Consider the following 57,671-nt stretch of genomic DNA (forward strand, 5'->3'; position numbering starts at 1 on the left):
CAGGAAACCTTGGAGCGAGTTCGTCGGCCGCCAGAAGCGCCGCCGCTCTCGTTCGATGAGCGGGTTATAAGCCCACCTATACGAACACGTCAACAGGGCATGTGACATTTTTTTGAAAATTTCTTCGGAAAAGCATCCGACCCTCTCACTTCCCCCGGATTTTCAGGGCTTTTACGCTCACCGAACCACAAACGGCAGCGCCTGCCCTCAGATTTTCACAATCCGCACGTCTTAAGGATTGTTAAGAACCCGCGTGATTTGACTCGCATGCCCTCCCGCGTGCATGGTCGCGCGCTGAAAACCATAACAAACGACACAGGGCGAAGCGCAATCGGCATGACCACTGACCGGAACATGATCCGATCTCTCGGCAACGAACCGCCGATCCTCGCCGACGGGCGCAAGGCGCCCGACCGTCGCGAAATTTCCCTACGCTGGCTCTCCGGCACCTTCCTGACCGGCATCACCTCTTCCATCCTTATGGGTGTTGCTCTCTTTGCCGCCCTGGACGGCCGCCAGCAGCTCGCTATTCCCGCCGAAGCCTTCGCGGCCCTCGGCACACCGAACCAGACAAGCAAGACCGGCGAAACGGCAAAACGCGGCGAACGCGTCATAGAGACGGCGATCGTCGCCAAACCCGCCGACAAGAAGATCATGGAAATCTCCACCATGATCCATGACGGCGAAAAGGAAGTCGTGCGCCGCCAGCCCTTCGCGCATGTGAAGATGGCGCTCGCGGCAAACCACGCGACGAGCGAGGATTATCCGCGCTTCGATCCGCTGGCGATCTTTTCCACCAACGGCCGGGATGCCGCGCCTGCCTCGCGCATGGGCACGATCTATGGTTCGGACGTCGAATCCGAAGTGGCCTTGCAGACCGATGCCTTCCCGACCGGCGGCTCGGCGCTCGACTATGCCGACCAGATGTCGATCGAGGAGGTCGAGGAGAATGTGCGCACCAACGGTTCGGTGCTGACGGACGGCAGCTCGCAGGTCGCCTCGCTCTCCTATGTCGATCCGCAGCGCTTCGCCTCGGAAAGCACCGACCTCGACCTGTTGCAGGGGCTGACCGCCCGCGTCGTCGAGGAGAACATGAGCGTTTCGAACTTCGATACGCTGACCCCCGACGATACCGAATATGCCGACGACGTCATCCCCGTGCGCCGCACGGCCGAAATCGACCAGATCATGACGGCGGCCGGGTATACCAAGGCGCAGGGCGACGATCTTTCCGCCTATCTCGAAAGCCAGCTCGGCAGCCGCGAGCTTGCCGAGGGTGACGTGCTGCGCATCTGCATTTCGCAGAAGGGCAAGGAAGCGAGCATCGTACGCGCCAGCGTCTATTCGCGCGGCCGCCATGTGACGACGGCGGCGCTGGACGACAGCGGCCGTTTCGTCAGCGGCGCCGAACCGCCGGTGCTCGATGCGGTGGCGACCGCCTTCGACGATGACGGCCGGCCGGCGATCATTGCCGGGCGCGACCTGCCACGCGTCTATGACGGCATCTACCGCGCCGCCCTCTCCTACGGCATGGGCAAGGACATGACGACGGAAGTCATCCGCATCCTCGCCAGCAATGTCGATTTCCAGGCGCAGCTTCGGCCGACGGATTCACTTGAAGCCTTCTTCTCCGTCACCGACGAAAAGGGCACGGCGACGGAAGAGTCGGAAATCCTCTTCCTCGATGCCAAGTTCGGCGACACGGAAACCCGCGTCTACCGCTTCCAGAACCCGGACGACGAATCCGTCGACTACTATGACGAGGCCGGCAAGAGCATCCGGCAGTTCCTGCTGCGCAATCCCGTGCCGAACGGCGTCTTCCGCTCCGGCTTCGGCATGCGCCGCCACCCGATCCTCGGCTTCTCGCGCATGCATACCGGCGTCGACTGGGCGGCACCGCGCGGCACGCCGATCATCGCGGCCGGCAACGGCGTGGTCGAAAAGGCCGGCTGGGATTCCGGCGGCTACGGCAACCAGACGCTGATCCGCCATGCCAACGGTTACGTTTCTTCCTACAATCACCAGAGCGCGATCGCCAAGGGCATCAAGCCGGGCGTGAAAGTGCGCCAGGGCCAGGTGATCGGCTTCGTCGGCACGACCGGCCTTTCGACCGGCCCGCACCTGCACTACGAGCTGATCGTCAACGGCAACAAGGTGGATGCGCTGAAGATCCGCCTGCCCGGCGGCAAATCGCTGGAAGGCAAGGCGCTCGCCCAGTTCGAATTGGAGCGCAAACGCATCGACGACCTGCTCGGTCGTGGCGACGACCCGACGGAAGTCGCCGAAACCCACTGAACGAGAAAAGCGCGGGCCGAGACCCGCGCTTCTTTTTTCAAGATCGATGATCCGCCTCAGGCGGCCTTGCTGACCGTCGCAACGCGCGGCGAGAAGAGCAGCCGGTCGGAACCGGCGGTCACCTTGACAGTCACGCCGTCCGGGATATCGCCGGAGAGGATCTTCTCCGCCAGCGGATCCTGTAGATGCTTCTGGATCGCCCGCTTCAGCGGACGCGCGCCATAGACCGGATCGTAACCCTTTTCCGCCAGCCAGTGCACGGCTTCCTCATCCAGATCGAGAACGATCTTGCGGTCGACCAGCAGCTTGCGCAGGCGCTCCAGCTGGATGGCGACGATCGCGCCCATTTCCGTCCGCCGCAGGCGGTGGAACAGGATGATCTCGTCGACGCGGTTCAGGAACTCCGGCCGGAATGCCATCTTCACGACATCCATCACCTGGTCGCGCACCGTATCGCTATCCTCGTTCTCGCCGAGCGCGGTGAGATATTCGGCGCCAAGGTTCGAGGTCATGATGATCATCGTGTTGCGGAAGTCGACGGTGCGGCCCTGGCCATCGGTCAGGCGGCCGTCGTCGAGGACCTGCAGGAGCACGTTGAAGACATCCGGATGCGCCTTCTCGATTTCGTCGAACAGCACGACCTGGTAGGGCCGGCGGCGGACGGCTTCGGTCAAGGCACCGCCTTCCTCATAACCGACATAGCCGGGAGGCGCACCGATCAGCCGGGCCACGGAGTGTTTCTCCATATATTCCGACATGTCCATGCGCTGGATCGCCGTCTCGTCGTCGAAGAGGAAGCGGGCGAGCGCCTTGGTGAGCTCCGTCTTGCCGACGCCGGTCGGTCCCAGGAAAATGAACGAGCCGATCGGCCGGTTCGGGTCCTGAAGCCCGGCGCGCGCACGGCGCACCGCGCGGGAAACCGCCTGCACGGCATCACCCTGCCCGACGACCCACTTGGCCAGATCATCTTCCATGCGCAGCAGCTTGTCGCGCTCGCCTTCCAGCATCTTGTCGACCGGAATGCCGGTCCAGCGGGAGACGATATGGGCGATGTTGTCGGCGGTCACGACCTCCTGCACCATCGGATCGACATCGCCGGCATCGCGGCCTTCGGCGTCTTCCAGCTCCTTTTCGAGCTTCGGAATGATGCCATAGGCAAGCTCGCCGGCGCGCTGGAACTCGCCCTTGCGCTGGGCAATGGCCAGTTCGTTGCGCAACTCGTCAAGCTGACCCTTCAGGTCGGCGGCGCGGCCGAGCTTCGACTTTTCCGCCTGCCAGCGTGCAGTCAGCGCGTCGGCCTGCTCTTCGAGCGCGGTGAGGTCGAGTTCGAGCTTTTCAAGCCGGTCCTGCGACGAGCGGTCGGTTTCCTTCTTCAGGGCCTCGCGCTCGATCTTCAGCTGGATGATGCGGCGATCGAGTTCGTCGAGCTCTTCCGGCTTGGAATCGACCTGCATGCGCAGCCGCGAGGCGGCTTCGTCCATCAGGTCGATCGCCTTGTCCGGCAGGAAGCGATCCGAGATGTAGCGGTTGGAGAGCGTTGCGGCGGCAACAAGCGCGGCATCGGCGATGCGGACCTTGTGGTGCTGCTCGTACTTCTCCTTCAGGCCGCGCAGGATCGAGATCGTGTCCTCGACGGTCGGTTCGTCCACCATGACGGGCTGGAACCGGCGGGCAAGGGCAGCGTCCTTCTCGACATGCTTGCGGTATTCATCAAGCGTGGTGGCGCCGACGCAGTGCAATTCGCCACGGGCGAGCGCGGGCTTCAGCAGGTTGGAGGCGTCCATCGCCCCTTCCGCCTTGCCGGCACCGACCAGCGTGTGCATTTCGTCGATGAACAGAATGATTTCGCCATCTTCCGCCTGCACTTCGGCAAGCACGGCCTTCAGGCGTTCCTCGAATTCACCGCGATATTTCGCACCGGCGATCAGCGCGCCCATATCGAGCGCCATCAGCTTCTTCTCTTTCAGGCTCTCCGGCACGTCGCCGTTGACGATGCGCAGCGCGAGGCCTTCGGCGATCGCCGTCTTGCCGACGCCGGGTTCGCCGATGAGGACCGGGTTGTTCTTCGTGCGGCGCGAGAGCACCTGAATCGTGCGGCGGATTTCGTCGTCGCGGCCGATCACCGGGTCGAGGCGGCCTTCGCGCGCATCGGCCGTCAGGTCACGGGCGAATTTCTTGAGCGAATCGAAACCCTGCTCGGCGCTCGCCGTGTCGGCGGTGCGGCCCTTGCGGATGTCGTTGATCACCTGGTTGAGCTTGGTCGGCGTCACGCCGGCCTTCGCCAGGATTTCTGCAGTCGCCGCTGATTTTTCGATTGCCAGCGCCAGCAGCAGGCGCTCGACGGTGACGAAGCTGTCGCCGGCCTTCTTGGCGGCGTCTTCGGCGGTCGAGAAGACCTTGGCGAGCGGCTGCGAAAGGTAGACCTGGCCATTGCCGCCGGTGGTTTTCGGCTGCTTGGCGAGGGCGGCGTCATTGGCGGTCCGCGCGTCGCGCGCGCTGCCACCGGCCCGTTCGATGAGCGAGGCGGCCATGCCCTGCTCGTCATCGAGCAGCACTTTCAAGACGTGCTCTGCGGTGAACTGCGGATGGCCGTCGGCCAGCGCCTTCGTCTGGGCGGATTGCAGGAATCCGCGGACGCGTTCGGAGTATTTTTCAATATTCATCATCTGCCTCCAGTACTCGGCCGGCCCTTCAAGGCACCGGTCGACGATTAGGATAAGGCTCCCATCAAGGCGAACCTTTCATGCGTGCGGTGCTCCGGCCTTGCGCCGGGTCAACCGCCTGAGGGGAATATGGTGGAGGCATTTTGGGAATTAAAGGGAGCGCCGAAGGCCCGGACCGAGATTTTTCCAGGGCGACCTTGCAAAACGCAAGAACCCGGCGCGAGGCCGGGTTCTTTGATGCTGGGCAGATGCCGTTATTCCGAGGCTTCGAGCGCCGGAGCGTCTTCGCCGGCAGGCTGTGCTTCGTCGCCGGCGGCTCCGGCTTCGCCACGGCGCGGACGGCGCGGGCGCGGTGCGCTGCGGCGGCGTGCCGGAGCACGACCGGCGGGGGCGGCGGCTTCCTCTTCGAGCGAGACTTCAGCCGGCGTGCCTTCGATCACCGGCTGCGGGCCGGAACCGTCGATGACGGGCTGCTCGACCGGAACCACCACCACGGGGGCGGGGGCCGGTGCTGCGGCAACGTGTGCCGGCTCGTCGACGGCCGTCGAATCGACTTCGTCCTGATCGCGGTCGTAGCCGTCCCGGTCGTTGAAATCGTTCCGATCGGCATTGTCCGGGCGCTCATCCCGCGGGAAGCGGTCCTGCATCTGCGCCTGAGCGGCGGCAATGATGCGATTGTAGTGCTCGGCATGCTGAAGGTAGTTTTCCGCCATGACGCGGTCACCGGAGCTATGGGCATCGCGGGCCAGCGCCGAGTATTTTTCAGCGATATGCTGGGCCGTGCCCCTGATCTTCACGTCCGGACCCGAACTGTCGTAGGTCCTCGTCAGGGGATTGCCACCCTTGCGGTGGTTGTTGTTGTTATTGTTGTTATTGCTGTTGTTATTATTGTTATTGTTGTTGTTACGCCCGCGGCCGCGCTTGTTTTGCTGTCCTGGCCTCATATGTCACTCACCTAACGTATCGTGTCTTGATGATCATGTGTCTGACGCCTGATCGGGACACGCCAGATCAAGCATCCTTACCCGCGGGCAAACCACGCCGGTCGGTGGTCCTGTCGCTGTAAGACGTCAAATTAACAGGTACCCGCACGGGGCAGTCTTCAACCCTAGCAACTCTTCGGAGAGAGCAACCCTCGCGATCGGATCATGCAGGAACGAATCTCTGTGCCATGACCTCTTGCCCAGTGCGTGCCCGCAACCTAGCCCGCTTCCTCTACGATTCCAAGCCTTTTCTTTGCGGTTGCGGAAATTGCTGCGCTTGCGCAACAAGATTTAAACAACCGCCGCTTTCGTGAAGAGGAGAACGCGGTCGTTGCCGCCGAAATCCCTGACCGCATCGATCCGCGCAAAACCGTTTTCGCGCATGATCGCGGTGACCTGATCCTTCTGGTCGTAACCGATTTCGTAAGCCACCAGGCCGTTGTCCCGAAGATGATCGCCCGCCCCGGCTGCAATCGTGCGGTAGGCATCAAGCCCGTCGTCTCCGCCATCCAGCGCCAGGATCGGATCGTAGAGCCGGACCTCGTCGTCCAGCGTTCCGATCACGGAACGGACGATATAGGGCGGATTTGACACAATGATGTCGAACGCCCCGGTCACGGCTGCAAACCAGTCGCTCTCGACCGCCTCGAAGCGGTCTGCGACCCCATTGATGTCGGCATTGCGTCGCGCCGTTTCAAGGGCGCCGGGCGAAAGATCGGTTCCGACACCCGTGGCGCCTGCAACGAGATCGAGCAGCGCAAGGCAGATCGCCCCCGTTCCCGTGCCCAGATCCAGGATGCGACAGCCGCCGGTCTCGGCAACCATGCGCGTCGCATGGGGCACCAGCGTGTCGACGAGCACTTCGGTATCCGGCCGCGGCTCCAGCGTTTCCGGCGAGAGCGCGAGATCGAGCCGCGAAAAGGCCCGGCGGCCGAGGATGCGGTGCACCGGCTCGCGCGCCACGCGCCGCGCCAGCGCCCGATCGATGGCCTCCTGCTGTGCACCGTCGAGCGCGCGTGCGCCATCGGTGACAAAGGCGGTGGGCGACAGGTCGAGAAGGCCGGCGATCAGCAGCCGCGCATCGAGCGCCCCATCCGCAAGGCCCGCCTCCGAAAGCCGGCGCCGCGCCGTGGCCAGCGCCTCGGCGAGCGTGGCGCCGCTCATCGGCCCTGTTCGCCGAGCTGTGCCAGCTGTCCGGCCTGGTAATCGGCGACCAGCGCATCGACCACTTCGTCGATTTCGCCGATCATCATGCGGTCGAGCTTGTAGAGCGTCAGGTTGATGCGGTGGTCCGTGACGCGCCCTTGCGGGAAATTGTAGGTGCGGATGCGCTCGGACCGGTCGCCCGACCCGACCTGGCTCCTGCGGTCGGCGGAGCGTTCGCTGTCCGCACGCTGGCGCTCCATATCGTAAAGCCGCGAGCGCAGCACCTGCATGGCCTTGGCGCGGTTCTGGTGCTGCGACTTTTCCGAGCTCGTCACGACGAGGCCGGTCGGAAGATGCGTGATGCGCACCGCCGAGTCCGTCGTGTTGACGTGCTGGCCGCCGGCGCCCGACGAGCGCATCGTGTCGATGCGGATGTCTTCCGGGCGCACCTCGATGTCGATTTCTTCCGCTTCCGGCAGCACGGCCACCGTCGCCGCCGAGGTGTGGATGCGCCCGCTCGCCTCCGTTTCCGGAACGCGCTGCACGCGGTGCACGCCCGATTCGAACTTCAGCTTGGCGAACACGCCGCGCCCGGTGATGGTCGCGATGATTTCCTTGAAGCCGCCCACCTCGCCCTCGCTGGAGGAGAGCACTTCGACCTTCCAGCCATTGGCGGCGGCATACCGCTCATACATGCGAAACAGGTCGCCGGCAAAAAGTGCTGCCTCCGAGCCGCCCGTACCGGCGCGGATTTCGAGGATCGCGCTCTTCTCGTCGGCCGCGTCCTTCGGGAGAAGCAGGATCTGCATCTCCTTTTCGAGGCCTTCGAGCCGCTCCTTCTGCTCCGGCAGCTCCATCTCCGCGAGATCGCGCATCTCCCGGTCGGTCGCCTTGTCGTTGAGCAGAACCTCAAGGTCGGCGATCTCGCCATTGACCTTCTGGTATTCGCGGATTTTCGTCACGACGGGCTGAAGCTCGGAATATTCCGAGGCGAGACGCACATAGGTCTCCGAATCCGGCCCCGCCGACATGCGTGCCTCGATCTCGCCGAAACGGCGTTCAAGGTCACGCATCTTTTCAACGGGAAGCTTCGCCACCGTTTAAACTCCAGTCAATTTCAAAGCGGAACGCCGTTTTCGGCCGCAAAGTCAGTGAGAATCTGGCGGATCGAAGCCGTCGGCTTCGTATCGTCGAGTGCCGGCATCAGCACCGCCTCGAGTTTTGCCGCATCGAGCGAAAGCAGCATCGACTTCACCGGGCCGATCGCCGCCGGCGACATCGAGACGGAGCGGAAACCGATGCCGAGCAGCGCCATGGCGGAAATCGGCTTGCTCGCCATCTCGCCGCAAAGCGTCACCGAGGTCTCGTTGCGTTCGCCGGCCCGCACGATATCGCGCAGGATGCGCAGGAACGGCCGGCCGAGCGTGTCAAAACGATCGGAGACGCGGGCATTGCCACGGTCGACGGCCATGGCGAACTGGAACAGGTCGTTCGAGCCGACCGAGACGAAATCGACCTCGGCCATCAGCTCGTCGAGCTGCCAGAGCAGCGCCGGCACTTCCAGCATCGCGCCGAATTGAAGCTTCTTCGGCAACTGCTCGCCGATCTTCGATTGGCGCTGGATCTCCTTCTGGAGAAGGTCGCGGACCTCCTTCAGCTCGGAGACTTCGGTCACCATCGGCAGCATCATCCGCAGGTCCGCACCCGCCGCGGCCCGCAACATGGCGCGAAGCTGGGTGCGCAGCAGGCCAGGCCGGTCGAGCGACAGGCGGATCGCCCGCCAGCCAAGCGCCGGGTTTTCCTCTTCCGCCGCGCGGAAATAGGGCACGACCTTGTCGCCGCCGATATCGAGCGTGCGGAACGTCACCGGGCGCCCGCCCGCCTGCTTCAGCACGTTGCGATAGAACGCCTCCTGCTCCTCCGCCTTCGGCATGGTCGAGGCGATCATGAACTGGAGTTCGGTGCGGAACAGGCCGATGCCGGAGGCACCGGATTCGTTGAGATGCGGCAGGTCGACCAGCAGGCCGGCATTCATCTGGAGATTGATGTGGCGGCCGTCCTTGGTCACCGGCTCGACGGCACGCAGCGCGCGGTACTGTTCCTGCCGGCGGGCCCGGAAGCGGACCTTCTCCTCGTAGGAGCGCTGGAGATCCGCCAGCGGCCGCAGATGCACCCGCGCATCCTCGCCATCGACGATGATGGAATCGCCGTTTTCCGCAAGCGCCACCGCACCCGCCGCCTGGCCAACCACCGGAATGCCCATGGCACGCGCGACGATCACCACATGGCTCGTCACCGCGCCCTCTTCGAGCACGAGGCCGCGCACGTTCTGGCGCGGATAATCGAGCAGTTCGGCGGCACCCATGGCACGCGCCACGACGATCGCATCGTTCGGGAAGCTGCTGGCCGACAGTTTCGCGCCATAGCCCGTCAACTGCCGCAGCAGGCGGTTCGCCAGATCGTCGAAATCGTGCATGCGCTCGCGCAGATACGGGTCCGTCAGGCGGATCATGCGCGCCTTGGTCTCGCTCTGCACCCGCTCGACCGCCGCTTCCGCCGTCAGGCCGTTGCGGATCGCCTCTTCGAGCTTTCTCACCCAGCCGCGATCATGCGCGAACATGCGGTAGGTTTCCAGCACCTCGCGGTGCTCGCCCTCCATCGACACTTCGCGGCGCGACAGCATGTCGTCGATCGAGATGCGCAGCGAGCCGAGCGCTTCTGCGAGACGGCCGAGTTCGTGCTCGGAATCTTCGTTCAACAGGTTGGTGACGACGATGCGCGGCTCGTGCAGCACGACATAGCCGAGGCCGATGCCTTCGCCGAAGCTCGAACCCTCGATCGCGACGGGGCGGGAGAGGTCGAGTTCTAGGCCGGGCTTGGTGAGCTTCTTCAGCTCCCCGGTCGCCACCATTTCCGCAATCACCATCGCCGTCGTTTCGAGCGCCTCCACCTCGTCTTCGCGGTAGGTGCGGCTCGCCTTGTTCTGCACGACAAGCACGCCGAGCGCCCTGCCGGTTCGCAAGATAGGAACGCCGAGGAAGGAGTGGTAGATCTCCTCGCCCGTTTCCGGCAGGTATGTGAAGGCGGGATGGGATTGCGCGTCGGAGAGGTTCAGGGGCCGCGCGGACGCGGCAATCGTGCCGACAAGGCCCTGGCCCATCTTGAGCTGGGCAAGGTGCACGGCACCGGGATTGAGACCTTCGGTCGCATAGAGTTCGAGCACGCCGTCGGAGCGCAGCACATAAACGGAACACACCTCCGCGACCATGTTCTGCGCGATCTGGCGCACGATCTGGTCTAGGCGCTCCTGCGGCTCGAGCGGCTCCGCCATCAATTCGCGCAGCCGCTTGAGAAGAACGCGCGGACCCGCGGAGAGATCTCTCATCGCGTGGCGTCTCCTGAAAATGACGTTACCTCACCGACGCTTGGCTACGCCGGCGATCAGAAGATCGGCGCCGAGTCAGCCGGTCCTTACTTCTTATCGAGACCGTAAACGGAATGCAAAGTCCGAACAGCGAGTTCCGCATATGCACCGTCGATAAGAATGGAAATCTTGATCTCGGAGGTGGTGATCGCCTTGATGTTGATGCCCTTGTCGGCCAGCGCCCGGAAGGCGGAGGCGGCAACACCCGCATGGCTGCGCATGCCAATGCCGATGACGGAAACCTTCACGAGGCCCGTTTCGTGCTGGATCACGTCGAAACCGACCTGTTCCTTGGCGCCTTCGAGCACCCGCAGCGCCTTCTCCATGTCGCCCGAAGGCACGGTGAAGGTCATGTCGGTCTTCGAACCGTCCTCGGAAATGTTCTGGACGATCATGTCGACATTGATATGCGATTCGGCGAGCGGGCCGAAGATCGCGGCGGAAACGCCCGGCCGGTCGGCGACGCGGCGGAGCGAAATCTGCGCTTCATCCTTGGCATAGGCGATGCCGGTTACGACTTCCTGTTCCACGATCTCTTCCTCATCACAAATCAGCGTACCGGGCGGGTTCAGAAGATCGCCCATGCCCGGCGCATCGGGATCCTCGAAAGAGGAACGAACGAAGGTGCGCACCTTGTGCACCATGGCAAGCTCGACCGAGCGCACCTGCAGGACCTTGGCGCCGAGGGATGCCATTTCGAGCATTTCCTCGAAGGCGATCTTCTTCAGGCGGCGCGCCTTCGGCTCGATGCGCGGGTCGGTCGTGTAGACGCCATCGACGTCGGTATAGATGTCGCAACGATCCGCCTTGACGGCCGCGGCGATGGCGACGGCGGAGGTGTCCGAACCGCCGCGGCCGAGCGTCGCCACGCGGTTGTCCGGGCCGAGGCCCTGGAAGCCGGCGACGACGGCCACCTGGCCCTCGCCCATGCGGCGGATCATTTCCGAGCCCTCGATGTCGAGGATGCGGGCGGCGCCATGCGCGTTGTCGGTCTTGATCGGGATCTGCCAGCCCTGCCAGGAGCGGGCGTCGATGCCCATCGACTGAAGCGCGATGGCGAGAAGGCCGGCGGTCACCAGTTCGCCGGAAGCGACGATCGCGTCATATTCGCGCGCGTCGTAGAAGGGCGAGTTGGCGCCCGTCACCTTCGGCATGCCCTGCACCCAGGCAACCAACTCGTTGGTCTTGCCGGACATGGCGGAAACGACGACGGCGACCTCATGGCCGGCATCGACCTCGCGTTTCACATGGCGGGCCACATTGTGGATACGGTCGAGGTCAGCGACGGACGTTCCGCCGAATTTCATCACGATGCGTGCCATGAGTGTGTACCGCTATTCCATATGTACGCGCGAGCGCGCGGGAGAAACCGCGGGGTCTCTTAGCGGAAGACCCCGCGGTGTGCAATGCATGGAATCCGGCAAACGGTACGCTCAGCCCTTGCGGCTGATGCGGTAGACGAAGGCGGGTGGCACATTGCGCAGCGTGCCGCCGACGCGGACGGCCGCAAGCCCGAGCCCGTCGAGTACGGCGCGCGGCACCGGGCAGCGCAGGCCATAGGTGAACTGGTAGAGCGCCGCTCCCTCGCCAAGCCGTTCAAACGTCCCGGCCAGGATCGCCCGCACCGTCTCCGGCCGCATCGAGAGCAAGGGCAGGCCGCTGATGGCGGCACCCGCAGTCTCCGGGCAGGACCGGGCGACATCCGTCGCATCGATGCAGGCGATCTTTGCCTTCGGGAAACGCTGCTGGAGCAGTGCGGCGAACTCGGCCCCCTTCTCGACGAGCAGGATGTCCTCTTCCGCGACCCCACGCCGCAGCAGGGCGCGTGTGAAAACGCCGGTGCCCGGCCCGAGTTCAATGACGCGGCCGGTCTCAGGCCCGATCTCGCGCACGATGAGATCCGCCAGCGCCTTGCCGGAGGGCGTGATCGACGCCACCCGCAGCGGATCGCGGATCCACTCGCGGAAGAAATGGCAGCCGTCCATTGTCGTTGTGGTCATTGCATGCGCTCCGCGATCGGGGGGAATTTCAGGAGGGTCAGGTCTTCGGACAGTCGCCAGAATTTTGCGGCAAGAGTTGGGTCGGTCGCAGCGGCCAGCGGCTGAACCAGCGTCGGTGATCCGCGCATTTCGCGAAAACCGTCCGGGCCGATGAATTCGCCGCCTTTCAGGCCCTCTGCGGTTGCTGCGTAGAGCTGGTTGAGCGCGCCCTGTTCCGCAGTCTGCGCCATGAAACGGTTGCCGATGCGCATGAAGAGCCGCAGCACGCCGGAGGTGGCGCTGGTCTGGAGATTGGTATCGGCATAACCGGGATGGGCGAGCACGCTGATCACCGGCAGGCGCGCGGCCTTCAGCCGGCGGTCCAGTTCCAGCGCGAAGAGCACGTTGGCGAACTTCGATTGCGCATAGAAACCCATGCGGCTGTAGCTTTTTTCGCCCTTCAGGTCCTCGAAATGAATGCGGCCGCGGCGATGCAGATCGGAGCTCACGGTGACGACGCGGCTTCCCGCCGCGGCGGAAAGAAGTGGCAGCAGGCGAAGCGTCAGCGCGAAATGGGCGAGATGATTGACGCCGAACTGGGTCTCGTGCCCCTGCCGCGTCACTCCGCGCGGCGGCATCATGACGCCGGCATTGTTGATCAGGAGATCGAGCGGCCGGCCTGCGGCAAGCAGCGCATCGGAAAAGGCCGCGACGTCGTCAAGGTCCGCGAGATCGAGACGCCGAAGCTCGATTGCGGCATCGGGAAGCTCGGCGCGGAGGCGCGCCAGCGCCATTTGCCCCCTGCCCTCGTCGCGCGCCGTCATGATGACCTGCGCGCCCCTGCGGGCAAGCTCCCGCGCCGTGTGGAAGCCGAGGCCGCTATTGGCGCCCGTGACGACGGCGAGCCGGCCCGTCTGGTCCGGCATCTGCGAAAGCGTCCACGCGTCCCCATTTGTCCCGCCCGCGGCGGTTGCCACACCGTCTGCACGCATTATGATACCTCGCATCGAATCTGAACAGTGTTTATATTGCACTACAGCATGATCTTTACACTGTAAAGATCACATTCGCGTGAGACCTGCAATGAACGAGAAGAACACCACCGAACGCGGCTATCACCACGGCCACCTGCGCGACGCGCTGATCCGCGCCGCCGACGAACTGCTCGCCGAACGCGGCCTCGAAGGCTTCACGTTGCGCGAAACGGCGCGCCGTGCCGGCGTCTCGCCCGCCGCGCCCTCGCATCATTTCGGCGGCACCGCCGGCCTTCTCACGGAAGTCGCAGCCCTCGGCTACCAGGAACTCGCCCGTCGCCTGATGGTCGCGGGAGAAAGCGGCACGCCCGCCGACCGCCTCAAAGCGCAGGGCGTCGCCTATGTCCGCTTTGCGCTCGATTTTCCAGGGCGCTTCCACCTGATGTTCCGCCACGACATGCTGCAAAAGGACCAGCCTTCGCTGGAGCAGGCGACGGGACAGGCCTGGGACGCGCTCGAAAGCACCGTGCTCGCCATCCGCGGGCAGCCTGAGGGCGTCGAACTCGACGCGGAGGGCGAGGCGATGCTGATCGGCATCTGGTCGACGGCGCACGGTTTTGCCCATCTGACGCTCGACAAGAAACTCGCGCGCATCGACGACTGCGGCGGCAACGAAGCCGACATGCTGGAAAGCCTTTTCCCGGCGATCATCGATACGCTCTGGGTGAAAAAACTCGGCTGAAACGAAAAGGCCGCGTACCTTTCGGCACGCGGGCAAAGGGGATCGGATGATGATGAGTGCGGGCGGAAAAACCGCCCGCAATCGGATCACATCACTTCTGCCAGCTCTTGACGAGTTCGTCATAGTTGACGGTGAGCGGCTTTTCCTTCTCGTTCTCGATCTTGAGCTGCGGAGCAATGTTGCCCTTTTCGACGGCATCCTTGTTCCAGTAGGCAAGATCGTGCTCTTCGGCGAGCTTCGGGCCGATATCGCCCTGGACGCCGGCGCGCTCGAGGCGTTCCAGCACCTTTTCCTGCTCGGCGCACAGCGAGTCCATCGCTTCCTGTGCGGTCTTGGCACCCGACGACGCATCGCCGATCGCCTGCCACCACAACTGGGCCAGCTTCGGATAGTCCGGGATGTTCGTACCGGTCGGCGACCACTGCACGCGGGCCGGCGAACGGTAGAACTCGATCAGACCACCGAGCTTCGGTGCGCGTTCCGTGAACGACTTGTGGGCGATCGAGGATTCGCGGATGAGCGTCAGGCCGGTATGGCTCTTCTTGACGTCAACCGTCTTGGAGACGACGAACTGCGCATAGAGCCATGCGGCCTTGGCGCGATCGTCCGGGGTGGACTTCAGAAGCGTCCAGGAACCCACGTCCTGGTAGCCGAGCTTCATGCCGTCCTTCCAGTAGACGCCGTGCGGGCTCGGAGCGAAACGCCACTTCGGCGTGCCGTCCGCGTTCACGACCGGCAGGCCGTCCTTCACGAAGTCGGCGGTGAACGCCGTATAGGTGAACATCTGCTGGGCGACTTCGCCCTGTGAAGGAACCGGGCCGGATTCCGAGAAGGTCATGCCCTGGGCGGAGGCCGGTGCATAGGCCTTCAGCCAGTCGAGATACTTCTGGATGGCGTAGACGGAAGCCGGACCGTTGGTGTCGCCGCCGCGCGCAACGCACGAGCCGACCGGACGCGAGTTCTCGTCGACCTTGATGCCCCATTCGTCGACCGGAAGACCGTTCGGCAGGCCCTTGTCGCCGTTGCCGGCCATCGAGAGCCAGGCGTCGGTGAAGCGCCAGCCGAGCGACGGGTCCTTCTTGCCGTAGTCCATGTGGCCATAGACCTTCTTGCCGTCGATCTCGCGGCCGGTGAAGAACTCGGCGATGTCCTCGTAAGCCGACCAGTTGACCGGAACGCCAAGGTCGTAGCCGTATTTCGCCTTGAAGTCCGCCTGGTTCTTCGCGTCGTTGAACCAGTCGTACCGGAACCAGTAGAGGTTCGCGAACTGCTGGTCGGGCAGCTGGTAGAGGTCGCCGTCCGGAGCCGTCGTGAACTTCAGGCCGATGAAGTCGTTGAGGTCGAGGTTCGGGTTGGTGACGTCCTTGCCTTCGTTGGCCATCCACTTGGTGAGCGAACGGGCCTGCTGGTAGCGCCAATGCGTGCCGATCAGGTCGGAGTCGTTGACATAAGCGTCATAGACGTTTTCGCCCGACTGCATCTGGGTCTGCAGCTTTTCGACGACGTCGCCCTCGCCGATCAGGTCATGGGTGATCTTGATGCCGGTGATCGCGGTGAAGGCCGGCGCAAGGACCTTCGATTCGTATTCATGCGTGGTGATCGTTTCGGAGACGACCTTGATTTCCATGCCGGCGAACGGCTTGGCGGCGTCGATGAACCACTGCATTTCCGCTTCCTGGCCAGCGCGGTCGAGCGAGGACAAATCGCCGATTTCCGCGTCCAGGAACTTCTTGGCAGCGTCCATGTCCGCGAATGCGGAGCCGGTGAACGCCAGCAGCATGACTGCCGTCGTCGTCAGAAGTTGCTTTCGCATATTGATCCTCCCTTAGGGTTTTGCGATTGCATGCGTTGAAGGCCCCATAATTCTCCCCGGGGCCTCCCTTCCCGATTGCCTAGACGAAGCGGAACACGCCGATGGCGTAGACCACGGACAAGGCAAGAGCCCACCACAGGTTGGCGCCGACGAGGCCCAACCATGCGAGATGAATGAATGCGGAGCCGAGCAGCGACACGAACAGCCGGTCGCCGCGCGTCGTCTCGAAGCGCAGGATGCCGACCCGCGGATTGCCGCCGGGGCGGGCATATTCCCAGACGGCCATCAGCGCGATCAGCGTGAAGATCGTCAGGAAGAACATGGCGGTCGGAAACGACCAGGCCATCCAGCCGCCGGTGATCAACGGCGCAAAGAAGTCGCGCTCGCCGTCCTTGACCGGAAGCCCCATGAACAGCGCGCCGGCGATGACGATATAGAGGACGAGCACGGCGACGAGCGCCACGGGCCAGCGATTGTTGCGGTTTACGACAGCGGCCATCAGACCCCTCCCCTCAGACCCGGCCAAGGGCAAAGCCCTTGGCGATGTAATTGCGGACGAAATAGATCACGAGCGCGCCGGGAATGATGGTGAGCACGCCGGCCGCCGCCAGCACGCCCCAGTCCATGCCGGACGCCGAGACCGTGCGCGTCATCGTGGCGGCGATCGGCTTGGCGTCAGTCGTCGTCAGCGTGCGGGCGATCAGGAGTTCGACCCAGGAGAACATGAAGCAGAAGAAGGCAGCGACGCCGATGCCGGACGCGATCAGCGGCACGAAGATCTTGGCGAAGAATTTCGGGAACGAGTAGCCGTCGATATAGGCGGTCTCGTCGATCTCCTTCGGCACGCCCGACATGAAGCCTTCAAGGATCCAGACGGCGAGCGGCACGTTGAACAGGCAGTGGGCGATGGCGACGGCGATGTGCGTGTCGATCAGGCCGAAGGCCGAATAGAGCTGGAAGAACGGTAGCGCGAAAACGGCCGGCGGCGCCATACGGTTGGTGAGAAGCCAGAAGAACAGGTGCTTGTCGCCGAGGAACCGGTAGCGCGAGAAGGCATAGGCCGCCGGCAGCGCCACGGACACCGAGATCAGCGTGTTTAGCACCACGTAGATGATCGAGTTGATATAGCCGGAATACCAGGCCGGATCGGTGAAGATCACCGTGTAGTTGCGAAGCGTCGGATTGACCGGCCAGAGCGAGAAGGCGCCGGTGATCTCCGCATTCGTCTTGAAGCTCATGTTGACGAGCCAGTAGATCGGCAGCATCAGGAAGACGATGTAGAGCGTCGGCACCAGCCAGGAGAGGCTGCGCTTGCTGTTGGCCCCGGCCTTCACGCCGGTGCGGGCCGCCGTGCCGGTCTGGATCGGGTTTGCGGTGGTTGCCTGTGAGGTCATGGTTTCCTCCCTCACGCCTGTTCGTCGCTGCTGGTCATGACCGTGTAGAAGATCCATGACAGCAGGAGGATGATCAGGAAGTAGATGATGGACATTGCCGCGGCCGGGCCGAGGTCGAACTGGCCGATCGCCATCTTGACGAGGTCGATCGACAGGAAGGTCGTCGAGTTGCCGGGGCCGCCGCCGGTGACGACGAAGGGCTCCGTATAGATCATGAAACTATCCATAAAGCGCAGCAGGAAGGCGATCAAAAGAACGCGCTTCATCTTCGGCAGCTGGATGTAGCGGAACACCGCCCAGCGCGACGCGCCGTCGATCTTGGCCGCCTGGTAATAGGCCTCCGGGATCGAGACGAGGCCGGCATAGCAGAGCAGCACGACAAGGCTCGTCCAGTGCCAGACATCCATGACGATCAGCGTCAGCCAGGCGTCGAAGACGTTGTTGACGTAGTTGTAGCTGATGCCGAGCGCATCCAGCGTGCGGCCGAGCAGGCCGATATCGACGCGGCCGAAAACCTGCCAGATCGTGCCGACCACGTTCCACGGAATGAGCAGCGGCAGCGCCATCAAAACGAGGCAGACCGGCACGCCCAGCCCCTTCTTCGGCATGTTGAGCGCGATCAGAATGCCGAGCGGGATCTCGATCGCCAGGATGATGCCGGAAAACAGCAGGTTGCGTCCGAGCGCCTGCCAGAAACGATCGGATTCCAGCACGTCGGAAAACCAGCCGACGCCGTTCCAGAAGAACTGGTTGTTTCCAAAGGTGTCCTGGACCGAATAGTTCACCACCGTCATCAGCGGGATCACCGCCGAGAAGGCGACGAGCAGCAGGACGGGCAGGACCATGAACCAGGCCTTGTTGTTCCAGGTCTTGTTCATCGTCAGCCCTCCCTGCCGATACGCCAGCTATCGGCGTAGATGTTGATGGCGGCCGGATCGAAGGTCACACGCGGATCGGCGGGGATTTCCCCATCTTCCGGCACCACGATCGCGATCGGCTTGCCGGCAAATTCGGCACGCACGATCTTCTGGCGGCCGATATCCTCGACCTTGCTGATCGAGACGGGCATGCCGTCACGCGAAAGCGAGATGAATTCCGGCCGGATGCCGAGCTCGGTCTTGGCGCCGACGGCGATCTGCGGCTGGTAGCCGAGCGTCAGCGTTTCCTGACCGATCCTGACGCTGCTGCCGTCGATCGAGGCCGGCAGCACGTTCATGCCCGGCGAGCCGATGAAATAGCCGACGAAAGTATGGCTCGGCTTCTCGAAGAGCTCCGCCGGCGTGCCGATCTGCACGATCTGGCCGTCATACATGACGACGACCTTGTCGGCGAAGGTCAGCGCCTCGGTCTGGTCATGCGTGACATAGACCATGGTGAAGCCGAACTGGCGGTGCAGCTTTTTCAACTGCGAACGCAGCACCCATTTCATATGCGGGTCGATAACGGTCAGCGGCTCGTCGAACAGGATGGCGTTGACGTCGTTGCGCACCAGACCGCGGCCCAGCGAAATCTTCTGCTTCTGGTCGGCGGTGAGGCCCCGCGCCGTCTTCTTCGCCCAGCCGGCAAGATCGATCATCTCCAGGATTTCGCGCACGCGGCGGTCGACTTCGGGCTCGGCCACGCCGCGGTTGCGCAGCGGGAAGGCGAGATTGTCGTAGACCGTCATCGTGTCGTAGATCACCGGGAACTGGAAGACCTGCGCGATATTGCGCTGCTGGGTCGACAGGTTCGTCACGTCGTTGCCGTCGAACAGGATGCGGCCTTCGGACGGCTGCAGCAGGCCGGAAATGATGTTGAGCAGCGTGGTCTTGCCGCAGCCCGAGGGGCCGAGCAGCGCATAGGCGCCGCCGTCGTTCCACTCGTGGTGGACTTCCTTCAGCGAATAATCCGCTTCCGACTTCGGCTTTTCACCGTAGGCGTGGCGGATGTGATCGAGGGTGATGCGTGCCATGGTTTCCTCCTCAGGCCGCCGCGGCCGCGGGCTCCGCGATCGCCCTGCCGTCCGTGCCGAAGGCCATCAGGTGGCGCGTGTCGACATGGACGGTGATGATCGCATCCGGCTCGATGTCGTGGATGCCCGGCGAGAGCATGACCCAATGGCTGCCCTCGAACTGGATGTAGATGAAGCTCTCCGACCCGGCGATTTCCGAGATCGCGGTGCGCGCCTGGAGGCTCGCCGAGGCCGGATTCTGGCTGGAAAGCGAGAGGTGGTGCGGATGGAAGGCGATGGTGCAGGGACCGTCCGGCAGCCCGGCAAGATGCGCCGGAACCGGCAGCACCGGCTTGCCGCCGACCTCGAAACTGCCGCCGTTCTTCAGCACCTGCATCGTGTTCAGCGGCGGATCGGCGAAGGTGCGGGCGGTGACGAGGTCACGCGGCCGGCGATAGACATCGATCGTGCGGCCGAACTGGGTGATGCTGCCTTGGGACAGCGTCGCCGTGTTGCCGCCGAGAAGCAGGGCTTCCGAGGGTTCCGTCGTCGCATAGACGAAGATGGCGCCGGAGGCGGCAAAGATCTTCGGCAGTTCGAGGCGCAGTTCCTCGCGCAGCTTGTAGTCGAGGTTGGCGAGCGGCTCGTCTAGCAGCACGAGGCGGGCATTCTTGACGATGGCGCGAGCCAGTGCCGTGCGCTGCTGCTGGCCGCCGGACAGGTTGAGCGGCGTGCGGTCGAGATAGGGCGTCAGCTTCAGGAGCTCGGCGGCCTTCCTCACTTCGCGGTCGATCGTTGCCTTGTCCGCGCCCTTGATGCGCATCGGCGAGGCGATGTTTTCGTAGACGGTCAGCGGGGGGTAATTGATGAACTGCTGGTAGACCATGGCGACGCCGCGATCCTGCACGCGCACGCCCGTCACGTCCTTGCCGTCGAACCAGACGGAGCCGGCGGTGGGCTTGTCGAGGCCGGCCATCAACCGCATCAGCGAGGTCTTGCCGGACAAAGTCGGGCCGAGCAGCACGTTGAGTGAGCCGCGCTCGAGCACGAGGTTCGTCGGGTGGATATGCGTCTCCGCCCCCGACACCTTCGCGATGTTTCTGAGTTCAAGCATTCCTATCTCCGTCGTTCCTCCCAGCCACCGGATCAGGCGCTAGTGCGGGGCCGCCTCCGCGGCCGTCATGTAGTCTTCCAGCGCAGCCGTTTCGTGGGCCGTCAGATGCAATCCTCGTTTGGTCCTCCGCCACAACACGTCCTCGGCGTGCCGGGCCCATTCTTCCTTCATCAGCCAGCGCACTTCGCGTTCGTACAGGTCGCTGCCGAAATGCCGTCCAAGATCGTCGATCGTCTTCGCCCCGTCCAGCATTGCCGCGGCACGCGTGCCATAGAGCCGAACCAGGCGGCGCGCGTGCACGCTGGCCAGAAAGGGAAAGCGGGATGAAAGCGCCTTCACCTCGGCGTCGAATCCATCGACCTTGAAGTCTCCGCCCGGCAGCCGCGATTGGGCCGTCCAGCGGTCGCCCTTCACGCCGATCGCTTCCCCGATCTTCTCCAGCGCCGATTCGGCCAGACGCCGGTAGGTCGTGAGCTTGCCGCCGAAAATGTTGAGCAGCGGCGCCACGCCATCGCCCCCCTCGACCTTCAATACGTAGTCGCGCGTCGCTTCCTGCGCCTTGCTGGCGCCGTCGTCGAAAAGCGGGCGCACGCCGGAATAGGTCCAGACGATGTCGTCACGCGTCACCGGCTCGGAAAAATATTCGCTTGCCGATTGGCAAAGATAGCCGATTTCTGCGTCGCTGATGCGAACATCTCGGGGATCGCCCTGATAGTCGCGGTCGGTCGTGCCGATCAGCGTGAACTCTTCCTGGTAGGGAATGGCGAAGATGATACGCCCGTCCGGGTTCTGGAAGAAGTATGCGCGCGGATCGGCGAATTTCTTCTTCACGACGATGTGACTGCCCTGCACGAGGCGGACATTGTGCACGTCGTTGCGGCCGAAGGACGAAGCGAGCACCTTGTCGACCCACGGCCCCGCCGCGTTGACCAGCATGCGGGCGCGAAAAACCTCACGCGCACCGGTGTCGACATTCTCGGTCTCGACGTTCCAGTGGCCGTTTTCGCGGCGCGCCGTGACAACCTTGGTGCCGGTGCGGATATCGGCGCCGCGATTGGCGGCGTCGCGGGCGTTGAGCACGACGAGGCGCGCATCGTCCACCCAGCCGTCGGAATATTCGAAGGCCTTGCGAAACAGCTTCTTGAGCGGGCCGCCGGCCGGGTCCTTCGCGAGATCCAGCGTGCGGGTCGCCGGCAGCAGCTTGCGGCCGCCGATATAGTCATAGAGAAACAGGCCGAGGCGGATGAGCCAGGCCGGGCGCGGTCCGCCCGTCTGGAAGGGCAGCACGAAGCGCATCGGCCAGATGACGTGCGGCGCCATGGCCCAGAGCACTTCGCGCTCCATCAGCGCCTCGCGCACCAGGCGGAATTCGTAATGTTCGAGATAGCGCAGGCCGCCATGGATGAGCTTGGTGGAAGCCGAGGACGTGCCGGAGGCAAAATCCTTCATCTCGGCAAGCACCACCGAATAACCACGGCCCGCCGCATCACGCGCAATGCCGCAGCCGTTGATGCCGCCACCGATGACAAAAATATCGCGGATCACGTCGCCGTCCAAAGTCCCCTCCCATTTCGCATCGCACAAATTTTGCGCAGTTGCGAAAGCCAGTGGAGTTAAAACGAAAACATTCCGAATGTCAAACGAATGCAACACAAATGCGTTCGGGTGGCATCAACCCGGCGCGGACGTCTCGATCAAGCGCACGTCATGCTCCTGGCAAATGCCGCGAATGCCCTCGAAAGGACAGCTATCGGTGATGAACGTATGGACCTGCGAGAGGTGGCCGATGCGCACCGGCGCGGTCCTTTCGAATTTCGTCGAATCCGAAACCAGGATGACATGGCGGGAATTGGCCATGATTGCCTGCGCCACCTTCACCTCGCGATAATCGAAGTCGAGCAACGCGCCATCCTCGTCGATCGCCGAAACGCCGATCACCGCATAATCCACCTTGAACTGCCGGATGAAATCGACCGCGGCCTCCCCGACGATGCCGCCATCCGCACCCCGCACGACGCCGCCGGCAATCACCACCTCGATCGAGGGATAGACCCGCAAGCGATTGGCAACATTGATATTATTGGTGATGACCATCAACTCTTTGTGTTCGAGCAGCGCCTCGCCGACGGCTTCCGTCGTCGTGCCTATATTGATGAATAGCGAGGAATTATCGGGGATCATGGCAGCGGCCGCGCGGCCGATCGCCTGCTTTTCGGGAGCGGCAATCGAGCGCCGCGCCTCGTATCTCACATTCTCGTTGCCGCTCGGAAATAGCGCGCCGCCATGAATGCGCGTCAAGGCCTTGCTGTCGCACAGATCGTTCAGATCCTTGCGTATGGTCTGCGGCGTGACGGAGAATCGCGCCGCGAGATCCTCCACCAGCACCCGGCCCTGGGTTTTTGCGAGATCCAGAATCTCCGTCTGGCGCCCCGTCAGAAACATGAGCCCCTCCCTTGCTTTCGTTTGTTTTCATAATATGCAAAAACGAAAGCACATCAATTGATCCGTTCCGCCTTCTTGGAGCATGCCCTTATTTTTGTGATACTGGCAAACGGTTGAGCGGCGATTAGCGGAGGAGAACCCATGTTTCATCCAGCCTTGTTCAAGGGCGCAAATGTCGTCGTGACCGGCGCGGGGCGCGGCATCGGGCTGGAGATCGCCCGGCAGTTCCTCGATTGCGGCGCCCATGTGCTGCTGCATGGCGGGCGCGCCGCGTCTGGCCCGCTGCCCGATTTCCTGGAGGCCGCGGTCGGCGAAGCCCGTGCGCATATCGTCTATGGCGATTTTCTGGAGGAAGGCGGCATCGGCGCCATCCTGCAGCGGGTGGACAGCCTCTTTCCCCATGTAGACGTGCTCATCAACAATGCCGGCACCATGGTGGGCCGTTTCCCGGCCGCGGACCTGACCGACGAGCAATATGAAACCGTCGTGCGCCTCAACCAGACGTCCGTCGTCGAGGTGACGCGGGCGCTGCTGCGGGCGCTGCGCCGTGCGCCGCATGCCGCGATCGTCAACACGGTCTCGATCTCGGCGCTGACCGGCGGCAGCCCGGGCTCGGCGATCTATTCGGCGACCAAGGCCTTCGTCTCGACCTATTCCAAGGGCCTCGCGCGGGAACTGGCGCCCGACGGCATCCGCGTCAATTGCGTCTCGCCCGGCACGATCACCACGGATTTCCATTCCCGTTATTCATCGGCAGACAAGCTGGAAGCGACGCGCAAGACGATCCCCTTGCAGCGGCTCGGCACGGCGGAGGACTGTGCCCCCGCCTATCTCTTCCTCGCCTCCAATGCGCTCTCCGGCTACATTACCGGCCAGGTGCTGGAGGTGAACGGCGGCCAGCTCATCTGCTAGGCGTTGACGTCGACGACGACGCGCCCTTTCACCTTGCCTTCGAGAATCTGGTTCGCGAGGTCCGGCAAGTCGGAGAGCCGGTGCTCGACGATCATGGCCTCCAGCTTGTCCATCGGGAGGTCGCTGGCGATGCGGTTCCAGGCATCCACGCGCTGGTCGTAGGGCCGCATGACCGAATCGATACCGAGCAGGCTGACGCCGCGCAGCAGGAACGGAATGACGGTGAAGGACGGCACGGCAGCGCCGGCGGCAAGGCCGACAGAGGCAACGGCCCCGTCATATTTCATCTGCTTGAGCACCCGCGCCAGCATGTCGCCGCCGACCGCATCGATGGCGCCGGCCCAGCGTTCCGATTCGAGCGGCTTGCTGTTCGCCTCCGCAAGCTCGGCCCGATCGACGATGGTTTCCGCGCCGAGGCTCTTCAGATAATCGGCGGTCTCCGGCCGGCCCGTCACGGCCGCGACCGAATAGCCGAGCCTTGCCAGCAGAGCGACCGCGACCGAGCCGACGCCGCCGGCTGCACCCGTCACCAGCACTTCGCCCTTCAGCGGCGAAAGCCCGGCCTCTTCCAGCGCGATGACGGACAGCATGGAGGTGAGCCCGGCCGTGCCGATCGCCATGGCCTGCCGCGTCGAAAGCTCTTCCGGCAACGGCACCAGCCAGTCGGCCTTCACTTTGGCGCGCGTCGCATAACCGCCCCACCACATCTCGCCGACGCGCCAACCGGTCAGCACCACCCGGTCACCGGGCCGGTAGCGCGGATCCTCCGAGGCCTCGACCGTGCCGGCGAAATCGACGCCCGGCACATGCGGGAAGGTGCGCACCAGCCCGCCCTTGCCGTTGATGCAGAGCCCGTCCTTGTAGTTGAGCGTCGAATATTCGACGGCGACCGTGACGTCGCCATCCGGAAGCCGCGAATCGTCCAGCTCCTGGATCGACGCGGAAACCGCGCCGTCGCCGGCCTTCTCGACTAACAATGCCTGGAACGTCATGGCTTTCTCCTCGTGATCGCTTGCCTCGTCCCAGATATAGGGCGCGGGGCATTGGTGCCGCCACTGTTCTTTTGTATCAAGGGGAAGGAGGCCGGTTGCCGATGATAGACAAGCTCGAATATTTCATCGCGCTCGCCCGCGAAAAACATTTTGCGCGGGCGGCGGAAGAGCTCGGCATTTCGCAGCCGACGCTCTCGGCGGCAGTCCGCCAGCTCGAAGACCAGCTCGGCGTGATGCTCGTCGTGCGCGGCTCGCGCTTCCAGGGCCTGACGCCGGAAGGCCAGCGCGTGCTCGAATGGGCGCGCCGCATCGTCGGCGACACACGCACCATGCGTGAGGAAATGCGCGCCGCGCGAAAAGGCCTTTCCGGCCATATCCGCCTTGCCGCCATCCCCACCACGCTGGCCATGGTGCCCCGCATCACCGCGCCCTTCCAGGAAAAGCATCCGGACGTCACCTTCTCGATCCTGTCGACGACCTCGATCAAGATCCTCGGCCTTCTGGAAAACCTGGAGATCGACGCCGGCCTTACCTATCTCGAAAACGAGCCGCTCGGCCGCGTGACGAGCGTGCCGCTGCTGCACGAGCATTATTGCCTCGTCACCGCCAAGGGCACCGCCTTCGCCGATCGCGAAACCGTGACCTGGCAGGACGCCGGCAGCGTTAGGCTTTGTCTATTGACCGCAGACATGCAGAACCGCCGCATCATCAACCGGCACTTCGCCGAAGCCGGCGTGACGGTCGAGCCATCGCTTGAAGCGAACTCGATGATCGTGCTGTTCTCCCATGTGCGCACCGGACGCTGGGCCAGCATCATGCCAAGAAATGTTGCAAAATCATTTGGATTTCCTGATGAAATAAGTATAGTTTCCCTTGTGGACCCCGAGCCGCATCATACCGTTGGCCTGGTCGCCACCCATCGCGAGCCCTTTACGCCACTCGTCTCCGCCCTGCTGCACGAAGCGCGCGTGCTTGCCGAAAAAGGGATCGATTGATAGGAATTTTCTATCGATCAACGGCTTTGCTTTATTGACCCGCCGTCTCCCGACTGAGAAGCTGTTGGGATTATGCCGCGCAGATCGACAGGGTTCCGGTCTTCGCCGAACAGTTTCAATGGTGTCGGCGCGTTGGAACCCCTGATTTCGTAGCGGTTCATTCGTGTCGGTTGGGAGGCCTGACCATGAATGTGCACGTGACCGGCAACAATGTAGGCGCGAGAACGCTGGCGATCATCCGCGAATTGAAGGGGCTCGAAGGGCCGCTTCTGCCCATCCTGCACGAAATCCAGGCGGAGTTCGGCTATGTACCGCAGGAAAGCCTGCCGGTCATTGCCGAGCAATTGAACCTTTCGCGCGCCGAAGTGCACGGCGTCGTCACCTTCTACCACGACTACCGCGACCACCCGACGGGGCGGCATGTGCTGAAACTCTGTCGCGCCGAGGCCTGTCAGTCGATGGGCGGGGACGAGATCGCCGAGCGCGTGAAATCGCTGCTCGGCATCGATTTCCACCAGACGACGCTGGACGGCGCGGTGACGCTGGAGCCCGTCTACTGTCTCGGGCTCTGTTCCTGCGCACCGGCCGCGATGTTCGACGGCGCGGTGCATGGGCGGGTCGATGCCGAACTTGCGAAAGAACTCGTCGCGGAGGCACGCCGATGACCGTCCGCATCTACGTTCCCCGCGATGCCGCAGCCCTTGCGCTTGGCGCTGACCGCGTTGCCAAGGCGCTTTCCCGCGAGGCGGAAACCCGCAAGCTTGACATCACGATCGTGCGCAACGGCTCGCGCGGCATGCACTGGCTGGAACCGCTGGTCGAGGTCGAGACCGCTGCGGGCCGCATCGCTTACGGCCCGGTCAAACCGTCCGACGTCATCTCCCTGCTGGATGCCGGGCTCACCGAGGGCAAGGCGCACCCGCTCTGTCTTGGCGGAACGGAAGAGATTCCGTTCCTGAAGAACCAGACCCGCCTCACCTTCGCCCGCTGCGGCGTCATCGATCCCGTCTCGCTGGAAGACTACAAGGCCCATGGCGGCCTGAAGGGCCTGGAAACGGCCATCGCGATGGCCCCCGCCGATGTCGTCAAGCAGGTCACCGACAGCGGCCTGCGCGGCCGCGGCGGCGCAGGCTTCCCCACGGGCATCAAGTGGAAGACCGTGCTCGACGCCCCCGGCGACCGCAAATACATCGTTTGCAATGCCGACGAAGGCGACAGCGGCACCTTTGCCGACCGCATGATCATGGAAGGCGATCCCTTCGTGCTGATCGAGGGCATGGCGATCGCCGGCCTTGCCACCGGCGCCACCAAGGGCTTCGTCTATATCCGCTCGGAATATCCGCAGGCGATCGACGCCATGAACGAGGCGGTCACCGTGGCGCGCGGCGCCGGCGTGCTCGGCCCCTCGGTGCTTGGTTCCGGCAAGGCCTTCGACATGGAAATCCGCGTCGGCGCCGGCGCCTATGTCTGCGGCGAGGAAACGGCGCTGCTCAACAGCCTGGAAGGCAAGCGCGGCATCGTGCGCGCCAAGCCGCCGCTGCCGGCATTGCAGGGTTTCATGGGCCGCCCGACGGTGGTCAACAACGTCATCTCGCTCGCCTCCGTGCCGATCATCATGGACAAGGGCGCCGACTTCTACCGCGACTTCGGCATGGGCCGCTCGCGCGGCACGATCCCGCTCCAGATCGCCGGTAACGTCAAGCACGGCGGCCTTTACGAAACCGCCTTCGGCCTGACGCTCGGCGAGATCATCGACGTCATCGGCGGCGGCACCGCCACCGGCCGGCCGGTGCGCGCCGTGCAGGTCGGCGGCCCGCTCGGCGCATATTTTCCGCGCGCGCTGTTCGATACGCCCTTCGACTACGAGGCCTTTGCCGCCAAGGACGGCCTCATCGGGCACGCCGGCATCACCGTCTTCGACGACACGGTCGACATGCTGAAGCAGGCCCGTTTCGCCATGGAGTTCTGCGCCGTGGAAAGCTGCGGCAAGTGCACGCCCTGTCGCATCGGCTCGACGCGCGGCGTCGAGACGGCCGACCGGATCGCCCAGGGCATCGAGCCCGAAAAGAACCGCGAACTGCTCGCCGACCTCTGCAACACCATGAAATTCGGCTCGCTCTGCGCGCTCGGCGGCTTCACGCCCTATCCGGTGCTCAGCGCCATGAACCATTTCCCGGAGGACTTTTCGCCGGCACCCATGGTGGAGGCGGCGGAATGAGCGAGACGGAAAAGGTCAAAGGCCCGGCGTCGTACTTTCCCTCGATCGAGAAGAAATACGGCCAGCCGATCGAACATTGGAAGACCATCATCCGCGCGCAGGATGGCAAGGCGCATATGCAGATCGTGGCGCTCCTGAAGGAAACGCACGGTCTGGGCCACGGCCATGCCAACGCGCTCGTTGCGGCGACGCTCGCCGATACGAAGTCCTAGAACAGAACCAAGTCGCCCGGGCACCGCCCGCGGCGCAAAAATTGATCCGGAGGTTCCCATGTCCCTCGTTCCCGAAATCGACTACGGCACGCCCGCCTCCCGCGCGGAAAAGATGGTGACGCTCACCATCGACGGCAACGAGATCACCGTGCCCGAGGGCACCTCCATCATGCGCGCCTCGATGGAGGCCGGCATCCAGGTGCCGAAACTCTGCGCCACCGACATGGTGGACGCCTTCGGTTCCTGCCGCCTTTGTCTCGTCGAGATCGAGGGCCGCAACGGCACGCCCGCCTCCTGCACCACGCCGGTGGCGCCCGGCCTCGTCGTCCATACCCAGACGAGCCGGCTGAAGACCATCCGCAAGGGCGTGATGGAGCTCTACATCTCCGACCACCCGCTCGACTGTCTCACCTGTGCGGCGAACGGCGACTGCGAATTGCAGGACATGGCCGGCGCCGTCGGCCTGCGCGACGTGCGCTACGGCTATGAGGGCGACAACCACGTCAAGGCGCGCAGCAACGGCGAGACGAACGCCCGCTTCATGCCGAAGGACGAATCGAACCCCTATTTCACCTATGACCCGTCGAAATGCATCGTCTGCTCACGCTGCGTGCGCGCCTGCGAAGAGGTGCAGGGCACCTTCGCGCTGACGATCGAGGGCCGTGGTTTCGACAGCCGCGTTTCGCCCGGCATGCACGAACATTTCATCGATTCCGAATGCGTCTCGTGCGGCGCCTGCGTGCAGGCATGCCCGACGGCGACGCTCACCGAAAAGTCGGTCATCGCCATCGGCCAGCCGGAACATTCCCTCGTCACGACCTGCGCCTATTGCGGCGTCGGCTGCTCCTTCAAGGCGGAAATGCGCGGCGAAGAGCTGGTGCGTATGGTGCCCTGGAAGGACGGCCAGGCCAACCGCGGCCATTCCTGCGTCAAGGGCCGCTTCGCCTATGGCTACTCGACCCACCGCGACCGCATCCTCAACCCGATGATCCGCGAAAAGATTTCCAACCCGTGGCGCGAAGTGACCTGGGAAGAGGCCTATGCCCATGTCGCCGCGGAATTCCGCCGCATCCAGTACCAGTACGGCCGTGATTCGATCGGCGGCATCACCTCGTCGCGCTGTACGAACGAAGAGACCTACCTGGTCCAGAAGCTGATCCGCGCCGGCTTCGGCAACAACAATGTCGATACCTGCGCCCGCGTCTGTCATTCGCCGACCGGCTACGGCCTCGGCCAGGCCTTCGGCACCTCCGCCGGCACGCAGAATTTCGATTCGGTCGAGCATACGGACGTCGTCATCGTCATCGGCGCCAACCCGACGGATGGCCACCCGGTCTTCGCCTCGCGCCTCAAGAAGCGCCTGCGCCGGGGCGCCAAGCTGATCGTCATCGATCCGCGCCGCACCGAACTCGTCTCCTCGCCGCATATCAAGGCATCGCATCACCTGCCGCTGAAGCCCGGCACGAACGTCGCCGTCGTCACCGCACTCGCCCATGTCATCGTGACGGAAGGCCTTTACGACGAAAAATTCATCCGCGAGCGTTGCGACTGGTCGGAGTTCGAGGACTGGGCGTCCTTCGTCGCCGAACCCCGCCACAGCCCGGAGGCGATCGAACCCTTCAGCGGCGTGCCGGCGGAAGAGCTGCGCGGCGCCGCCCGCCTGTTTGCCACCGGCGGCAACGGCTCGATCTATTACGGCCTCGGCGTCACCGAACACAGCCAGGGCTCGACGACCGTCATGGCCATCGCCAACCTCGCCATGGCGACCGGCAATATCGGCCGCCCCGGCGTCGGCGTGAACCCGCTGCGCGGCCAGAACAATGTGCAGGGCTCCTGCGACATGGGTTCGTTCCCGCACGAGCTGCCGGGCTACCGCCATATCTCGGACGACGCGACCCGCGACATCTTCGAGAAGCTCTGGGGCGTGAAGCTCAACAACGAGCCGGGCCTGCGCATCCCCAACATGCTGGACGCTGCCGTCGAGGGCACGTTCAAGGGCATCTACATCCAGGGCGAGGACATCCTCCAGTCCGACCCGGACACCAAGCACGTCTCGGCTGGCCTGGCCGCCATGGAATGCGTCGTCGTGCAGGATCTCTTCCTCAACGAGACGGCGAACTACGCCCACGTCTTCCTGCCGGGCTCGACCTTCCTGGAAAAGGACGGCACCTTCACCAATGCCGAACGCCGCATCAACCGCGTGCGCCGCGTCATGACGCCGAAGAACGGCTATGCGGACTGGGAAGTCACCCAGAATCTCGCACAGGCGATGGGCCTCAACTGGAACTACAACCATCCGTCAGAGATCATGGACGAGATTGCGGCGACGACGCCGAGCTTCGCGCTCGTCTCCTACGACTACCTGGAAAAGGTCGGCTCGGTGCAGTGGCCCTGCAACGAGAAGAACCCGCAGGGCTCGCCGATCATGCACATCAACGGCTTCGTGCGCGGCAAGGGTAAGTTCATACGCACGGAATATGTCGCGACGGACGAAAAGACCGGCCCGCGCTTCCCGCTGCTCCTCACCACCGGCCGCATCCTCAGCCAGTACAATGTCGGCGCCCAGACGCGGCGCACGGAAAACGTCGTCTGGCACGAGGAGGACCGGTTGGAAATCCATCCGCACGACGCGGAAAACCGCGGCATCCGCGACGGCGATTGGGTGCGCCTTGCCAGCCGCGCCGGCGAGACGACCTTGCGCGCGCTCGTCACCGACCGCGTGGCGCCGGGCGTCGTCTACACGACCTTCCACCACCCGACGACGCAGGCCAACGTCATCACCACCGATTTCTCGGACTGGGCGACCAATTGTCCGGAGTATAAGGTGACGGCCGTGCAGATCTCGCCGTCGAACGGCCCGTCCGACTGGCAGATCGAATATGACGAACTCGCCCGCCAGTCGCGCCGGATCAGCGGCAAGCTGGAGGCAGCAGAATAGGATCGCGCGTGCCGGACTTTTCCACGTCGACCAAGGTTCCGGAGACCGCCCGCCGCAACGGGCGGCTCGCGCCGGGTGACCGCTTCGTGCCGGAGGAAACCCCGGTCGCCTTCTCCTATGCAGGCTCCACTCATGCCGTGATGATGGCGAGCCCGGCCGATCTCGAAGATTTCGCCGTCGGCTTCAGCCTGACGGAAGGCATCATCAGCGATCCCTCCGAAATCGAGACCGTCGAGGTGGTGGCGGAAGACAAAGGCATCGACGTGCAGGTGCAGCTGGCCGATCCGCAGAACGACGCGCTGACCGCCCGCCGCCGCCACATGGCCGGCCCTGTGGGCTGTGGCCTGTGCGGCATCGAATCGATCGAGCAGGCCGTGCGCGTGACGCCCTCCGTGCGTTCGTCGACGCTTACGCTCACCGAAGACGAGGTGGCGGACGCCGTTCGTCTGCTAAACGGCCAGCAGCCGTTGCATATGGTGACGCGCGCCGTGCATGGCGCAGGTTTCTACGTGCCGGGCACCGGCCTCATCGCAGTGCGCGAAGATGTCGGCCGGCACAATGCACTCGACAAGCTTGTTGGCGCCGCGCGCCGCGCCGGGCATGTGGGCAGCGCCGGTGCCGTCGTCGTGACGAGCCGCGTTTCCGTCGAGATGGTGCAGAAGACGGCGATCATCGGCAGCCCCTTCATCATCGCTATTTCCGCACCCACCGCGCTCGCCATCCGCACGGCGGAGGATGCCGGGATGACGCTGATCGCGCTGGTGCGCGGCGAGGAATTCGAGATTTTCACCGGTGCGGAGCGCATCGTGTCCGGCGCGGAACGGCGCCTGGGCAACGGTTAGGAGCCAAACATGTCGGAAGGCAGCAAAATCCCGAGAATGGCGAACCAGATCGCCACCTTCTTCCACTCGCAGCCCGCAAGCGAGGGGCCGAACGGTGTGGCGACCCACATCAACAAGTTCTGGGAGCCCCGCATGCGCCGGCAGCTTTTCGATATCGTCGACAATCACGGCGGCGAAGGGCTGGACAGCCTCGTGCTGCAGGCCGTGCCGCTGATCCACCGTCCGCCGCCGGCCGAAGTGCCGCCGGCGCGCGAAAACAGCGCGCCACCCGCACCCTGAGACCACCCCCCGTGAAACGCCAACGGCCGGCATTGCTGCCGGCCGTTTTTTCATGCCGCGATGCGCGCTTAGAACTCTTCCCAGTTCTCCGCTGCCTGCGCCGAGGAGCCACGCGGCGCCCGCAGGGTGCGCGCCACGGCATGAAGCTGCGATACGGGTGCCGGCGACGGCGCCCGCTGGGCCGGCTGGGCATTGCCGGCAAGCTTGAAGCGGCGGATGAGGGTGTGCAGCGCGTCTGCCTCGCGCGCCATGGCGTGGCTGGCCGCCGTGCTTTCCTCGACCATTGCCGCATTCTGCTGCGTCGCCTGGTCCATGGAATTGACCGACTGGTTGATCTCACGAAGCCCGGTTGATTGTTCGCGCGAGGCCTCGACGATCGCCGCCACGTTGGAGTGGACCTCCTGCACCTGGCCAAGGATTTCCTGCAAAGCGCGCCCGGTCTCGTTGACCAGCGCCACGCCGCTTTTCACCTGCTCGCCCGAGGTGTTGATCAGCGCCTTGATATCCTTGGCCGCACTGGCCGAGCGCTGCGCGAGTTCGCGCACTTCCTGCGCCACGACGGCAAAGCCCTTGCCCGCTTCGCCCGCCCGCGCCGCTTCCACGCCAGCATTCAGCGCCAAGAGGTTGGTCTGGAAAGCAATGTCGTCGATGACGCCGATGATGTTGGAGATTTCGCGCGAGGACTGCTCGATCTGCCCCATCGCGCCGATCGCATTCTTGACGACGTCGCCGGATTTTTCCGCACCCGCGCGGGTCCTGGCGACGAGCGTCCCGGCCTCGCCGGCCCGGCGGCTCGAATCGGCGACAGTCGTGGTGATTTCGTCGAGCGCAGCGGCGGTTTCCTCCACGGAGGCCGCCTGCTGCTCGGTGCGCCTGGCGAGGTCGTCCGCGGCCGAGCGAATCTCCTGCGCACCCGAGGCAATGGCGTTGGCATTGGTCTCGACCGTGCGCATCGCGTCATGCAGGCCGGCGACCGCTTCGTTGAAATCCCTGCGCACCGCTTCCATCGAGGGAACGAAGGGCTTGGTGAGATTTTGCGTCAGGTCGCCATCCGCCAGCGCCTTCAGCGCGCCGCCGAGCATGTTGATTGCCGACATGCGTTCGGTCACGTCGGTGGCGAACTTGACAACCTTGTAGACCCGGCCGGTAAGGTCGCGGATCGGGTTATAGGCTGCCTGGATCCAGATTTCCCGCCCGCCCTTGCCGTAGCGCACGAACTCGTTGGAGATGAACTGCCCGTCGGCGAGGCTCTTCCAGAAGTCCGCATAGGCCTGCGTCTGCACATAGGCGGGATCGCAGAACATGCGGTGATGTTTGCCGCGGATTTCCGAAAGGTCGTAACCGAGCCCGGCGCAGAAATTCTCGTTGGCATAGAGGATTTCGCCGGTCGGCGTGAATTCGATGACGGCTTGCGAGCGCGAGATCGCGTCCAGCTTGCTGGCATCCTCCGAAGCGCGCATCTTCGCCTCGGTGATGTCGGTGGCGAACTTGACGACCTTGTAGGGCTTGCCGCGGCGCAGGATCGGATTGTACGAGGCCTGGATCCAGATCTCGCTGCCATCCTTGCGCAGGCGCTTGTAGCTGCTCGAATCATATTCGCCGCGTCCGAGCCGCGCCCAGAACTGGCGGTACTCCTCGCTCGCCGCATAACCGGCTTCACAGAAGATACGGTGGTGCTTGCCGACGATGTCCTTCAGGTCATAACCGAGCGCCCGGCAGAAATTCTCGTTGGCGGACAGAATAGTGCCGGTGAGATCGAACTGGATCACGGCCTGCGAACGCGACAGCGCGTCGAATATTTGGCCCGCATCCATGGACTTCGCGAATGAAAGCATGACCTGTCCCTCTGTGCGATCGTCAAGACTTGCCGGATGGCGCGTGTCGATCGTCGGTTGTTGACGTTCCTGCACGGAGCACCTTGGCGACCGTGCACGATCTGCGGTGAATACATCTTCGCGGGAGGCGTCATGCCGGACCGAAGAAATGTCCTCCTACAATCAAAGATGGCGAAACAGACTTAAGATTTGATGAAAATCGAGCGGCGACTTTTTGGATCTGTTATATAACAATAACTTACGGATAGACTGGAAAACGAGGTATTCACGTAACGTCAGGCACGCGATTACCTGATGATTCTCGAATTCACTCGAAAGTTGCGTTTTTAAGTAGACAATAAAAAACCGCCGTGCAAACGCACGGCGGTTCCGGCATGTCGTGAATAGTTGAGGGCGATCAGGCCGCCATGTCTTCCACGTCGCGCTCCTTGAACATGCGCGACAGGTTGAGGAAGCAGATCATGCCGTTCTCGTGGGCGATGATGCCCTCGGCATAGGCCTTGTCGAAGGAGGTCGTCACCTCCGGCACGGGCTGGATCTGCTCGCTGCGGATGGTGAGGATGTCGGACACGCGGTCGACGACGAGGCCGACGACCATGCTGTGCACTTCGGCGACAACGATGGCGCTGCGCTCGTTGGCTTCCGTGCTCTTCATCCCGAGCTTGTGGGCGAGATCGATGATCGGGATCACCGTGCCGCGCAGGTTCATCACGCCGATGACGTCCGGCGGCGAATGCGGGATCGGCGTGGACGGCGCCCAGCCGCGGATTTCGCGGATCGTGGTCGTCTTCACGCAGAATTCCTGATCATGCAGGCGGAATGCAATGATTTCGAGCGTGTCACCGGCAAAGCCAGTCGTCTTGATGGAGGTCATCGGGATCTTTCCAGTTGGATCTGCCCAGTTTGGTCTGCTTCGTGATCCGATCCTATGCATGCCCTGGTTAAAATCTTTCAAACGCCCGCCATTTGTCGTGCCGAAAATGCGCAAAGGCCCCGCGTCGCCGCAGGGCCTTCGATCTTTTCCGCCTGCCGCAGCCGTCAGGTGCGCAGCACGGCCTCGAACTGTTCGAGCGCCCAATCCACCTGGTCGCCGGTGATGACCAGCGGCGGGGCGATGCGGATCGTGTCGCCATGGGTATCCTTGGCGAGGATGCCGCGCTCCTTCAGCGCCTCGCAATATTTGCGTGCGCCGCCGGCGGCAGGGTCGAGCTCCACGGCCAGCATCAGGCCCCGGCCGCGCACGTCCTTGATGATATTGGAGCGGATGCCCTTGAGGCCTTCCTGGAAACGGTCGCCCATGCGCTCAGAATTGCCGATCATGTCCTCCTCGACCAGCACCTTCAGCGCGGCGCGCGCGATGGCGCAGGCCAGCGGATTGCCGCCGAAGGTCGAGCCATGCTGGCCGGGCTGCAGCACGCCGAGCACTTCGCTGTTCGAAAGCACCGCCGAGATCGGATAGAACCCGCCGGACAGCGCCTTGCCGACCAGCGTCACATCCGCCTCGATGCCCTCGTGCTCCTCGGCAAGCAGCTTGCCGGTGCGACCGAGGCCGGTCTGGATCTCGTCGAGGATCAGCGTGATGCCGTGCTTCGTGCAGAGTTCGCGAACCGCCGTGAAATAGCCGGCCGGCGGAATGATCACGCCCGCCTCGCCCTGGATCGGCTCGATGAGGAAGGCGACGGTGTTTTCGTTGATCGCCTCGCGAAGCGCATCGAGATCGCCGAAAGGCACATGCCGGAAACCCGGCGCGAAGGGGCCGAAGCCGGTGCGCGCATCCGGATCGGTCGAGAAGCCGACAATGCCCATGGTGCGGCCATGGAAATTGTTGGAGCAGACGATGATCTCCGCCTGCCCCTCCGGCACGCCCTTCACCTCGTAGCCCCACTTGCGCACCGCCTTCACCGCGGTCTCCACGGCTTCCGCCCCGGAATTCATCGGCAGCACCTTGTGCGAACCGGTGAGTGCCGCGATCTCCTCGTAGAAATGCGCGAGCTGGTCGTTGCGGAAGGCGCGCGAGGTGAGCGTCAGCTTCTGCGCCTGCTCCACCATCGCCGCCAGGATTTTCGGATGGCAATGCCCCTGGTTCACCGCCGAATAGGCCGAAAGGCAGTCGAGATAGCGGTTGCCGTCGATATCCCAGACAAACACGCCCTCGCCGCGCGACAGCACGACGTCGAGCGGCTTGTAGTTATGGGCGCCGAGACGGTACTCGGTTTCGATCAGGCTTTCGGTCGACGGCGTCATAAAGTCCTCCGGGGTTCAGGCGCTGCGGGTCGGCCGGTCGAGAATGCGGCGCCCGAAGAGGCTTGCGGTCAGTTCGACGAGGATGCGCGCACTCTTGCCGCGGTCGTCGAGGAACGGGTTCAGCTCGACGAGGTCGAGCGAGGAGACGAGGCCGCTGTCGCAGAGCATCTCCATGATGAGATGCGCCTCGCGGAAGGTCGCCCCGCCCGGCACCGTGGTGCCGACGCCCGGCGCCAGTTCCGGATCGAGGAAATCGACGTCGAGGCTGACATGCAGCAGGCCGTTTGCCGCTTTGATGCGGGCGATGATGTCGTGCATGATATGCGCCATGCCGGTCTCGTCGATCGAGCGCATGTCGTAGACATTGACGCCGTGCTCGGCGATCTCTTCGCGCTCGCGCGCATCCACGGAGCGGATGCCGACCTGGAAGACATTCTTCGGATCGACCATCGGGCGGCCCGCTTCGAGGATTGGCGCAAACTCGGCCTCGCCGCAGAAAAAGGCGACCGGCATGCCATGCATGTTGCCCGAGGGCGAGCTTGCCGGCGAGTTGAAGTCCGCATGCGCATCGAGCCAGAGCACGAAGAGCGGGCGGCCGACATCGGCGGCATAACGCGCCATGCCGGAGACGGAGCCCATCGACAGCGCGTGGTCGCCGCCCAGAATAAGCGGGAACTTTCCGCCGCGCGCCGCATCATAGACCGCCGTGTCGAGCGCGCGGGTGAAGGCCGCGACGATCTGCAGGTTGTTCGCCTTCGGATGGTTGGCGAGATCGCGCGCCGGCAGCGGGCGCAGGTCGCCTTCGTCCGTCACCGTGTGCCCAAGTTCGATCAGGGTCGTGTCGACGCCCGCAATGCGCAGCGCCGTCGGCCCCATCGCCGCGCCGCGGCGGCCAGAACCTTCTTCGAGTGGTGCGCCGATCAGCGCGATGTGCTTGTCATTTTCAGCCATGGTTTCCCCGCAGGTGCGTGAGGGCCGGTACGCCCGGTTTTGCCCGATTATTACCCCTCACGCTGTTGGCAAAAAGAGGGAAAACTGACAAATAGGCGGCTCATTTCAGCATTTTGCAAAGCACCGGGCGACACAATGGTAAGTCTCGATGATCTCGACCACGCGCTGATAAGTGCGCTGCGCCACAATGCCCGCACGCCGGTCTCCTCGTTGGCCGTCACGACTGGCGCTTCGCGGGCAACGGTGGCGGCGCGCATCGAGCGGCTCGTCTCATCGGGAACGATCGCCGCCTTCACCATCCGCACCGGCGCGGAGCTGACCGGAAGCGGCGTGCGCGCCATCGTCATGATCGAGGTGCATGGCAAGATGGCCGACCGGGTGGCCACCCAGCTTCGCGGCCTGCCGCAGGTGCGCGCACTCCACTCCACCAACGGCCGCTGGGATTTCATCGCCGAACTCGAAGACCGCGACCTCGGCACCTTCGACGAAACGCTCCACCGCATCCGCCTCATCGACGGCATCACGGTGACCGAGACGAATATTTTGCTGAAGACGACGAAGAACGCGCTGGCGTGAGCCGGCTCACCTGTTGCCCTACCCTCCACGTCATCCTCGGGCTTGACCCGAGGATCCATGCGACAAATTCAACGCGTGCGGTGATGCGTGGCTCCTCGGGTCAAGCCCGAGGATGACGTTCAGGGTGAGGCGAAGTGCAAGAACCCGTCGGCCTCAGTATTCCTTCTCGTAAAAGATACCCGCACCCGCGCTACCACCACTGCCCGCTTCGCCGCGCAGTTTCAGGCCACGTCCGACGTCGAGGTTGATGACGGCCTTGGCGCCGTTGGTTTCCGGGTCCTGCTTCAGCTCGATATAGGTTCGCTCGTTCAGGTATTTGCCGGCCGAGACGGCCGCCCGGCCCTCGGCATCGGTCGTGATGTCGAGGTCGTCGACGCCGAGCTTGCTGCGCAGGCTATCGAGCAGGCCGGTCGAGCTGCCGCCGGCAAGCTGGCTTGCGGCGGAGGCGAGCTGCGCGATCTGCACCGCCGACAGGTTCGACATCGAGCGGTTGAAGATGAGCTGCGCCAGGATTTCGTCCTGCGGCAGCGAGGGCGAGGAGGCGAAGGTGACCGTCGGGTTGTTGGCAAGACCTGCGACCGTGACCGTGATTTCCGTGGTGCCGGCCGTGCTCGCGGCGACCAGGTTGACCGTCGGCACGAGGCCGCCGGCAAAGCCAATATGGGCGCTGGTGAAATCGAGGCGGCGCGTCAGGATCTCCATGCGCCCGCGCCGAAGCTCGAAGCCGCCGGAGACGACCGGAGACGACGAGGTGCCGGTGATCTTCAGGCTGCCGCCGAGCTCCGCATTGATGCCGCGTCCGCGCACGAAAAGCTGGCCCGGCGCTTCGATGGTCAAATCGAGCGCGATGCCGCGCGAGGCGCCGTTGCCGCCGCCCTGGTCGCGCTGGACATCCGCCGTCATGCGCTTGACGTCAGCCGGCGCATTGCGGTGCTTGATGGCGATTTCGGAAAGCGAGGCCGGCAGTTTCTGCGGAATGGTGACGTTCGCCTTGTTGATGCGCACCTTGCCACCGAGCGAGAGGGCGGCAACCGGCCCCTTCAGCGTCAGGTCGCCCGCGACATTGGCAGTCACCAGCGTGCCGTCGACATAGGTAATGTCGCCGAGCTTCACCGTGACGTCGACCGGGAAGCCGCTTGCCGGATCGATGCCCACGCGGCCGCTCGCCGAAAGCTGGCCACCGCTGGCGAGCTTGCCGGAGACGGTCTCGATCACCGCCTGGCGCCCATCCATGGTGACGCGGATCGTCAGGTTCTCCACCGCGAGGTTGCGGCGCACATCGACGAGGCGCGCGCCGCCCGCGGTGATGCTGCCGGTAACCGAGGGCGCCGCCACCGTGCCGCCGATCGACACGTCAACATCGGCATTGCCGGTCAGCACAAAACCCTGCGCGGAGAGCTGCCCTTGCAACAGGCCGAACGGCACCGTGCCGTTGAATTTCAGCCCGAGCGGCGTAGCACCGCCGATACCGACCGTGCCGCCGCCACGGAAGGACAGGCCGCCGGCACCGGAGAGCACCGTATCGAGCCGCACCTGGTTGTTGGCAAAGGCGCCCTTGGCATTGATGCTGAGCGCGCCGATGCCCGCCCCGCGGGTCTGGCTCGTCTGCGCTCCGCTCCAGTCGAGCGCATAATCAACGACGGGTGCCGCCGCCCGGCCCTTGACCGTCACCGTGCCGCTGATCGCACCCTCGGCACCGAGACCGGCGGCGAAATTGTTGACGAGGTCGGCCGGCAACGCATTGAGGCGAAGCGACAGATCGAGCGTCTCCCCCGCCCGGCCGGAGACCGCGACGGAACCGCGGCCCGCCTGAATGGTGAGGCCGTCGAGCGTCGCTACACCATTCGTGACGCCGATGGTCGTCGGCTTGGAAAGCTTCAGCGCGATGCGCCGCGGTGCCGCTTCGAAGGCCTGCAGGGCGATGTCGAGGCCGCCGTCCCGCTGGAGGACCTGGCCCTTCGTCACGAGCGGCGCGCCATCGAGCCGGCCGGCAAGATCGAAATTGGTCGCCTGCCCTTCGCGCGAAAAATCGAGGCGCAGCGCGTCGAGCCGGTTCTCGCCGGACGCGATCCGCTCGGCGCGCACCGTGCCGGTGATCGCGGCGGTGGCGAGGTCGGCGATGGTGAGATCGACCGCCGGCTTGGTGATGCTCACCGCGTCGCGCCGGATGGCGGAGCCGGAGGCCTGCACCGTCGCCGATGTCTTGCCGTTGGTCGTGGCGATTTCCACCTGGCCGGTGAGGTCGCCGGCCGCCTGCTGGCCGGCCATGGCGGCGAGCAGGCCGAGATCCGGGAAGTCGAAGCGGACGGTGCCATCCGGCATGAAGTTCTCGGCGAGTGCCAGCGATCCCTTCAGCGTGTTCGGGCCGATTTCCGCCTCCAGCACCGGCACCGAGATGCGCCCACCTTCCGAGGTGATGCTGGAGCGCACGTTGATCGGCTGCCCGTCGAGCGCGCCGGTCGCCGTCAATTCGCCGGACGGGCTGTCGGCAACGGCCTTGCCGGTGAGCGTCACAACGAGATCGCTGAGCGTGCGGCCGGAGAGCGTCGCGCCGCTCGACGTGACCTTGGCCGAAACATCGAGCCCCTGCACCGGTCCGGTCGCGGAAAGCTCGAACGCCGCCTCGCCCGCGGCATCCGCGAGCAGCTTGCCGAGGTTGAGCACCTTGCCGGTCAGTGCGGCATCGAGATTGCCGCCGCCGAGCGACACCGTGCCCGCCGTCTCCAGCGTGCCGGACTTGACCTGAAGGCCGGAGACCTGGACAGCGCCGTCACTCGCCAACTGGACTCGTCCCTCCATCGCGATGGTCGTGTCGAACTTGCCGGACAGCGCCGGCGGCAGCACGGCCGGCAGTGCGAAGAGCCGGAAATTGACGTCCGCCTCGCGGCTTTCGAGGCCGTAGCGGCCCGAGAGCGTACCGCCGATGCTGGCGCTTTCGAGCGTCGCAGGGTCGAAGGCGATCTCGCTTGGCGACACGTTCAGCGTGGCGACGAGCTTGGCCGGTCCCTTCACCATGCGGTCGAGATCGGCATTGGCAAAGGCCGTCGCACCGGTTTCCAGCGTCACATCCACGCGGCCGGATTGGCTCGCCACGTTGAAGGCATCGCTCTTGGCCGAAAGGTGGACATTTTCCACCCGGCCGGCCGGCAGCTCGGCGGAAGCCACCGTTGCATCGACCTGGAGCGCCGCAGCGCTCGCCTCGCCCGTCAGCGAAATATCGGCGCCGTCGATCAGCACGCGCGCATCGCCTCCGGCCAGCGGCCAGCGGAAATCGATCGGCCCATCCCGGCCGGCCAGTTTCACGTCGAGGTCGTTTGCGCCCTTGGCGCTGACGGTGCCCGATGCGCCGAGCGTCATCGCGCCGGTCGAGATCGAGCCCTTCTCGATGCGCAGCATGTCCGAGCCGTCGAAGGCCGCGACGACGTCGATGCCCGTTTCGCCGGCAAAGAGCGGGCGAAGCTGCGGCGGCATCAGCGCGTCGAAGGTGCCGCCGCCGCTGAGCGCGATCGTGTGCAACCCGTTTGCCGAGAGGTCGTGGCGCCCGTCGACGCGCAGCATCTCTGTGCCGTCGAGGGCCGCGGAGAGGCGGCCGGTCCATTCGGACAGCGCGCCGTCACCCGTGAGCCGGATCGCGACGGCGGGATCGTTCGGCAGCTTCAGCAGCGCCGCGAGCAGACCGCCCTTCGGCTCGGCGACGTCGGCTTCCAGGCGAAGCTGGTTGTCGGCCGGGTTGAAGACGATGTCCGCGTTGACCCGGGCATCGGGCCGCGCCTGTTCCGAGGCGGAAAGCTTGACCGCGACGCTTTCGGCCGTGGCATCGCCGCTGCCCGACAGCACGATGCGCTGGTCGCGGCCCGCGACCGTGCCCGATACGAAAAGCTCCGGCACCTCCAGCGCGTCGACATGAACCTCCACCGGCAGCGTAAACGGCGTATCGGATTTTTCCGCGTCCGGCTTGGGCTCCGGCAGGCGCAGCAGGGAGACGGAGGAAGCGGCAATGCGCTCGGCATCGAAGCTGAAGAACAGCAGCTCCCACGGCGACCAGTCGACGGCAAGGTCGCGGATTTCCGCATAGGTGCCTTTGTCGTCGCCGACTGTGATCGTGCCGGCCCGCAGCTTGCCGGTGAGCAGGCCGGACGGTTCGCTGATCGAGATGACCTGCCCGCTCGCAGCCGCAATCTTCTCCACCTGCGAAACCGCAAAACGCGCGCCCGCATCGGTAAAACCGACAAATCCGAGCGCCGCGACAAGAACAACCAGCACAAGCACGAGAGCGTAGCCGATATATCGAAGCGTGGCGCGGAGAATTCGGGACAGCCTGTTCATGCATCATCCATTTCGCGTGCGGGGAGCGCAAACATTCGCTCTTCAACGTCTTGAATCCAAATCGCGCAATCAATCAAGAGCCTAGACGAAAATTGGGGCGACAGTCAGAAGGACTGGCCGATACCGGCATAAACCCCGAAAGAGGTTCCGCCCGGATATTTCTTGAGCGGCACCGCGACATCGAGCCGGAGCGGCCCGAACGGCGTCGCGTAGCGCAGGCCGATGCCGGCACCTGCCCGGATATCGTTGAAATCCGGCACCTCGTCCGTCGAGACCGTGCCGACATCGAGGAAGGGCACGACGCCGATCGTCTCGGTGACGCCAATGCGCGCCTCCGCCGAGGCCGCCACGTAGGAGCGGCCACCGAGCAGCTTGTTGCGGCTGTCGCGCGGCGAAATCTCCTGGTAGCCGTAGCCGCGCACCGTGCCACCGCCGCCCAGGAAGAAGCGCCGCGTCGCCGGAATGTCGGACAGTTCGTCACCGCCGATGATCGTGCCGGCCGCGATTTTTCCGGCGAGCACGAAGCGTTTTTCCTCGCCGAGCGCCTGGTAGCCGGTGATCGCGCCTTCGAAGCTGGAGAAGAAGGTGCCGCGCTCGATCTCGTAGCTCGGCTTCGCGCTGAGCATCGCCCGATAGCCTTCCGTCGGGTTCAGCTTGTCGTCGCGCGTGTCGCGCACATATTCGATCGGAATGGCGACGGTGAGATAGTTGTTCTTGCCGAAGGCGTCGTCGACGTCGCTCCACATGACCTCGCCACCGCCGCTCACCGTGTCCGTATCGGAAAGCTCGATCGCGACGCCGGCCGCCCCCGTGATCGTGAAGGCCCGGTAGGCATCCGGATCGACGATCGAGGCCTTCACGCTGGCATTGAAGGTGGTCGCCGGCCCGAAAGCGCCGGGCTTGGAAAACAGGATGGCGCTCGAATAATCGAGATTGCCGACATCCTTGGTCTCGCCGATCCGGTTGATCGCCCCTTCCACGCGCAGCGATTCCGCCTCGCCGAACAGGTTGCGATGGCCCCAATAGCCCTGCAGGCCCAGACCGTCGGTATTGGAAACCTGTGCTCCGACGCCGAAATAGCGGTGCTTGCCCTCGGAGACCTCGATGGTCATCGGCAGCGAACCATCCGGCGCAAGCTTGTCGGCCTCGCGGATCGTGACGCTGGAGAAGACGCCGAGCGTGCGCAGCCGTTCGGCAGCCTTGGTCAGCGCCTCCGGCGAATAGGGCTGACCGGCATTGATGCGCGAATAGCGCTGAACGAAACCCGGATCGACCGTCTTGGTGCCGGTCACGCCGACCTCGCCGACAGGTGCCACCGGCCCGCCTTCGGCGGCGATCACCACATCCACGGTCTGCGTCTTGTGGTCGGCCGTGGCGTTGCGTTCCGTCAGCTTGGCAAGCGGCCGGCCTTCCGCCTTGAGATCGACGACCATTTTCTCGCCGGCCTTCAGGATGATGGTTGAATCAGCCCGGGCACCGGGCACCAGCCCATAATCGGCCGGATTGCGCCCCTCGGCATCGCCGGAAAAGACGACGTCGCCGAAGGTGAAGACCGGGCCGGGCTCGACACTGATCGTCACCGGGATGGCGCCGCTCGTGTTGAATTCCGGATTGGGCGGCAGGGAATCGAGGTCCTGCCCGTCGATGGTGACCGTCACCACGCCACCATAGCGGGCGTTTTCGTAAAGAGCGGCAAGGATGCGGTCGCGGTCGTCGCGCGCCTTGATGACGAGGCCGAGATCGCCGGAAACCGGCGTTCCCTCGTCCTGCTTGAGGCGGGCCGTGTTCTCGATCGCCTCTTTCAGGTCGCCGTCGTCCGTGCCCGGCTCAAGCGTCAGCGTGTAGTTGACGGGATCGATGACGGCAGTGGTTTCCTCCTCGTCCTCGAAGAACTTCATGCCGAAGATCTCGAAGGCCGAGGCAGGCGCAACGGACAGCGGGCCGCAGAACAACGCGGCAGCAACCGCGAGCGCGGTGCCAGCTCTCAGAAACGCAAAACTCTTTTCCGGCCGGTTCACTTTATCCCGCATCCGCAGTTATCCGTCGCCTTTACTCCTTGGGGTGCGGGGCAAACGGCGGACCGGCAGCTTCCGTCACAAACTTCGGGCGCTCTGGTTCATCCAGAGCTTTCAGGCAGGAAAAGACCCTAACGCGTTAGGTTTTCCGTAATGTTAACGGTGGTTTTACACGGATGGAAACAAGATTTGAAGCACCGCAGCGGTGATTTTACGTCACACTCGCAAAAGCAAAAGCCCCGGAGACACTCCGGGGCTTCGTATAGGTTGCATGAATTGGGGTATTAGTAACCCGACGGGCACCGGTCGATATAGCGGCGGCCGTAGCGGTCACGGTAGTAGCACTGGCCCGGCTGCTCGGAAACGCTGCCGATGACAGCACCCGAAACGCCGCCGATGGCAGCACCCACGGCAGCACCGCGGACGTCACCCGTGACGGCGCCACCGATGATCGCGCCGGAGACGGCGCCGATACCCGCACCCTTTTCCGTCTGCGTGCAGCTGGCGACGGCGAGGCCGACCAGAACGAGCGCAATGACTTTCTTCATGAAGATCTTCTCCAAAGTTGAGTGGCGGCCGCGTTTGCCGGGTCCGCCTATCCCCTTCTACTCAGACACATACCGGGGCCGTCATCGACGGTTGGTCTGTCCGGGATCGAAAATATACTCGGAAATCGGGAAGTCCATGCCATTCAACTATTTTTTTGAGCGGCGAATAAATATCGTTTCCATTTCGTTTGGTAAGCCCGCGCCTATCGGCGGTCACGAGAAATTTCGCCTGCGCCCCAAAGTAGCGGTTGATCGGCGCCGCAAAAAGTCAAATGATATGACTGTTGAGGCCGCGTCGAGTGCAGCCTCAGGCTGCCGGAATGCAATGCGCGCGAATGAAAGATTGCTGGTGTCGTCTGATCCCAGGCCCGCGTCGCGAGACGCCCGCTGCATGTAACGTCGGATCGATCGGCCCCAGCGGACAATGAACCGCCAGGGAGGAACGAATGGCGAAAGTGGCAATGACCGTCAATGGCCGGAAGGTGAGCAAGGAGTGCGAGGACCGCACGCTGCTTGTGCACTTCATCCGAGACAATCTAAGCCTCACCGGAACCCATGTCGGCTGCGATACCTCCCAGTGCGGGGCCTGTGTCGTGCACATGGACGGCAAGGCCGTCAAAAGCTGTTCCATCCTCGCGGCCCAGGCTGCGGGGTCCGACATCCTCACCATCGAGGGCCTTGCCGCCAACGGCGAGCTTCACCCCGTCCAGGCCGCCTTCAAGGCCAATCACGGCCTGCAATGCGGCTTCTGTACGCCCGGCATGGTGATGACCGCGGTCGACATGATCAACCGCTACGGAGCCAATCTCGACGAGAAGACGGTGCGCGAGAACCTCGAAGGCAATATCTGTCGATGCACCGGCTACCATAACATCGTGAAAGCCATCCTTGCCGCCGCCGAAGACATGGGCGCGGCAGGCCGGCAGGCTGCGGAGTAAGGGCAGCGAATAGGGATGGCGAGTAGCGAATAGGGCGCAACACCGCACCCACGCCACTCCGCCCTATTCGCTACTCCCTATTCGCTATTCGCTCATTCTGTGGAGGAGATGAAGATGGGTGTCGAAGGTATCGGCGCGCGCGTCGCGCGAAAGGAAGACAAGCGGTTCCTGATGGGCCAGGGCCGTTATACGGACGACATGTCCGTGCCGGGCATGCGCTATGCCGCATTCGTGCGCTCGCCGCACGCGCACGCCAAGATCAGGAGCCTCGATACGTCTGCGGCCGAAGAGATGCCGGGCGTCATCGCGGTCTTGAACGGCAAGCAGATGCTGGACGACGGCATCGGCAACCTGATCTGCGGCTGGATGATCCATTCCAAGGACGGTTCGCCGATGAAGATGGGCGCCTGGCGGCCGATCGCGCATGAGACGGTGCGTTATGTCGGCGATGCCGTCGCCGTGGTGGTTGCCGACACGATGGGCGAGGCGCGCGACGCGGCCGAAGCCGTTGTCGTCGACTACGACGTCCTGCCCGCCGTCACCGATGCCGTGAAGGCGCTGGAAGCCGGCCAGCCGCAATTGCATCCCGAAGCGCCCGGCAACCTCATCTACGACTGGCAGATCGGCGACGGCGATGCGACCGATGCGGCCATCGCATCCGCCGCCCATGTCACCGAAATGAAGATCATCAACAACCGCCTCGCGCCGAACCCGATGGAACCGCGCGCCGCACTCGGCATCTACGATTCCGCCGAGGACCACTATACCTGCTACACGACGAGCCAGAACCCGCATGTCGCGCGTCTCGTCATGAGCGCCTTCTACAATGTCGCGCCGGAAAACAAGCTGCGCGTCATCGCGCCCGATGTGGGCGGCGGCTTCGGCTCGAAGATCTACATCTACCCCGAAGAGATCGTCTGTCTCTGGGCTTCCAAACGCTCCGGCGTGCCCGTAAAGTGGACATGCGACCGCACCGAGGCCTTCCTGACGGACGCCCACGGCCGCGACCATGTCTCGACGGTCAAGATGGCCTTCGACGCGAAAAACCGCATCACGGCGCTGAAGGTCGACACGATCGCCAATTTCGGCGCCTACATGTCGCTCTTCTCCTCCGCCGTGCCGACCTATCTCTATGCGACCCTGCTCTCGGGCCAGTACGCTATCCCGGCGATCCACGCGAATGTGCGCGCCGTCTACACCAACACGGTCGCCGTCGATGCCTATCGCGGCGCCGGGCGTCCGGAAGCGACCTACCTGCTCGAACGCACCATGGAGACGGCGGCGCGCGAACTCGGCGTCTCGCCGGCCGAACTGCGCCGCGCCAACTTCATCCGCACCTTCCCCTACCAGACGCCGGTTATCATGAACTACGACGCCGGCGACTACGAAGCCTCGCTGGAAGCCGCCATGCAGGCCGCCGACTGGAACGGCTTTCCCGCCCGAAAGGCGGAAGCCGCCGGCCGGGGCATGAAGCGCGGCATCGGCATGAGCTGCTATATCGAGGCCTGCGGCATCGCGCCGTCGGCCGCGGTCGGCTCGCTCGGTGCCGGTGTCGGCCTCTGGGAATCGGCGGAGGTGCGCGTCAATGCGGTCGGCACGATCGAAGTGCTGACCGGTTCGCACAGCCACGGCCAGGGCCATGAGACGACCTTCGCCCAGCTCGTCGCCGATCGCTTCGGCGTGCCGATCGACAGCGTCTCCATCGTACACGGCGATACCGACAAAGTGCAGATGGGCATGGGCACCTATGGCTCACGCTCCGGCGCGGTCGGCATGTCCGCTATCGTGAAAGCACTCGACAAGGTGGAGGCGAAGGCGAAAAAGATCGCGGCCCACCTGATGGAGGCCGACGAGAACGACATCGTCATCGAGAACGGCGCGCTGAAAGTCGCCGGCACCGACAAGACCGTGCCGTGGTTCCAGATGGCGCTCGCCGCCTATACCGCCCACAACCTGCCCTCCGGCATGGAACCGGGCCTGAAGGAAGGCGCCTTCTACGATCCGGCAAACTTCACCTTCCCGGCCGGCTGCTACATCGCGGAGGTCGAGGTCGATCCGGAGACCGGCAAGACGAAGATCGTGCAGTTCGTCGCCGCCGACGATTTCGGCAACATCATCAACCCCATGATCGTCGAGGGCCAGGTGCATGGCGGCATCGCGCAGGGCATCGGCCAGGCGCTGCTCGAAGGCGTGCACTACGATCCTGACACGGGCCAGCTCCTGACGGCGAGCTACATGGACTACACCATGCCGCGCGCCGACGACCTGCCGTCCTTCAACGTCTCGCACCAGGTCACGCCCTGCCCGAACAATCCGCTCGGCATCAAGGGCTGCGGCGAGGCGGGCGCCATCGGCTCGCCGCCGGCGCTGATGAACGCCATCACCGACGCCATCGGCAACAACGACCTCACCATGCCCGCAACGCCCCAGAAGGTCTGGGCGGCTGCGCGGCTCGCCGCCAACTGACGGAGGGAACCATGTACGCCACGAATTACCATCGCGCGTCCTCGATCACCGACGCCGTCGCCTTGCAGTCTTCCTCCGACGAGGCGAAATACGTCTCCGGCGGCATGACGCTGATCCCCACAATGAAGCAGCGGCTGGCGGCCCCGTCCGATCTCGTCGATCTCCGCCATATCGCCGAAATGAAGGGCATCTCCGTCAGCGGCAGCCGGGTCCGGATCGGCGCCGGCACGACGCATGCCGAGGTCGCGACCTCGGCGGAGCTGAAGGCCGCCTGCCCGGCGATCTGCCACCTCGCCTCCCATATCGGCGATCCGCATGTGCGGCATATGGGCACGATCGGCGGCTCGATCGCCAACAACGACCCCGCCGCCGACTACCCCGCCGCCATGCTGGCGCTGGGCGCGACAATCGTCACCAACGCCCGCGAAATCCCCGCCGACGACTTCTTCACCGGCCTCTTCGAGACGGCGCTGGAAGACGGCGAGATCATCGTCGCCGTCGCCTTCGACGCGCCGGCAAGAGCCGCCTATTCCAAATTTCCCAACCCGGCCTCGCGCTATGCGATGGCCGGCGTCTTCGTGGCGAAACAGGCGGATGGCGGCGTGCGGGTGGCGGTGACGGGGGCCGGCTCCAATGGCGTGTTCCGCCATGCCGGGCTGGAGGATGCGCTTGCCGCCAACTGGTCGGCGGATGCCGCCGCGCGCGTCGACGTGGATGCCTCCGACCTGCTCGCGGACATCCACGGAAGCGCGGAATATCGGGCTAACCTGGTGAAAGTCATGGCCAAGCGCGCGGTCGCCGCCGCCTGACCCCTCGAAAAAGTTGAAACTGTTCGATTAAAAGGACGGTTGAGACCGTCCTTTTTTCATGCAGACTTGACATGCATCAACAGGAAATGGCCTTTGGGGGCTTAAGATACATTGGAATGGTTCAAAGGTGGCGCAATTTGCCGCAGCGCTGATCGTTGCAGCCGAAGGACGCCTGATATAGCCGATTGAACGACAGCCAACGATGACGGTGTCCGGTAACTAGTGTCCGGGCGATTGCCGGACTGGAGACTCTGGATGGACTTCGAGACCTACTTCAAGAACGAGCTTGGCGGCCTGCATCAGGAAGGCCGTTACCGCGTTTTCGCCGACCTGGAGCGCCAGAAGGGCAACTTCCCGAAGGCGACGCGCCACACGGCAGGCGGCCCGCAGGACGTCACGGTCTGGTGTTCGAACGACTATCTCGGCATGGGCCAGCACCCGACCGTCACCGAGGCGATGAAGAACGCCATCGACCAGTGTGGCGCCGGTGCCGGCGGCACCCGCAACATTTCCGGCACCAACCACCACCATGTCCTGCTGGAGCGCGAACTCGCCGACCTGCACGGCAAGGAATCGGCCCTGCTCTTCACCTCGGGCTACGTGTCCAACTGGGCAGCGCTCGGCACGCTCTGTTCGAAGATCCCCGGCATCATCTGTTTTTCCGATGCCGGCAACCACGCTTCGATGATCGAAGGCATCCGCCACTCGAAATGCGAGCGCGTGATCTGGAAGCACAACGACCTCAAGGATCTCGAAGCCAAGCTTGCCAGCGCCGACCCGCGTGCGCCCAAAATGATCGCCTTCGAATCGGTCTATTCGATGGATGGCGATATCGCCCCCATCAAGGAAATCTGCGACCTCGCCGACAAATACGGCGCGATGACCTATCTTGACGAAGTGCATGCCGTCGGCATGTACGGCCCGCGCGGCGGCGGCATTGCCGAACGCGAAGGCCTGATGCACCGCCTCACCCTCATCGAGGGCACGCTCGGCAAGGCCTTCGGCGTGATGGGCGGCTATATCGCCGGCTCGGCCGCGCTCTGCGATTTCGTCCGCTCGTTTGCCTCCGGCTTCATCTTCACCACCTCCCTGCCGCCGGCGATCGCCGCCGGTGCATGCGCCGCCATCCGCCACCTCAAGGTCAGCCAGGTCGAACGCTTCGCCCATCAGGAGCGCGTGCGGCGCCTCCGCTCGGCTCTTGACCGCGCCGGCATCCCGCATATGCCGAACCCCAGCCACATCGTGCCGGTGATGGTGGGCGACGCCGCCAAGTGCAAATGGATCTCGGACCTGCTGCTCGACAATTTCGGCATCTACGTCCAGCCGATCAACTACCCGACCGTGCCGAAGAAGACCGAGCGCCTGCGCATCACGCCGACGCCGCTGCACACGGATGCCGATATCGACCATCTCGTCGGCGCCCTGCATTCGCTCTGGTCGCGCTGCGCGCTCGCCCGCGCCGTTGCTTAAACGAAATTAAGCGAGACCTATCCGATGAGCCCGGCGGCCACCCGCCGGGCTTCTTCGTCTGCGGCGAAGACGTCGTCCATCGACGTGGCCTGCGGCAGATGGCTGAGCCTGTCCATCACCTGCTCGGCAATATCGGCCATTTCCAGAAACCCGATGCGCCCGCCGACGAAAGCATGAAACGCCACCTCCTCGGCAGCATTCATCACGCCCCCCTGCAAACCGCCGCGCTCCAGCGCCGTGCGAGCAAGCCTGAGCGCCGGGAAGCGCACCTCGTCCGGCGCCTCGAAATCGAGCCGCGAGAGCTTTGCGAAATCCAGCCGGTCGACATTGAGCGCCGAGCGCTGCGGATAGGTCAGCGCATAACCGATCGCCGTGCGCATGTCGGGCGAACCGAGCTGCGCCAGCACCGAGCCGTCGACATAACCGACCATGGAATGGATGATCGACTGCGGATGCACCACGACTTCGATCTGGTCCGGCCGCACATCGAAGAGATGTTTCGCCTCGATCATCTCCAGCGCCTTGTTGAACATCGAGGCGCTGCCGATCGAGATTTTCAGCCCCATCGACCAGTTCGGGTGGGCGCGGGCGATATCCGCCGTCACGCCCGCCATCTGCTCCCGGCTCCAGGTGCGGAACGGCCCGCCGGAGGCCGTCAGTACGATGCGCTCGACGGCATGGCGCTGGTCGTCCTCCAGGGCCTGGAAGATCGCGCTGTGCTCGCTGTCGACGGGAATGAGCCGCCCGCCGCCCTCGGCGACCGCCTGGACGAACAGGTCGCCGGCCGAGACGAGGCATTCCTTGTTGGCGAGCGCGATATCCGCGCCGCGCTTTGCCGCCGCCAGCGTCGGTGCCAGGCCCGCGTTGCCGACGATCGCTGCCATCACCCAATCCGCATCGCCCGAAGCCGCGTCCATCAGCGCCTCACGCCCCGCGGCGGCCTCGATGCCGCTGCCGGAAAGCGCATTCTTCAGGTCCGCATAACGGCCCTCATCCGCGGTCACGACCAGCCGCGCGCCGCAATCCTTCGCCTGCGCGGCGAGCAGGTCCACATTGCCGTTGCCGGTCAGCGCCACGACCTCGTAGCGTTCACGCCCGCCGAGCTGGCGCACGACGTCGAGCGTGCTGGTGCCGATGGAACCTGTGGAGCCGAGAATGGTGATGCGGCGTTTCTGCCGCTGGTCAGGAGCCATAGTGAATTCCGCGTTTTTCTTGTTTTCTACAAATGGCTCTACAGGCGAAAGACGCCTGCAACAAGTCATCGAAATGCTGTAAAGCGAAGGCTTGGTTCGTCTTGTGGAACCCGCGGCTTGACCTTTTCGCCCGGTCGGCCATAACGTCCCGGCAAAGCGGTCTTCCGCCCTGACGCGATTGGAGAAATCTGTGCACCGACGCCTGAGAGTATGGACCCTCGCCTGCCTCGCCTTTCTGGCGGCAGTTCCGGCCTATGCCGACGAGCCGGTCCCGGGTGGTCTCGGCGGCACCTGGCTTGCCGAGGATATCGGCGGCAACGGCGTGATCGACGATTTGCAGACGACGCTGGAGATCAAGCCGGACGGCAATTACGGCGGCAATGGCGGCTGCAACACCTATCGCGGCAAGCTGAAGGTGCAGAACGGCAACATCGCCTTCGCCCCCGCCGCCGCGACGCGCAAGATGTGCGCGCCCGCCATCATGGACCAGGAACAGAAGTTCTTCGACGCGCTCGGCACAGTCACCTCGTGGAAGCTCGAAAACGGCATCCTGCACTTGACCGGCAAGGAAGGCGCCCCGCCGATCCGGCTTGCCGCGCTCAAGAACAACACCGACATCGTCATCCGCCTTCCGGGGCCGGAACAGAACGTGGCGCGCGAGACGCTGAACTACCAGTGTGACGCCGACCAGCGCGTCGTCGTCGAATATATCAATGTCGGCTCCAATTCGCTCGCGGTCCTGCGGATCGCCGAAGAGACGGTCATCGCCGCCAATGTCATGGCCGCCTCCGGCGCCAAATATGCCGGCGGCCGCTACGAGTGGTGGACCAAGGGTGACGAGGCGACGCTCTACGACCTGACCAGGGGCGAGAACGCGCCGGGCGTCACCTGCAAGAAGACCGGCTGAGCCGGCGCGACGTCTTAGTCTTTACGCAATTCCGAACGCAAAACCGCTTCACACTTTTGCTGGAATTGCTCTGAGAAGGAACACCGCATGCCCACGTTCCAGGTCGGACAGAAGGTCGTCTGCATCAACGATCGCTTCAAGAACGTCTCGATCGACCAGGGCATCCGCAAGGGCCAGATCTACACCGTGCGCTGGGCCGGCCACTACCGCCACTATGTCGACGGCGACTTCTACGGCATCAAGCTAATGGAGCTCTACCGCGGCAAGGACGACGGCCCGGAAGGCTACGGCGCCGATGACATGCCCTTCCGCGCCACCCGCTTCCGCCCGCTCGTCAGCGACCGCATCCGCAACATGCTCGGCATCAAGGCCCCCACGCCAAAGGTCGTCGCCAAACCCTCCCTCGTCCCCACCATCCGCCCCAAGCCCCGCGTGGTGACCCCGGAGCGCGAAAAGGAAGACGTTTGACAGTGCGCGCAGGGCAGCACAACGGAGGCCCGATGCGCTCCGTCACTATCATCCTGACCCTCACCTTGCTCGCCGCCTGCACGACCGACCGCCCCGCAAACTGCGTCGTCACGCCAACGAACCTCGTCGAGTGCAACGCGAAATGAAGGCTTGGCGGCGTCTCAAAAAATGAGCGCAGTTGATCGCCGATTTGTGTATTACTCTTTCCCTGAATAGGGGTCGGCAATTTGCCGTCAGAGGGTTCCTCCGCAGCGCTTTCACGCGAAACAGAGGGCCGAGAACTGCACGAGGGGCTGGGGCGGTTTCATGGCACTGATCATGGGCGAAATTTCGCTTGTCAACACGCAGGTGGATGACGTGGAGCTCGAGTCATCCGTTACCGGCCTAAGCGATGGCGGTTGGGTGGTGACTTGGATCGCGTACGATCTGGCGGGCACGCATAGCGAAGTCCTGCAACAGGCCTTCAATGCAAATGGAACCCGCAGAGGCGTTGAAACGCGCATAGATGCCCTGTCAGCCGATCTGGAACTCTCTCCATCCTTGACTGCGCTCGCCGATGGTGGATGGGTCGTGAGCTTTTCGACCTTTGACGGCACGACGGAACAGGTCCTCCAGCAGCGGTTTGACGCCACTGGCAACACGGTCGGACCTCTGGCGGACATCAGTCCGGGACTCGTGGGCGACGACGAATACGAACAAAGCACCACCGCCCTGCCGGACGGCGGTTGGATAGTCACCTGGACATTGGAGACATCGGGCGGCGACACGAGCATCTACCAGCAGCGCTTCGATCTGAATGGCGTCTCCACCGGGCTGACACAGCTTTCCAGCAGCACCGGCGACCTTATCAGTGTCCAGCCAAGCGTGGCGACGCTTGCCGATGGCGGCTGGGTGACCGTGTGGACCATCTACGACTTTTTCAACGATTCATTCGAATTGCACATTCGCACCTTTGACGCGGACGGCACGCCGAGAGACTCGGAAACGCTGACCAGCGCGAATTACGACGACTACGGCATACTCGACCCGATCGTCACCACTCTGGCGGACGGCGGCTGGGTGGTAACCTGGGCGTCCGAATACCAGGATGGGGACAGTCTGGGCATCTATCAACAGGCCTTCAACGCCGACGGTTCGATGCGAGGCGTTGAAAGCCGGGTCAACACCACGACATTCGACGCACAAGCCCTGCAGACTGCGGCGTCCCTTCCCGGCGGCGGCTGGGTGGTTGCCTGGGCTGATATCTCCGGCGCGATCTTCCAGCAAGTGTTCGATCGATTGGGAAGGCCCGTGGGCCGGGAAACCCTGGTAAGCGGTGCCGACTTTGCCTTGGGATATCCTTCCATCGCCGTTCTTGACGATGGCAGCTGGGTCATCAGCTGGTCGGGCAACAGCGCTGAAGACGATATCGGCATATTTCAGCGCAAGTTTACGCTTGAGACCGTGACGCGCCCCCTTGATCCGCCAACGACAAAGGGCACGGACGGCGCCGACCAGCTTTTCGGCACCAATGGCCGCGACATCGTCGATGGCGGAAAAGGCGACGACACCATTTTCGCGCGCGGCGGTAACGACACCGTTTTCGGCGGGCAAGACGACGACACGATCGGCGGCGGCGATGGGAACGACGATCTCCAGGGCGGAGACGGCAAGGACGCACTCTTTGGGGGCAAAGGCAACGACACGCTGCTCGGAGGCGCCGGCGAAGACAAGCTCTATGGCGGGGACGGTAACGACAGCCTGAACGGCGGAGACGGCGACGACCAGGTCTATGGCGGCAAGGGTTCCGACACCCTCTTCGGCGGCAAGGGCCACGATACGATGGGCGGCGGAGACGGCGCCGATACGCTGCGCGGCGAAGCGGGCAACGATACGCTCTACGGCGGTGCCGGGAACGATCGCCTGGAGGGTGGCGCGGGAGCGGACACGCTGTTCGGCGGCCTCGGCGCCGACATCCTTGCCGGCGGCGCGGGCCGCGATGTCCTGACCGGCGGCAAAGGCGCGGACGTGTTCCTGTTCACCGCCAGGGGCGATTCCGGCGCCGATGCCAGAACCCGCGACACGATCACGGATTTCAGCCAGAAGGGCGGCGACAAGATCGACCTCAGCAAGATCGGCATCGACGACGGCAGCGGGGCAACCCCGTTCTTCAAATTCCTCGGCCAGGGCGATTTCACCGGCAAGGCCGGCGAACTGCGCTATGAAATCGCCGACGGCAAGACGACGGTTTTCAGCGACATCGACGGCGACGGAACCGCCGACTTCTCCATCCTCCTTGACGGAAAGATCAATCTCAAGGCGACCGACTTCATCCTCTGACGGCGTTCTGGATCATCTTTGGAAGAAATGGTGATCCCGGCGCGATTCGAACGCGCGACCCCCAGATTAGGAATCTGGTGCTCTATCCTGCTGAGCTACGGGACCACTGACTGCACCCATACAAAAGCCGGGCCTTTTAGCCAAGTGGTTTTCAGGCGGAAAGCCGGCTTTCGGCGAGCTTGACCCAATAGGTTACCCCATGCGGGATGGCGTCGTCGTTGAAGTCGTAGGCCGGGTGGTGCAGGCCGGCGGTGTCGCCGTTGCCGATGAAGATGAAGGCGCCGGGGCGGGATAGCAGCATGTAGGAAAAATCCTCGCCGCCCATCATCGGGTTGAGCGCCGGGTCGACCGCAGCCTCGCCTGCAATGTCGCGCGCCACAGCGACGGCATGACCGGTCTCGTCCGGATGGTTGACCGTGACAGGATAGTTGCGGTGGTAGCCGACGGTGATCTCCGCGCCGTGCGCCGCGGCAAGGCCGCCGCAGATCTGGCGGATGCGGGCTTCCGCTTCCTCGCGCATCTTGGGGTCCAGCGTGCGCACCGTGCCGGCGAGCTGTGCCTGCTCGGGAATGACATTGTGCGCAAAGCCGGCATTGAACTTGGTGACGGAGACGACGAGCGAGGCGATCGGATCGGCGACGCGCGAGACGATCGTCTGGAGCGCGCCCACCACCTGCGAACCGATGACGATGGGGTCGACCGTCTTGTGCGGCAGCGCGGCATGGCCGCCGCGGCCCTTGACCGTGATGGTGAATTCGTCGGTCGCCGCCATGATCGCGCCAGGCCGCGTGCCGAAGGAGCCGACCGGCATGCCCGGAAGATTGTGCATGCCGTAGACCTCGGCAATGCCGAAACGCTCCATCATGCCGTCCTTGACCATCTCGTTGCCGCCGCCGCCGCCTTCTTCGGCCGGCTGGAAGATGACTGCGACATTGCCGGAGAAATTGCGCGTCTCCGCCAGATACTTTGCCGCGCCGAGCAGCATGGCGGTGTGGCCGTCATGCCCGCAGGCATGCATCTTGCCCCTTGTGGTGGACGCCCAGGGCTTGCCGGTCGCCTCCTCGATCGGCAACGCATCCATGTCGGCGCGAAGCCCGATCGTGCGTCCCTCGCCCTTGCCGCGGATGAGTCCGACGACGCCGGTGCGGCCGATGCCGGTCACGATTTCGTCAACGCCGAACGAACGCAGCTTCTCGGCGACGAAGGCCGCCGTCTTCTCCACCGCGAAGAGAATTTCCGGCTCCTTGTGGATGTGGCGGCGCCATTCAGCGATTTCGTCCTGCATTTCTGCGGCGCGGTTGAGAATGGGCATGCGATCATCCTGTTTTGTTCGGCCGGAAAATTGGCCATCTCTACTCGATGGCTTTGCCATCACGGTGCCATATAGGTTAAATAGGGCGACGGTTCGAGACAACTCCCGATTTCGAGGACAGACCCTTGCAGATGAACGGACGAACGACGCGCCGGAGCGCACGGCTTTTGGGCTCCAGCCTGCTGCTCGCAGCTTCCCTTCTGGCAACCACCGCCGCGGCCAACCCGCGCATGCTGGTGGACGTCAACACGCTGAAAGTCATCGAGCACGAGGACGCCTTCCAGCGCTGGTATCCCGCCTCCCTCACCAAGCTGATGACGGCCTACACGGTCTTCCGCGCCATCAAGGCCGGAGAGGTGACGCTGGAAAGCACGGTCACAATGACCAAGAACGCCGCCGCCGAACCGCCGAGCAAGATGTATTACAAGCCCGGCCAGAAGATGACGCTCGACAGCGCACTGAAGATCATCCTCGTCAAGTCGGCCAACGATGTTGCCGTGGCGATCGGCGAATCGGTCGGCGGCTCGGAACAGGGTTTCGTCGCCCGCATGAACGCGGAAGCCGCGCGCATCGGTATGAGCTCCTCGCATTTCATCAATCCGCACGGCCTGCCCGGCAAGGGCCAGTACACCACGGCGCGCGACCTCGCCGTGCTCGCGGTGACGCTGAAGCGCGAATTCCCGCAATATGCCTCCTATTTCGCGCTGGAGGGCTTTACCACCGGCAAGAAACAATATCCGAACTTCAACATGCTGATCGGCCGCTTCGATGGCGCTGACGGCATGAAGACCGGCTTCATCTGCGCCTCGGGCTTCAACCAGGTGTCCTCCGCCACCCGCAACGGCCGCAGCGTCGTTTCCGTCGTGCTCGGCTCCGACAGCCTTGGCGCACGCGCCGATATTTCGGCCGGCATGCTGGAGAAGGGGCTGACGATGCGGGCCGGCAACGTGCCGACGCTCGGCCAGCTTCGTCCCTATGGCGAGACGCGCGACACCGTGGCCGACATT

General features: G+C 64.1%; 45 protein-coding genes and 1 tRNA gene (1 of these 46 running past the window's edge). 19 read left to right on the forward strand and 27 right to left on the reverse strand.

Annotated elements, in window-relative coordinates; translation table 11 throughout:
• Window positions 1-336 precede the first annotated feature (336 nt).
• A complete protein-coding gene (locus AC1Q6Z_RS33180; RefSeq protein WP_256121271.1) occupies window positions 337-2,295 on the forward strand; it encodes a M23 family metallopeptidase in 1,959 nt (652 codons plus the stop codon).
• A 56-nt stretch (window positions 2,296-2,351) separates the two neighbouring features.
• Here the strand turns inward: AC1Q6Z_RS33180 and clpB are convergent, their stop codons facing one another.
• The 8 genes from clpB to AC1Q6Z_RS33220 all read right to left on the reverse strand — a co-directional run bounded on the left by clpB (window position 2,352) and on the right by AC1Q6Z_RS33220 (window position 13,416).
• On the reverse strand, window positions 2,352-4,958 hold the full coding sequence (clpB, locus tag AC1Q6Z_RS33185; protein ID WP_256121272.1) for an ATP-dependent chaperone ClpB: 2,607 nt from the start codon (window positions 4,956-4,958) through the stop codon (window positions 2,352-2,354).
• Between the two features lie 254 nt (window positions 4,959-5,212).
• Window positions 5,213-5,902: a DUF4167 domain-containing protein gene (locus AC1Q6Z_RS33190; protein ID WP_435269166.1), complete on the reverse strand. Its 690-nt coding sequence runs from the start codon at window positions 5,900-5,902 to the stop codon at window positions 5,213-5,215.
• A 330-nt stretch (window positions 5,903-6,232) separates the two neighbouring features.
• Window positions 6,233-7,105, reverse strand: coding sequence for a peptide chain release factor N(5)-glutamine methyltransferase (prmC, locus tag AC1Q6Z_RS33195; protein ID WP_492650480.1), 873 nt, complete (start codon window positions 7,103-7,105; stop codon window positions 6,233-6,235).
• Window positions 7,102-8,184, reverse strand: a complete 1,083-nt coding sequence (gene prfA, locus AC1Q6Z_RS33200) for a peptide chain release factor 1 (RefSeq protein WP_492650481.1) — start codon at window positions 8,182-8,184, stop codon at window positions 7,102-7,104. Before prfA ends, prmC begins: the two co-directional genes overlap by 4 nt.
• 20 nt (window positions 8,185-8,204) lie before the next feature.
• On the reverse strand, window positions 8,205-10,472 hold the full coding sequence (ptsP, locus tag AC1Q6Z_RS33205) for a phosphoenolpyruvate--protein phosphotransferase (RefSeq protein ID WP_256121276.1): 2,268 nt from the start codon (window positions 10,470-10,472) through the stop codon (window positions 8,205-8,207).
• Window positions 10,473-10,558: 86 nt separating this feature from the next.
• Window positions 10,559-11,833, reverse strand: coding sequence for an aspartate kinase (locus tag AC1Q6Z_RS33210; RefSeq protein ID WP_256121277.1), 1,275 nt, complete (start codon window positions 11,831-11,833; stop codon window positions 10,559-10,561).
• 111 nt (window positions 11,834-11,944) lie between these two features.
• The gene (locus tag AC1Q6Z_RS33215) at window positions 11,945-12,511 is read right to left on the reverse strand and encodes a class I SAM-dependent methyltransferase (RefSeq protein ID WP_439618923.1); all 567 of its coding nucleotides are present in this window, start codon (window positions 12,509-12,511) and stop codon (window positions 11,945-11,947) included.
• Window positions 12,508-13,416, reverse strand: coding sequence for an oxidoreductase (locus tag AC1Q6Z_RS33220; RefSeq protein WP_492650482.1), 909 nt, complete (start codon window positions 13,414-13,416; stop codon window positions 12,508-12,510). Before AC1Q6Z_RS33220 ends, AC1Q6Z_RS33215 begins: the two co-directional genes overlap by 4 nt.
• A 157-nt stretch (window positions 13,417-13,573) precedes the next feature.
• Here AC1Q6Z_RS33220 and AC1Q6Z_RS33225 point away from each other — a divergent pair, with 157 nt between their 5' ends.
• The gene (locus AC1Q6Z_RS33225; RefSeq protein WP_492650483.1) at window positions 13,574-14,206 is read left to right on the forward strand and encodes a TetR/AcrR family transcriptional regulator; all 633 of its coding nucleotides are present in this window, start codon (window positions 13,574-13,576) and stop codon (window positions 14,204-14,206) included.
• A 91-nt stretch (window positions 14,207-14,297) separates the two neighbouring features.
• Here AC1Q6Z_RS33225 and AC1Q6Z_RS33230 read toward each other — a convergent pair whose 3' ends face one another.
• The 8 genes from AC1Q6Z_RS33230 to AC1Q6Z_RS33265 form a co-directional block, all read right to left on the reverse strand.
• On the reverse strand, window positions 14,298-16,019 hold the full coding sequence (locus tag AC1Q6Z_RS33230; RefSeq protein WP_256121281.1) for an ABC transporter substrate-binding protein: 1,722 nt from the start codon (window positions 16,017-16,019) through the stop codon (window positions 14,298-14,300).
• A 79-nt stretch (window positions 16,020-16,098) separates the two neighbouring features.
• Window positions 16,099-16,518 (reverse strand): DUF2160 domain-containing protein, encoded by a 420-nt coding sequence (locus tag AC1Q6Z_RS33235; protein WP_256121282.1) that lies wholly within the window; start codon window positions 16,516-16,518, stop codon window positions 16,099-16,101.
• A 13-nt stretch (window positions 16,519-16,531) separates the two neighbouring features.
• Window positions 16,532-17,413, reverse strand: a complete 882-nt coding sequence (locus AC1Q6Z_RS33240; RefSeq protein ID WP_439618919.1) for a carbohydrate ABC transporter permease — start codon at window positions 17,411-17,413, stop codon at window positions 16,532-16,534.
• Between the two features lie 11 nt (window positions 17,414-17,424).
• Window positions 17,425-18,291: a carbohydrate ABC transporter permease gene (locus AC1Q6Z_RS33245; RefSeq protein ID WP_319324703.1), complete on the reverse strand. Its 867-nt coding sequence runs from the start codon at window positions 18,289-18,291 to the stop codon at window positions 17,425-17,427.
• Window positions 18,292-18,293: 2 nt separating this feature from the next.
• The gene (locus AC1Q6Z_RS33250; RefSeq protein WP_492650484.1) at window positions 18,294-19,364 is read right to left on the reverse strand and encodes an ABC transporter ATP-binding protein; all 1,071 of its coding nucleotides are present in this window, start codon (window positions 19,362-19,364) and stop codon (window positions 18,294-18,296) included.
• Between the two features lie 10 nt (window positions 19,365-19,374).
• Entirely contained in the window at window positions 19,375-20,457 is a 1,083-nt protein-coding gene (locus AC1Q6Z_RS33255; RefSeq protein ID WP_492650485.1) for an ABC transporter ATP-binding protein, read from the reverse strand.
• A 39-nt stretch (window positions 20,458-20,496) separates the two neighbouring features.
• Window positions 20,497-22,014: a glycerol-3-phosphate dehydrogenase gene (gene glpD / locus AC1Q6Z_RS33260; protein WP_492650486.1), complete on the reverse strand. Its 1,518-nt coding sequence runs from the start codon at window positions 22,012-22,014 to the stop codon at window positions 20,497-20,499.
• Between the two features lie 114 nt (window positions 22,015-22,128).
• The gene (locus tag AC1Q6Z_RS33265; RefSeq protein ID WP_435269177.1) at window positions 22,129-22,899 is read right to left on the reverse strand and encodes a DeoR/GlpR family DNA-binding transcription regulator; all 771 of its coding nucleotides are present in this window, start codon (window positions 22,897-22,899) and stop codon (window positions 22,129-22,131) included.
• A 141-nt stretch (window positions 22,900-23,040) separates the two neighbouring features.
• Here AC1Q6Z_RS33265 and AC1Q6Z_RS33270 point away from each other — a divergent pair, with 141 nt between their 5' ends.
• Window positions 23,041-23,811: an SDR family NAD(P)-dependent oxidoreductase gene (locus AC1Q6Z_RS33270; protein ID WP_256121289.1), complete on the forward strand. Its 771-nt coding sequence runs from the start codon at window positions 23,041-23,043 to the stop codon at window positions 23,809-23,811.
• Here AC1Q6Z_RS33270 and acuI read toward each other — a convergent pair.
• Window positions 23,808-24,803 (reverse strand): acrylyl-CoA reductase (NADPH), encoded by a 996-nt coding sequence (gene acuI, locus AC1Q6Z_RS33275; RefSeq protein WP_492650487.1) that lies wholly within the window; start codon window positions 24,801-24,803, stop codon window positions 23,808-23,810. The genes AC1Q6Z_RS33270 and acuI overlap by 4 nt on opposite strands.
• A 101-nt stretch (window positions 24,804-24,904) precedes the next feature.
• Between acuI and AC1Q6Z_RS33280 the strand changes: the two genes are divergently transcribed.
• From AC1Q6Z_RS33280 to AC1Q6Z_RS33310, 7 genes are all read left to right on the forward strand, one after another.
• Window positions 24,905-25,798: a LysR family transcriptional regulator gene (locus AC1Q6Z_RS33280; protein WP_492650488.1), complete on the forward strand. Its 894-nt coding sequence runs from the start codon at window positions 24,905-24,907 to the stop codon at window positions 25,796-25,798.
• A 185-nt stretch (window positions 25,799-25,983) separates the two neighbouring features.
• Window positions 25,984-26,463 (forward strand): formate dehydrogenase subunit gamma, encoded by a 480-nt coding sequence (locus AC1Q6Z_RS33285; RefSeq protein WP_492650489.1) that lies wholly within the window; start codon window positions 25,984-25,986, stop codon window positions 26,461-26,463.
• Entirely contained in the window at window positions 26,460-28,016 is a 1,557-nt protein-coding gene (locus AC1Q6Z_RS33290; RefSeq protein WP_492650490.1) for a formate dehydrogenase beta subunit, read from the forward strand. The genes AC1Q6Z_RS33285 and AC1Q6Z_RS33290 overlap by 4 nt, the downstream gene beginning before the upstream one ends.
• Window positions 28,013-28,228, forward strand: a complete 216-nt coding sequence (locus AC1Q6Z_RS33295; protein ID WP_435269181.1) for a DUF4287 domain-containing protein — start codon at window positions 28,013-28,015, stop codon at window positions 28,226-28,228. The genes AC1Q6Z_RS33290 and AC1Q6Z_RS33295 overlap by 4 nt, the downstream gene beginning before the upstream one ends.
• Before the next feature lie 58 nt (window positions 28,229-28,286).
• The gene (gene fdhF / locus AC1Q6Z_RS33300) at window positions 28,287-31,166 is read left to right on the forward strand and encodes a formate dehydrogenase subunit alpha (protein WP_492650491.1); all 2,880 of its coding nucleotides are present in this window, start codon (window positions 28,287-28,289) and stop codon (window positions 31,164-31,166) included.
• Window positions 31,167-31,174: 8 nt separating this feature from the next.
• The gene (gene fdhD, locus AC1Q6Z_RS33305) at window positions 31,175-32,008 is read left to right on the forward strand and encodes a formate dehydrogenase accessory sulfurtransferase FdhD (RefSeq protein WP_492650492.1); all 834 of its coding nucleotides are present in this window, start codon (window positions 31,175-31,177) and stop codon (window positions 32,006-32,008) included.
• Between the two features lie 9 nt (window positions 32,009-32,017).
• Window positions 32,018-32,287, forward strand: a complete 270-nt coding sequence (locus AC1Q6Z_RS33310; protein WP_256121297.1) for a formate dehydrogenase subunit delta — start codon at window positions 32,018-32,020, stop codon at window positions 32,285-32,287.
• Window positions 32,288-32,355: 68 nt separating this feature from the next.
• On the opposite strand, the gene AC1Q6Z_RS33315 is transcribed toward AC1Q6Z_RS33310, so the two are convergent.
• From AC1Q6Z_RS33315 to rocF, 4 genes are all read right to left on the reverse strand, one after another.
• Window positions 32,356-34,122, reverse strand: a complete 1,767-nt coding sequence (locus AC1Q6Z_RS33315; protein WP_492650493.1) for a methyl-accepting chemotaxis protein — start codon at window positions 34,120-34,122, stop codon at window positions 32,356-32,358.
• Between the two features lie 397 nt (window positions 34,123-34,519).
• Window positions 34,520-34,996, reverse strand: a complete 477-nt coding sequence (locus tag AC1Q6Z_RS33320; protein WP_256121299.1) for a chemotaxis protein CheW — start codon at window positions 34,994-34,996, stop codon at window positions 34,520-34,522.
• A 164-nt stretch (window positions 34,997-35,160) separates the two neighbouring features.
• Window positions 35,161-36,366, reverse strand: coding sequence for an ornithine--oxo-acid transaminase (rocD, locus tag AC1Q6Z_RS33325; RefSeq protein ID WP_492650494.1), 1,206 nt, complete (start codon window positions 36,364-36,366; stop codon window positions 35,161-35,163).
• Window positions 36,367-36,381: 15 nt separating this feature from the next.
• Entirely contained in the window at window positions 36,382-37,317 is a 936-nt protein-coding gene (gene rocF / locus AC1Q6Z_RS33330; protein WP_256121301.1) for an arginase, read from the reverse strand.
• Window positions 37,318-37,452: 135 nt separating this feature from the next.
• Here rocF and AC1Q6Z_RS33335 point away from each other — a divergent pair, with 135 nt between their 5' ends.
• Complete coding sequence (locus tag AC1Q6Z_RS33335; RefSeq protein WP_492650495.1) at window positions 37,453-37,893, forward strand: Lrp/AsnC family transcriptional regulator; 441 nt, start codon at window positions 37,453-37,455, stop codon at window positions 37,891-37,893.
• A gap of 153 nt (window positions 37,894-38,046) precedes the next feature.
• Here the strand turns inward: AC1Q6Z_RS33335 and AC1Q6Z_RS33340 are convergent, their stop codons facing one another.
• From AC1Q6Z_RS33340 to AC1Q6Z_RS33350, 3 genes are all read right to left on the reverse strand, one after another.
• Window positions 38,047-42,219 (reverse strand): translocation/assembly module TamB domain-containing protein, encoded by a 4,173-nt coding sequence (locus AC1Q6Z_RS33340; RefSeq protein WP_492650496.1) that lies wholly within the window; start codon window positions 42,217-42,219, stop codon window positions 38,047-38,049.
• A 104-nt stretch (window positions 42,220-42,323) separates the two neighbouring features.
• Complete coding sequence (locus AC1Q6Z_RS33345; RefSeq protein WP_492650497.1) at window positions 42,324-44,249, reverse strand: autotransporter assembly complex protein TamA; 1,926 nt, start codon at window positions 44,247-44,249, stop codon at window positions 42,324-42,326.
• 269 nt (window positions 44,250-44,518) lie between these two features.
• Entirely contained in the window at window positions 44,519-44,782 is a 264-nt protein-coding gene (locus AC1Q6Z_RS33350; RefSeq protein WP_256121305.1) for a YMGG-like glycine zipper-containing protein, read from the reverse strand.
• 446 nt (window positions 44,783-45,228) lie between these two features.
• On the opposite strand from AC1Q6Z_RS33350, the gene AC1Q6Z_RS33355 reads away from it, so the two are divergent.
• The 4 genes from AC1Q6Z_RS33355 to hemA all read left to right on the forward strand — a co-directional run bounded on the left by AC1Q6Z_RS33355 (window position 45,229) and on the right by hemA (window position 50,465).
• Window positions 45,229-45,720 (forward strand): (2Fe-2S)-binding protein, encoded by a 492-nt coding sequence (locus AC1Q6Z_RS33355; RefSeq protein WP_492650498.1) that lies wholly within the window; start codon window positions 45,229-45,231, stop codon window positions 45,718-45,720.
• 114 nt (window positions 45,721-45,834) lie between these two features.
• Window positions 45,835-48,186, forward strand: coding sequence for a xanthine dehydrogenase family protein molybdopterin-binding subunit (locus AC1Q6Z_RS33360; protein WP_492650499.1), 2,352 nt, complete (start codon window positions 45,835-45,837; stop codon window positions 48,184-48,186).
• A gap of 11 nt (window positions 48,187-48,197) precedes the next feature.
• Window positions 48,198-48,995 (forward strand): FAD binding domain-containing protein, encoded by a 798-nt coding sequence (locus AC1Q6Z_RS33365; protein ID WP_492650500.1) that lies wholly within the window; start codon window positions 48,198-48,200, stop codon window positions 48,993-48,995.
• Window positions 48,996-49,250: 255 nt separating this feature from the next.
• Window positions 49,251-50,465, forward strand: a complete 1,215-nt coding sequence (hemA, locus tag AC1Q6Z_RS33370) for a 5-aminolevulinate synthase (protein ID WP_435269193.1) — start codon at window positions 49,251-49,253, stop codon at window positions 50,463-50,465.
• A 17-nt stretch (window positions 50,466-50,482) separates the two neighbouring features.
• On the opposite strand, the gene dxr is transcribed toward hemA, so the two are convergent.
• A complete protein-coding gene (gene dxr / locus AC1Q6Z_RS33375) occupies window positions 50,483-51,658 on the reverse strand; it encodes a 1-deoxy-D-xylulose-5-phosphate reductoisomerase (RefSeq protein ID WP_492650501.1) in 1,176 nt (391 codons plus the stop codon).
• Window positions 51,659-51,848: 190 nt separating this feature from the next.
• Here dxr and AC1Q6Z_RS33380 point away from each other — a divergent pair, with 190 nt between their 5' ends.
• The 3 genes from AC1Q6Z_RS33380 to AC1Q6Z_RS33390 all read left to right on the forward strand — a co-directional run bounded on the left by AC1Q6Z_RS33380 (window position 51,849) and on the right by AC1Q6Z_RS33390 (window position 55,352).
• On the forward strand, window positions 51,849-52,565 hold the full coding sequence (locus AC1Q6Z_RS33380) for an META domain-containing protein (RefSeq protein WP_435269195.1): 717 nt from the start codon (window positions 51,849-51,851) through the stop codon (window positions 52,563-52,565).
• A gap of 87 nt (window positions 52,566-52,652) precedes the next feature.
• Window positions 52,653-53,033, forward strand: coding sequence for a CAP-Gly domain protein (locus tag AC1Q6Z_RS33385; protein WP_492650502.1), 381 nt, complete (start codon window positions 52,653-52,655; stop codon window positions 53,031-53,033).
• A gap of 306 nt (window positions 53,034-53,339) precedes the next feature.
• Window positions 53,340-55,352 (forward strand): calcium-binding protein, encoded by a 2,013-nt coding sequence (locus tag AC1Q6Z_RS33390; RefSeq protein WP_492650503.1) that lies wholly within the window; start codon window positions 53,340-53,342, stop codon window positions 55,350-55,352.
• A 28-nt stretch (window positions 55,353-55,380) separates the two neighbouring features.
• On the opposite strand, the gene AC1Q6Z_RS33395 is transcribed toward AC1Q6Z_RS33390, so the two are convergent.
• Both AC1Q6Z_RS33395 and AC1Q6Z_RS33400 read right to left on the reverse strand, forming a co-directional pair.
• Window positions 55,381-55,457: transfer RNA gene (locus AC1Q6Z_RS33395), tRNA-Arg, on the reverse strand.
• 46 nt (window positions 55,458-55,503) lie between these two features.
• Complete coding sequence (locus AC1Q6Z_RS33400; protein WP_435269197.1) at window positions 55,504-56,664, reverse strand: M20 aminoacylase family protein; 1,161 nt, start codon at window positions 56,662-56,664, stop codon at window positions 55,504-55,506.
• Between the two features lie 131 nt (window positions 56,665-56,795).
• Here AC1Q6Z_RS33400 and AC1Q6Z_RS33405 point away from each other — a divergent pair, with 131 nt between their 5' ends.
• A protein-coding gene (locus tag AC1Q6Z_RS33405; protein WP_439618898.1) for a D-alanyl-D-alanine carboxypeptidase family protein crosses the window boundary here: on the forward strand, window positions 56,796-57,671 show its 5' portion. 237 nt of this gene lie beyond the right edge of the window; only the first 876 of its 1,113 coding nucleotides appear in the window; its start codon is at window positions 56,796-56,798; the stop codon falls past the right edge of the window.

The organism is Shinella sp. GW835-FHT14H05 (genome assembly GCF_058793575.1).

What these genes read in the sequence shown, in the direction of transcription:
- AC1Q6Z_RS33385 (WP_492650502.1), top strand. Translation starts at nt 52,653, where the DNA reads ATGCCCACGTTCCAGGTCGGACAGAAGGTCGTCTGCATCAACGATCGC.
- AC1Q6Z_RS33265 (WP_435269177.1), bottom strand. Translation starts at nt 22,899, where the DNA reads ATGTTTCTGACGGGGCGCCAGACGGAGATTCTGGATCTCGCAAAAACC.
- AC1Q6Z_RS33350 (WP_256121305.1), bottom strand. Translation starts at nt 44,782, where the DNA reads ATGAAGAAAGTCATTGCGCTCGTTCTGGTCGGCCTCGCCGTCGCCAGC.
- AC1Q6Z_RS33355 (WP_492650498.1), top strand. Translation starts at nt 45,229, where the DNA reads ATGGCGAAAGTGGCAATGACCGTCAATGGCCGGAAGGTGAGCAAGGAG.
- AC1Q6Z_RS33210 (WP_256121277.1), bottom strand. Translation starts at nt 11,833, where the DNA reads ATGGCACGCATCGTGATGAAATTCGGCGGAACGTCCGTCGCTGACCTC.
- AC1Q6Z_RS33190 (WP_435269166.1), bottom strand. Translation starts at nt 5,902, where the DNA reads ATGAGGCCAGGACAGCAAAACAAGCGCGGCCGCGGGCGTAACAACAAC.
- AC1Q6Z_RS33215 (WP_439618923.1), bottom strand. Translation starts at nt 12,511, where the DNA reads ATGACCACAACGACAATGGACGGCTGCCATTTCTTCCGCGAGTGGATC.
- hemA (WP_435269193.1), top strand. Translation starts at nt 49,251, where the DNA reads ATGGACTTCGAGACCTACTTCAAGAACGAGCTTGGCGGCCTGCATCAG.
- acuI (WP_492650487.1), bottom strand. Translation starts at nt 24,803, where the DNA reads ATGACGTTCCAGGCATTGTTAGTCGAGAAGGCCGGCGACGGCGCGGTT.
- dxr (WP_492650501.1), bottom strand. Translation starts at nt 51,658, where the DNA reads ATGGCTCCTGACCAGCGGCAGAAACGCCGCATCACCATTCTCGGCTCC.
- AC1Q6Z_RS33320 (WP_256121299.1), bottom strand. Translation starts at nt 34,996, where the DNA reads ATGACCTCCATCAAGACGACTGGCTTTGCCGGTGACACGCTCGAAATC.
- AC1Q6Z_RS33230 (WP_256121281.1), bottom strand. Translation starts at nt 16,019, where the DNA reads ATGCGAAAGCAACTTCTGACGACGACGGCAGTCATGCTGCTGGCGTTC.
- AC1Q6Z_RS33245 (WP_319324703.1), bottom strand. Translation starts at nt 18,291, where the DNA reads ATGAACAAGACCTGGAACAACAAGGCCTGGTTCATGGTCCTGCCCGTC.
- AC1Q6Z_RS33280 (WP_492650488.1), top strand. Translation starts at nt 24,905, where the DNA reads ATGATAGACAAGCTCGAATATTTCATCGCGCTCGCCCGCGAAAAACAT.
- AC1Q6Z_RS33365 (WP_492650500.1), top strand. Translation starts at nt 48,198, where the DNA reads ATGTACGCCACGAATTACCATCGCGCGTCCTCGATCACCGACGCCGTC.
- AC1Q6Z_RS33270 (WP_256121289.1), top strand. Translation starts at nt 23,041, where the DNA reads ATGTTTCATCCAGCCTTGTTCAAGGGCGCAAATGTCGTCGTGACCGGC.
- AC1Q6Z_RS33315 (WP_492650493.1), bottom strand. Translation starts at nt 34,122, where the DNA reads ATGCTTTCATTCGCGAAGTCCATGGATGCGGGCCAAATATTCGACGCG.
- AC1Q6Z_RS33345 (WP_492650497.1), bottom strand. Translation starts at nt 44,249, where the DNA reads ATGCGGGATAAAGTGAACCGGCCGGAAAAGAGTTTTGCGTTTCTGAGA.
- AC1Q6Z_RS33250 (WP_492650484.1), bottom strand. Translation starts at nt 19,364, where the DNA reads ATGGCACGCATCACCCTCGATCACATCCGCCACGCCTACGGTGAAAAG.
- AC1Q6Z_RS33225 (WP_492650483.1), top strand. Translation starts at nt 13,574, where the DNA reads ATGAACGAGAAGAACACCACCGAACGCGGCTATCACCACGGCCACCTG.
- ptsP (WP_256121276.1), bottom strand. Translation starts at nt 10,472, where the DNA reads ATGAGAGATCTCTCCGCGGGTCCGCGCGTTCTTCTCAAGCGGCTGCGC.
- AC1Q6Z_RS33390 (WP_492650503.1), top strand. Translation starts at nt 53,340, where the DNA reads ATGGCACTGATCATGGGCGAAATTTCGCTTGTCAACACGCAGGTGGAT.
- AC1Q6Z_RS33400 (WP_435269197.1), bottom strand. Translation starts at nt 56,664, where the DNA reads ATGCCCATTCTCAACCGCGCCGCAGAAATGCAGGACGAAATCGCTGAA.
- AC1Q6Z_RS33295 (WP_435269181.1), top strand. Translation starts at nt 28,013, where the DNA reads ATGAGCGAGACGGAAAAGGTCAAAGGCCCGGCGTCGTACTTTCCCTCG.
- AC1Q6Z_RS33220 (WP_492650482.1), bottom strand. Translation starts at nt 13,416, where the DNA reads ATGCCGGACCAGACGGGCCGGCTCGCCGTCGTCACGGGCGCCAATAGC.
- rocF (WP_256121301.1), bottom strand. Translation starts at nt 37,317, where the DNA reads ATGGCTGAAAATGACAAGCACATCGCGCTGATCGGCGCACCACTCGAA.
- AC1Q6Z_RS33335 (WP_492650495.1), top strand. Translation starts at nt 37,453, where the DNA reads ATGGTAAGTCTCGATGATCTCGACCACGCGCTGATAAGTGCGCTGCGC.
- AC1Q6Z_RS33240 (WP_439618919.1), bottom strand. Translation starts at nt 17,413, where the DNA reads ATGACCTCACAGGCAACCACCGCAAACCCGATCCAGACCGGCACGGCG.
- rocD (WP_492650494.1), bottom strand. Translation starts at nt 36,366, where the DNA reads ATGACGCCGTCGACCGAAAGCCTGATCGAAACCGAGTACCGTCTCGGC.
- fdhF (WP_492650491.1), top strand. Translation starts at nt 28,287, where the DNA reads ATGTCCCTCGTTCCCGAAATCGACTACGGCACGCCCGCCTCCCGCGCG.
- AC1Q6Z_RS33180 (WP_256121271.1), top strand. Translation starts at nt 337, where the DNA reads ATGACCACTGACCGGAACATGATCCGATCTCTCGGCAACGAACCGCCG.
- AC1Q6Z_RS33290 (WP_492650490.1), top strand. Translation starts at nt 26,460, where the DNA reads ATGACCGTCCGCATCTACGTTCCCCGCGATGCCGCAGCCCTTGCGCTT.
- AC1Q6Z_RS33340 (WP_492650496.1), bottom strand. Translation starts at nt 42,219, where the DNA reads ATGAACAGGCTGTCCCGAATTCTCCGCGCCACGCTTCGATATATCGGC.
- clpB (WP_256121272.1), bottom strand. Translation starts at nt 4,958, where the DNA reads ATGAATATTGAAAAATACTCCGAACGCGTCCGCGGATTCCTGCAATCC.
- AC1Q6Z_RS33360 (WP_492650499.1), top strand. Translation starts at nt 45,835, where the DNA reads ATGGGTGTCGAAGGTATCGGCGCGCGCGTCGCGCGAAAGGAAGACAAG.
- AC1Q6Z_RS33235 (WP_256121282.1), bottom strand. Translation starts at nt 16,518, where the DNA reads ATGGCCGCTGTCGTAAACCGCAACAATCGCTGGCCCGTGGCGCTCGTC.
- AC1Q6Z_RS33285 (WP_492650489.1), top strand. Translation starts at nt 25,984, where the DNA reads ATGAATGTGCACGTGACCGGCAACAATGTAGGCGCGAGAACGCTGGCG.
- AC1Q6Z_RS33310 (WP_256121297.1), top strand. Translation starts at nt 32,018, where the DNA reads ATGTCGGAAGGCAGCAAAATCCCGAGAATGGCGAACCAGATCGCCACC.
- AC1Q6Z_RS33255 (WP_492650485.1), bottom strand. Translation starts at nt 20,457, where the DNA reads ATGCTTGAACTCAGAAACATCGCGAAGGTGTCGGGGGCGGAGACGCAT.
- prmC (WP_492650480.1), bottom strand. Translation starts at nt 7,105, where the DNA reads ATGAGCGGCGCCACGCTCGCCGAGGCGCTGGCCACGGCGCGGCGCCGG.